Consider the following 57,671-nt stretch of genomic DNA (forward strand, 5'->3'; position numbering starts at 1 on the left):
GCATTACCAACGAGAATATGCCTGGTCTGCTATTGCCGCAAGGCATTAGCGTCTATCATCTGTTGGTTGGAATGAAAGAAGCGGGCATCCTTAACGTGCAGAATTTGGGCAAAAACTTCAGTTACCTCGACGGTCAATCCGACGACTGGGTAAGGGCATTGCAACAGACGGGTTATACCGACGAACAGGTTGTGGCCAACAGTTGGTTTTTCCCGAATGTGAAGCTGGCGGAGTCGCTTCGTACTTATTATGGTACGAGTAATGAACGGGCGATCAAATTGTTTGCCATGCGTAATTACAACGGCTTCGGCAACGATGTCGGACGCGTGCTGAAGGAAGTGTACGGTAACGACGATTGGCAAGCCGTCTCGGCGCTGAAGGCTGCCGGTATCAGTGCAGGCTGTGCTGACAACACCAATCCGAACAGCAACAACAACCCAAGCTGCGTCGGCCCGGTGCTTAAAGATATTTACGCAACGACACCGGATCGCGCCGCCAATCTGCTCAAGGATGCCGGTTACGCCGGGGCGGACGTTGGGAAGATGTTCCTGAAAAATTATGGCGTGTCGCCGTCGGATACGGTAAAAGTGATGAGTGCCGCTGGATTCGCGATCGGCGACATTTGGTTCGGCCTCGCCTATGCACCTACTCAGGCCGACGCATTAGCCGCATTAAGAGGTTCGTTCACGGTGCAGGAAGCGTATAACTTCTTGTATTCCCTCGACCACCGGACGGATACCGTCGTTTCCAGTCTGAAATTTGGCGGTTACTCGGCTCTGGAGACGGCCGGCGCGCTTATGGCGACGAACCCGGATATCCGCACGAAGGCGGATCTGATGGCGCAATTGATGCAGACGGACCCTGCTTCTTCGGCTACCTATCGCTACGATGCGGCTGAATCGGCGAACGCGGTGCGGAAGAGATATGGCGGCAGCCTTGCGGAAATTGCGGCTCTGCTAACCCAGTTCGGCGCGACAACGGTCACGACGATGGGGCCAGGTCAGGTGACCGTTGTTGCCGGCCTTGTCCGAGCCGGGTTTAATGCGGGCGATATTGTGCAGTGGCTTGCGCCCTCGAACACGCTTACGCAGGCGCAAGCGACCAACATTGTACTCGAGCTGCGCAATGCGGGCTATCCATTGCTCAGTATGAGCAATGTGTTGAAGTCTTTGTCGCTTAAAGTTTATTCGTCCTCAAACAGCCCGAATCTGATCAGACTTCTCGCGGCAAGCGGCTTGAATACGACGACAAGCGAGCCGATCCCGGGGTATTCCGCGACGGACATCGCCAAGTTCTGGGTCGGAGCGGGCTATGCGAACTACGATACAGCCGCTGTGGATTTACAGCTCGTTTTCAGCAAAGTCGAAACGGCCCGAGCGATCGCGGAAGCGGCCGGTTACGGGGCAGCCGACATGCTCAACTTCATGGGCCGGACCCGGATGTTCGTGGGAGCGACCGACGTTCCGTTCCTTGGGCAGGTGCTCAAGGAAGTATACGGTCTATCATCAGAAGAAGCCATTCGTGCATTAAAAGGTTCGTCCGTTCCGGCCATGTACGAGTTCGTGACGATAAAGAATATTTTGCAGCAAACATACAACCATACCGACTCGATGACGCTTATCGCTGATTTTGCGTCCGGCGGATTCACCATGAATCAGATCGGCGACGGGCTGAATTTGAACGGAGCCGTTTTCAAGTCCGCAGGATACAGCTCGACGGAAGTGGCCAATTTCTTGTTATACAAATGGACTTCAATGAACGATATGGCACTAGCGCTACACACCCTCGGCTACAATTTGAATGAGATAGCAACGGCTCTTCGCAATCTGTACGCCGGAAACGCGGAACAAGCCGTACCGTCAGTTACGGCATGGCTGAGCGCTCCGCAGCTTGGTTATTCATCTGCAGACGTCACGGCAACGGTGACTGATGTATTTAATGTCGATCCGTTCGCCGTGATGGCCCAGTCATTGTTCCGGGGCAACTACTCGGCAACTCAGGCGGCGGTGGCGCTTAAAGATCAGTTCAAGAGTACGGATTCCGTTGCAATGGCACAAGGACTCAAGGCTACCGGATATTCGCGGGATAACGTGTTGGTGGCGATATTCCAGGCGTACTGCGACGGTTACATTTATAAAGAAGGCGCACTGTCGACGATGGATAACGTCATGGCCGTCGTGTATCCCGAAGTGACGAACCGGTTTGAAGCTACGCTTAAGGCATCTGATGTTCGCACTGCGAAATATGCGATAAGCGTCATGAAGTCGCTCGGCAAATCGTTCGAAGAAACGATAGGCGTGCTCGAACGCGTATACGGGCTGGACACTTCCGCTGTGCTCGAAGTCATGATGGCTAATCGGCTGTTCGGACTGAGTGAGGATGGAATTGTTGGCAAAATCGGCGCTTATTACGGGCTCGATCCTGCTGCGCTGTATGTCGGTTGGATGGCTGCACATCAATACAAAGCTTATGACGTGCTGGCAGTCATACAGCAAACCTACCGTAATCTCGATAGCGTCGCGGCCGCACGACTGTTAAATCAGGCCGGGTATTCGAAAGAGAGCATCCTATTTGCATTTAACTACGTTAACTTTCACGGTGAAGCGGCCGATGCGATGGCGCGTGTTCTGGTACAGCTATTCGGCAACAATGATATGCAAAGCGTGGCGGCGGAACTGCTGCGGTGGGCGTACAAGGGATTTGCCGTCTATCCCGCTCTTAAGGGGACTTTTCCGAACAAGTCGCAAGGAGATATTCTCGTTGCGATGAAGCAAGCGGGTTTCACGGATCTGTTCGATGCCATCCGTTATAGTATAAGCAATGGGGATGCGACGGCGATCATGCAGTTCCGCAACCTTGGCTTGAGTGTGAGCAACGCCAATTATTTACTGAGCGGGATATGGCAATACAGTCTGCGCGACACGCTTCGCTATCTGATCGAGGTTGGCTATCCGCTCGCCGATATCGGACGGGTGTTGAGCGACCCCAATAAGCTTGTGAAAAATTTGCGTGCCATGAATTATCCGATGGAGACGGTCGTCACGGTCGTGTATGGTGCGGACCCGCGCCCGGCCATGATGGTCCAATACTTGTACAATAACGGTTATACGAATATCGACGATCTGGTCAAAGCGCTGAAGCAAGTAAATTGCAATCCCTATGACTACGCCATAAGCTTGTGGTTCGGCCCGCAAGGTCCATGGACTTTGGCGACGATCGCCCAAGCGGTCGCGAGAAATTCGACGCTGACGCTTGTGCAGCTTGGACAATCCTTGATGCAGTCCTACGACGATCGCAGATATTTTACGGATATGCAGGTGTACGAGGCGCTTAAATCGGTCTCGAATATCGGCGTGAGCTTCATCCAAGCGGATTTGGACAGCGCGATCAGCGCGATGCTGACGGATCTCTCCGAAGGTATACCGTTTGCGATTATGCGCGAAGCGGGGCTCGGCTCCAATGACGCTGCCCGTGTCATGAAGAAGCTCGGCTGGGGTTGGATACCGGCTTGCATTCAACTGGTACAGGCGGGATACAGCCCTGGCGATGTATGGGGTACGTTATGGGACGTGTACCATAACGAGCTTGGCTTCCAGGTTCTGAATATCATGAACTCTGTCGCGCCGCTCGCCTCGCTTGGTTTGGCCGATAATCTAACGGTATTCCAGACCGTCACGAGAGCCGCTTTAAGAAAAGCGATGATGGACTACTTTACGCAATGAGAAGTCAAACGGCAGAAAAAAGCGGCATTCCTCGCGGATGCCGCTTTATTACAAGCTGGAGATGAGCTGAATATGGAGAAAACGATATCGATTCACGGTGCCAATCCCGGCGATGTGCTTGCCGACGATGTCATTACCGCTACCGGGAGCATTGCCATGCTTTCCGGCGTGACGCTGACAAGAGAGATGCTGGATCATCTCAAGCAACTGGGAGTGTACACGCTTATTATTCGGAAGTAGCTGCTACCTCGACGGTGCCGTACGGGTTGAACTTGTAACCTAATCGCCCGGACGTAATGATGTATCGGGGAAGAGCCGGGATCGGCTCTATTTTTTTGCGCAAATTGGAAATATGAGTTTTCACGGTATCTTTGGAGTAGTTGGCGTCATCCTCCCATACTTGACGGTAAAGCTGCTGGGGGTGGAACACTTGATTCGGCTTCTTGGCGAGCGCGAGGAGCAGTTGGAATTCCTTGGCGAGAAGAAACACAGGCTCACGATTCACCGTAACCGTCAGTCGTTCCAGGTCGATGCTTAGCCCGGGAAATTCCAGCTTCGTCCCTTTAGTCTCGCTTGCGGGCTCTCGGTCGAGCAGATGACTCCAGCGCAAATTCGCTTTCACCCGCAATACAAGCTCTTCAGGGTCGAAAGGCTTGCTAATGAAATCGTCGCCGCCGGATTTCAGGGACAACGCTTTATGTTCCGGACTCTGCGAACCGGATACGAACAGAATCGGTCGCTCATATTGTTTTCTAATATTGTCGCAGAGCGTAATACCGTCCATGTCGGGCATCTGGATATCCATAATGATGAGATCCGGTTCCTCGATCGCGAGCAGCTCAAGCGCTTGGACGGCGCTTGGCGCATTCCGGACAACGTATCCCTCGTGGGATAGAAAAGCGGTCATCAGACGCTGGATATCCGGGTCGTCGTCGATAACGAATATGACTTCAGGATTCACCTTGAAGCCTCCTTCGTGCATGGCGTTAGCGTGAAAGGAATGACTCTATCGGTATATTAACATTTTTTACATAGCGGTGGTACTATAGTAGAAGGAAGCCGTAGGGCAAGAGATACGGACGTTCAGAGAGGTTGTTTTATGAAAAAAACCTTGGCGGAGCACAATCGACTATTTTTTCTCTCGATTATTCTGTTTATTGCTGGCGTGGCGCTCGTCTGGTTCATTTTTATGCCGAATGAACGCGAAGCCGGCGGGGACGTTGTGTCCGGTTCGGAGATTCATTTAACCGAGGAGCTAGATAAGGTTACTTTAAACGCGGGCATGCAAGTGTTCTCCGACCCGGAAGGAACGCTGACCTACGATCAGGTCCGGGCGCCGGAAGCGGAGATGGAGTTTGCACCCGCAGATGGGCGTTCCGCTTTCGGGCTTGAAGGAAAAGCCTACTGGGTCCGGGCGACGATAACGAACGGGACTTCGTCGGATCGCTGGGTGCTGCGCCTGTCGAACCCTGTCGTAGATACGGTAGAGCTGTATGTGGACGGGCATCGGCCTGCAAAGCTGAAGGATCACTATTGGGCTTACGAGCTTACCCTCCCAACCGATCGCTCCGTTACGCTTTATCTTCGAGCGACGACAGAAGGGTCGATGATCCTCCCGCTCGAATTGATGCGTTCTCCGGCATACTCCGTCAAGCTGAGAACCGAGTATATCCTGTTTGGCCTGTATTACGGCTTCGTTCTGCTTATGGCGGCGTATATTTTCTCGATGTTCATCTTCATGAGAAACATCGCTTACCTCTATTACTCTGTGTATATCGTTCTCTTCGCTTTGTCTCAGTTGTTCTGGAACGGATTGCCGCAAGAGATGCTCGGGGAACAGAACGGGCTGATCCGGCTGCTCCTGCGCACTTTCGATACCTATGAAGGCATCTTTCTTTTTTTCTTTATTCTTTGTTTGTGGTTTGTGGTGTTTTTTCTGGAAAAAGTGCTGCAACTGCGCGTGTTCGCTCCTCCGATGCATGATGTGGCCAAAATGATTCAATGGGCTTCGCCGCTCCTCGTATTGGCTCTGCTCTTTCATTGGTCGTGGCTGTCGACGATCGCGATCTGGTATGAGTTTGTCGTTTGTTTATTTCTGATTACTTCGATTAGCGTCAGCGTGTTCCGAGGCAATATCGCGGCCAGATATATTATGCTTGGCATGATCGCGGTCATCGGCCTTGCCGCACCGTCCATCATGTACACGTTCAGCTTGGCCGATTACAACATTTTGACTCATTACGGCTATCAGCTTGGCTCCATTGCGGAGTTTATCGTATTCTCGGCCGCGCTGTCCTATCAAACAAGGCAAATCGAGAGAGATAAGCATAACGCGCAGCAGCAAATGATTGCCAACCAGGCGAAGCTTGTGCGAACGTTGGAGCGGTGGAACGAAGAGCTGGAGATGACAGTCAAGGAGCGAACCGAGAAGCTCGTGCAAGCCCAGAGAAGGCGCAACGAGCTGCTGCAGAACATCTCGCACGACGTGCGGTCGCCTCTGACCGTCGTGCAGGGCGGGATCAAAGCGATGATGCTCGGCATCCAGGTGCATCCGGGAGAGCAGAACAAACATCTGGAAAATCTATATGAGAAAGTACGCTACATCACTCGGTTTATCGACGATTTTTTTAAGCTGAGCCTGGAAGAGCGGGACGAGGTTTCGCCCTACGATTCGACCGAAGAGGTCCATATGAAGCAATGGATCGGGAAGGAATTCGTCCTGCTTGAGGAGTTTATTGAAATCGCAGGGCTGCGGTGCGAGACTGAAATTCGCGGCGAGGACGATAAGATTATCACGATCGATCAGCACGGCATAAGGCGGGTGTTATCTAATCTCGTACACAATGCTTGCAAATATTCTCCGGCGAATAAGCGAGTCAAACTTGCGGCGACGATTGACGCGGACGGCGTTCGAATTAGCGTGGAAGACGAGGGCGAGGGGATCGATGCGGAGAACCTCGACCGCATTTTCGAAAGGGCGAACCGGGGAGCGCAGTCCGATCCGTCCACGGGAAGCGGTCTTGGTCTTGCCATCGCCAAGGAAATTGTCGAGCAGCACGGAGGAACGATAACGGCGGCAAGCGAACGTGGCAAAGGGAGCCAATTTGTCGTTTATCTTCCTGCCGACGGGAAGCTTTAGGCGGCATATGGCGGCGAGCGACGTAAATGGCGGCAACGAGAGAGGAGGCGGGCAGGGTGCTCAAAATGATGATGGTGATGATGCTGCTGCTGGCGGCGTCCGTGACATTGTTCGTTGCGGCGCTTTCTTACCGTAAGCGATGGCTTGCGATCGCGCGTACGATGACGCTGACGATGCTGGCCGCGACTTTCTATTCCGCGGGTTATGCGTTCGAGCTTCTGAGCCGCAATTTGTTTCAGGTTAAACTCGCGCTGAATGTGCAATACCTAGGCATCCCATTCCTTGTGGCGCTGTGGCTGCTGCTTATTCTCCAATTTACGGGCGTGGCGTCCCGTGCGCAGCCGAAGTATGCGCTGCTTTTGTTCATCGTGCCATCGATCATTTTCGCGCTTCATCTGACGAACGAGTGGCATCATTTGATCTACGAGCGTTTCGTGCCGAATGCGCAAGGGGAGTTCCCGCTCTATACGACCGTTAAAGGCCCATGGTATCAAATCCATACCGTTTACAATTATGCGCTGCTCGTCTGCTGCTTCATTGTGTTCGTACCGATGTACTGGCGGGCGAATCCGGTTGTGCGCAAGCAAGTGTTGTTGCTGATCGTAGGCGCAGCGTTCCCAATGCTGTTTAACCTGGTGATGTGGTCCGGGTTCAAGATTGACATGACACCGCTTGGATTCGCCGCTTCAGGCGTCTTGTACGCATGGGCGATCTTCCGCTTTAACTTGTTGAGGCTGACTCCGCTCGCCCAAGCCCAAGTGTTCGAGACGATCCGCGATGGCGTCGTGCTGCTCGACTACGAGAACCAGATCGTCAGCCGCAATCTTGCAGCTCAAGCCATATTGCCTGAGCTTCGTGATCAAAGGAGTCTGCCCGTGCCGGTCGAAGAGGCGCTGGCTGCCTATCCGGAATTGCTCGAACCTATTCTTGCCGCAGGCCCGAGCGAAGAGCGTTTCGCCTTCCGCCGCTCCGACGGCCGAATATTCAAGCATTACGCTTGCAGCCTTGCCGGCATTTACGATACGGGTAAAGCGCCAATCGGCAAGCTGCTGCTGCTCAGCGACGTAACCGAGCTAGTAGAGAACGAAGCAAGGCTGCGCGAGAACGCGCGTCAGCTGATGGAGCTTAATGCCTTTAAGGACAAGCTGTTTACCGTTGTCGCCCATGACATTCGCGATCCGATCGCGCATCTCGTCAGTTTGACCGAATTGCTCGAAGAAGAGACGGCGGCGGGCGAGGAAGAGAATGAGAATGAGGACATTCCGAATGCCGAAGTCTTTCGCGAGATTAGAGGGCAAGTGCGCGGCACATTCCAACTCGTCGACAACTTGCTGGACTGGTATCGGAGCCAGCGCGGCGAAGTCGCGTTCCGTCCGATGGCGTGGAATTTGCGGCAGGTCGTTCGCCAGGCGCTCGCGCTTGCGGGGGCGCGCGCCAATCGGAAAAGCATCCGGCTGCTCGAGCGAATAGATGGGAACTTAACCGTGAATGCCGACAAAGAGATGCTTGATCTGATTTTCCGCAATCTGTTGTCCAACGCCATTAAATTTACAGGGATCGGCGGCAACATCGAAGTCGGCGCAACGCCGGAAGATGACTTCGTCCGGGTGTTCGTCCGGGACGACGGCTCCGGCATGGACGAGACGACATCCCGGCTGCTGCGGCAGGAGGAGTTGTTCTTCGTGGAGCAGGGGAGCGGACATGAAGCCGGGGAAGCACGGTTTGGCCTAATGCTAACGCGTGAGTTTCTGCGCATTCACGGCGGTCATCTGCAGTTCGATAGCGTTCCCGGCGAGGGAACAACATTTTATTTAACATTGCCCCGGGCGATCGGCGACGAAAACGGAACGATGGCGGGCGAGGAAACGGCGGTGAGCGCTCATGAAGACGATTTTAGTTGACGACGATCCCGTCATGCATCTGATTATGCGCAAAATGCTGGCGAAATTCCCCGCCTTGCAAGTTGCAGGTACGTTCTCCGACGCGGCTTCGGCGGATGCGTTTCTGAGCGAGCGAGAAGATATCGAACTCGCGTTCGTGGATATTTCCATGCCAGGGAAAGACGGCATGTCGTTCGCTTCCGGGCTGGAGCGAGCGGGCAGCAAAATGCAAGTGGTGTTCGTCACTTCGCATAAGCATTTTGCATTGGAAGCTTTCGAATTGTCCGCGCTCGATTATTTGGTCAAGCCGGTGACGCAAGAACGACTGGAGCGCACCGTCCACCGCGCATTGGCCGGAAGGTCGGCAGTTCGCTCGTCCGGCTCGGGAGAGGCAACGGATACAGCGGTGCTCCGTCCGGAGGATACGGTGCGCATTACGACGCTTGGCGATTTTTCGATCCGCACAGAGGCGGGGCGCGTCAAGTGGATTTCGGGCAAAAGCGCGGAGTTATTTGCCTACTTGCTTATGCACCGAGGCGATCGCATCTCGCGCGCCCGGCTTGTCGCGGCGATTTTCGGAGGGATGACGCAGAGCAACGCCGAGAAATATTTGAACACGGCCATCTACCAATTACGCAAGTCGCTGGAGCCGCTTGGGTTGAGAGAGGCGGTTCGCTCCGAGAATGACGGCTATGCGCTTGAGCTTCCGCATGCTGTCGTCGACTATCAGGTTTTCGAAGAGCAAGCTGGCGAGCTAGATGCAGCCGAACGGTTGCAGCCATCCGAAGCGGACAAGTTTCTGAAAACGGAGAGGTTGTACACAGGCGACTTGTTTGGCAACAAGGCGTATGTGTGGGCTATTCACGAAACGGAGCGATTGTCCAAATGTTATGCGGAGTTCGTCAAAAGTCTCGCCCAATCGCTCTTGGAGCTGCGGATGCTCGACGCCGGGTCGAAGCTGCTGTTCAAGCTGCATGAACGCGATCCTCTCGACGAATCCGTCGTTAGTTTGCTGATGGAGTACCGCTGGCGAATGGGGGACAAAAAAGGGCTGACCGCGCAATATACCGACTATGTTAGGCTGCTGAACAAGGAACTAGGTATTCGCCCGTCCAGAGAGCTGCTCATGCAATACGATACCCTTGTGAGCCGGCCGCAGGGCGACGAATAAGTCTTATCGCGGGGACAACTCGGATTGCATAGAGAGAGGGGAAGAGCCGTCATGCAGTGGAGAGGCAGAAGAGAGAGCGACAACGTCGAGGTTCGCCAAGGGCGCGGCGGCAAAATCATCGGCGGCGGAGTCGGCCTCGTCGTCACGATTATCGCTTACTTGTTGTTTGGGGGAGATCCGGGAGCTGTGCTGAATCAAATCGCGGCCTTCGTCCAATCTTCCGACGAGGTTGACCCGATCAAAGACGATGAGAGGGCCCAGTTTATCTCGGTTGTGCTGGCAGATACGGAAGACGTGTGGACAGCGGTGTTCGCGGAGCGGGGGCTCGTCTACGAGAAGCCGAAGCTCGTTCTGTATTCGGGATCTGTCGACTCCGCGTGCGGCACTCAACAATCGTATGTCGGGCCGTTCTATTGTCCGGGCGATCGGAGCGTCTATATCGACCTGAGTTTCTACGACGACTTGAAATATCAACTGAATGCCCCCGGCGACTTCGCCATGGCTTACGTTGTCGCGCACGAAGTCGGTCATCACGTGCAAACGCTACTCGGCAGCGGCGAAGACGAATGGGAGGATGTAGACACGGAAAAAGAAGCGAATGCCTTTTCCGTAAAATATGAGCTGCAAGCGGATTATTTGGCCGGCGTATGGGCGAACCATGTGCAAGGGATGAATCTGCTTGAGGCGGGCGACGTAGAGGAAGCGTTGACGGCGGCTAGTGCGGTCGGGGATGACAAGCTGCAAGAGAAAGTGCGAGGATATTCCGTTCCGGAGACGTTCACGCACGGCACTGCCGAACAAAGAAAACGTTGGTTATCGAAAGGCTTACAGACTGGGACGATCGAGGGCGGAGATACGTTCGGGGCGAAGAAGCTGTAAGCATCAATAACGGAGCAGCCCCCTCAGTCATGAAGATGACGAAGGAGGCTGCTCCGCTTGGTTGTTGTGAAGTGAATTTATCCGAGTTGAGCTCTGTCTTCAAAGGCGACGCTCAATTGCTTCGTGCCATGCAGTTCGAAAATGACAACCTCGTTGCTGCCTACCTTGAGTAAAGGAGCGGGAATATACAATGTTTTTTGCGGGCCGCGTTCCCAGTAACGGCCCAGATTGAACCCGTTCACATAGATAACGCTCTTGGTCCAGCCCTCCATGTTAATAAAGGTGTCGGCTGCTTCGTCGATGTTCAAGGTCCCTTTATAGAAGACCGGCGAATCCGCATCGTTTCTCCCGACAATTTCCTTCTGCCCGTTGACCGCGTTGAAGGTAAGGGATTGCAGGTTGTTGAGCGGCAGCGTGCGAATTTCCCAATCAAATAAAAACTGATAGCCCAGGCGCACGCCTTCGGTAATTCCCTTGCAGTCTCTTAGAAATTGACCATAATTTGTTCTTCCCAAGTTCTCGACCAGAATGGTCAACTTGGCTCCGGATGCCGGGATTTCCAACTCAACCGACTGCAGTTCCTTGCGATCTCGTTCGATTACGCCCATGTACTTTCCATCCAAATAAACGATTGCCCGGTCGTGGACGTCCATCAGCGTCAGATTTGTTTTGCTGCGAGGTCCGGTAACCTGAGTCGTGTACATAATGAAGCCGTAGTCCTGGCCTAGCTTCTCCATTGTTATCGGATAGGCGCTTTGCGTTGGCGTGCTTAATGCATCCAACTGGTCGAATAAGCTTGCCCGTTCCGTCAGTTGGATTGTTCCATAGGCTTGCTTTTTGATCGGATCGGGCAGCACCAATGGCTCCAGCTTCTCGTATTGCTCGATTACGTTACGTACGGCATAGAATTTAGGCGTCGGATCGCCCGATTCGTCCAAAAGCACGTCGTAGTCGTAGCTCGTAATCGTCGGCGCATATTCGGGATTGTTAGCTCCGTTATAGAAACCGAAATTCGTGCCGCCGTGGAACATATAGAAGTTCACCGAGGCGTTCGCCGCCAGCATTTCATTCAACACTTGAGCGACATCGGCCGCATCTCTCGTATGGTGCTGCTCGCCCCAATGATCGAACCACCCGTTCCAGAACTCCATGCACATAAAAGGTTTGTCGCTCTGGTACTCGCGCAATTTCGCGAACGCTTCTGTAGGACGGGAACCGAAATTGACGGTTTCGAGCAAGCCGTCCACCATCCCGCCTTGCAGCATTGCGTCTTCAGGGCCGTCCGAGGTGAACAGAAGCACGTCCATTCCGCGCGACTGCATGCTCGTTTTCAAGTAGTTCAAATATTTCTTGTCGTTGCCGTAGCTGCCGTATTCGTTCTCGATCTGCATCGCGATAATCGGACCGCCGTTCGTACAGAGCAGAGGTTTCAGCTTCGGCAGCAGCACATCGTAATAAGCATCGACTTTATCCAGGAAAGGCTGATGGAAGCAGCGTAGTTTCATATCGGAATCAGCGAGCAGCCAGGCGGGCAGTCCGCCGAATTCCCACTCCGCACATATATATGGACTTGGACGAACGATGACGAGCAGTCCGACCTCGGCGGCAATTTCAATAAATCGCTCGAGATCCGCTATGCCCTCAAAGCAGAATTCGCCTTCGCGCGGCTCGTGCAAATTCCATGCAACGTATGTTTCTACCGCATTAAAGCCGCATGCTTTCAGCTTAAGGAGACGATCTCGCCAATACTCCGGCACAACGCGAAAATAATGTATAGCGCCGGAAATCAGGCGAATTGGCTGTCCATCCAGCATAAATTGATTGCCTTGATAATTAAAAGTTCCCATGTGCATCCACTCCACGAATGATAATGATAGCTATCACCATCATAAGAAGTAGGTACGGGATGCGACAATTAGCAAATGTGCCGACTATTTGACCATTTGTTGCTGCGTCATTAGACGGAAGGGGAGCGGCGAACTATACTGGTCTTAGCGTACTAATGCGGGAGTCTACGATGCCCCATAGGGAGTGACGATAGATGGAAAACGAGATTCGAATTGCAAGCATGACGCACACGCTGCAAATTGTCGGATGCCATTTTGGCGTCAAGGAGCCGTTCTGGTCGTATCCGCGCCATCACCATCATTTGTTTGAGCTGCTGTATTGTTGGGATGGAGAAGTCACTTTGTCTACCGAAGATTATGAATTTACATTGGAGACAGGGGATTTGCTGCTGCTGAAGCCGGGGGTTAAGCATCACATGCATAACAACTCTGCCAAGCCGTACAGTTTTTTTAATGTTCATTTCAATATTGACGACCAACAACTCCGCGATCACCTGTCGGCCAATGCCTACGAGCATATGAAGAAGTCGACCATTCAACAAACCCGGCTGCCTGCTTGCTTGCAGCAACTAGAGGCATTGCTTCAGACCGAATTGCAAAATCCCGATCGTCACGGCTGGAATGATAGCGCCATTGTGTTGCACCTCGCGGGCTTGAACAAGCTGTTGTTTCAAAGCCAAGTACTGCTGCTGATTGCAGAGGTTGCAGCTCTGCTTGATGCCGGAGCGCACCTACATCGCGAATGGGATCGGCGTAGTACCACAACCGAGGTGGATATTGCGCATGCCATAGAGTCCATGATTCAGAACAATATGTACACGGATATTAAAATTGAAGAGATCGCCAATCAATTAAATTTGAGCAGAAGCCAATGCTACAAGGTTTTCACGAAAGTGTATGGGATGTCGCCGCGCCAATACTTAACTCAACTTATGTTGAAGCAAGCCAAGCAGCATTTGCTGGAGAATGAATTAACAATAGAGGCGATCGCCGCGAAGCTGGGTTTCTCCTCGATCAGCCATTTTTCTAGGCAGTTTAAGAGGTGGACGGGCGTGTCTCCTGCGCAGTATCGTCCGAAGCATTTCATCAGGAAACCATAAACCGGCGGTCGAAGCTTTTTCACTCATTCATTTTCTTGAGTCTCACGAATCATGTGAGGCTCTACTTGTGTTGGAGAGAAGCGCGCACTTCATAAAGAAGGGGAGTCGGGTAGGATGCCAAAGTGGATAAGGAGCGTCAATGAAAGTAGAAAAAAGCTCGTATTTTCCGAAATGACCGTTTTCTATAATAGGAAACGCAGCATCCGAATGCGGCCAATTGTAAGCGCTCTACCAACCATTTTGAGGAGGCGTGAATGATGTCGGAAGAGGATCGTGACAACAAAGGAAAGACGGAAACGAGACAGGTTATGCCTGAGGAGAATGGCGGGACCATCTCCAGAAGAAAGCTGTTGGCTTCGCTAGGCTTCGCGGGAGCGGCCGTCGTCGCGGGAAGTTTGCTTCCGTCGGGAGCGTTTGCGGCGGAGGATAAGGAGAAGGAGAAGGAAAAATCCAAAGTAAAAGGCATGACGGCCTGCGATCCGGACGAGCTCTGCGGCAGAGTGACAGCCATCGAGACCGACCTGCACAGCCAGGTACAGTTAGTCGACTTCGGCGCCACTGGCAGCGTCGTGGCAGACACGGCGGCATTAGCCTCGTTGGCTTCTTATGTCAACGCGTTCCCCAACGGCACGCAGCCGATCGGCATCGTCGACGGCATTCCGGTTCGGGTCGGCATCAACCGCGCATCTGCGCCGCTGAAGTACACGTTCAGCGCGGGAACTGCCTTTACGCGGCCGGTGGAGCTTGTCGGCAGCGTCTCGAAGGTATTGGATTATACTGGCACCGGCGTCTTCCTGAGCATGGGAACGGACGACGGCCGTACGAGTGGCAATCTGTTCAATGACGACCATTATCTGCTGGACGGCCTTCACCTCACCGGCGGGAAAAACATGTCGGCAGGCATCAGCTTTGCCCCGTTTTTCGGCCTGATGGCCAGAATAAGAAACTGCATATTCAATCAGTTCGGCAACCCGAACAGCTGGGCGATCGAGTTCCAGGCTCAAAACTGGTGGCCGGAGATCGCGGGCTGCCGCTGGGAAGCGCTGGACGATCAGGCGAAGAACTTCGTGAAGGCTATCGATGACGGTCGCAGCGGCGCATACCGCGGTTCCGGCAATTCGCGCCTTAGCTTCGTCGACAACAAGTGCAAATGGCACGGCTTGCTGATCGGCGGCACCGGCATTTACACGAATGCGGTCAAAACGTTAATCAGCCGCTGCGACTTCGAGAATGCGGCCGTCGGCGTGCAGCTAGGCTCCCCTTCGATGAAGACGGAGATTGAGAATTGCTACTTTGAGCAGCCCTTGGGGGGAACCTCGATTCGACTGGGCGATCAAACGCCGCAACCCAATAACAATATCCACTTGATCAGCATCAAGGACGTCTACGTGAACCTGCACGGCACCGGCAAATTTTTGGACACGGCGAACCCCAACGTCGTCACTGCAGGATCACAGATCGACGGCGTGACGCTCCTGCTCGGCGCAGAGCAGAGCCCGGTGCTTAACCTGAACGACCAACCGGGCCAATATGTCCGGGTGCGCAATCTTGTGGCTTCCTATCAGCCGCTCGTGCCGGTGACCGCGAACCCCATTCATGTCATCGACGTCGACGGCGTGCACAACAGGACGGTCGTGAACGGCGCACTCGCGGTATCCCAGACGGGCGACAGTTATACGATACCGGCCAATACGCTCAAGCGGCTGGCCGATATGTGGTACGCCAAAACCGACTTCGCTTCCTGTATGGCTTCCCGCGTGCAACTGAGCAATGCCGACTTCATGCGGACCCGTAAGTCGCAATATGCGCTGCGATTCACGCCGGGAGGCTCGGGCACCTACAAATCCGTGTACTTCATGGTGCCGGGCTTAAGCGAGATGGCCGGGCATGTCTGCACGGTACAGCTGTTCGCCCGCGCCGCATCCGCCGCGAATCTGCGGGTCGTCGCCCAAGCGGCCTATTCGGCCACGGCTATAGTGCCCGCGGAGATCAAAGCGGAGAACGTCGCGCTCACGACGAGCTTCAAGGAGTTCACGTTCCCGTTCTGGCTCGGCAACCATGCGAGCTTGAACAAGGATTCCTGGTTTATGCTTGAGCTGAGAATGCCGGATACGCCGGCCTGGTATGAATTTACCGGCGTGCGGATCAATCACGGCGACTTCGGCCTCTGCGCGAGCAACGATTACCTCCCTGCGGGGGATACGCTTGAGGCCGTCCAGCATTATTTCGAGCGCAAGGCCGTTGCCCTGACCACGACAGGAACGACTACGCTTACGGTGGATATGGCGCCCAAAGCGAAGGCGCTCGCGTCGGCCGTTATGACCTTTACGACCCCCGTGAGAAGCGCGCTCGCCGGCACGGAGGTGCAAGGCGGTGCGAAGTTCAACTTCGGCAGCTCTATTACGACCCTCGACGCCGTCGTAGATTTCGATACGCAAGCGTTTCAATTCTAACAATGACAGAGGAGGAGAATTCTTATGCATCCGACTTCGATCACCGGTTTTGTCCTGATTCTCATCGTTGCGCTGCTGCTGTTCGGCCCGAGCAAGCTGCCCGAATTGGGCAAGGCATTCGGACGCACGCTCCGGGAGTTCAAAAATGGCGCCAAGGAATTGATGCCGGATAAAGAGCCCACGCTCCGGGAGGTGCTGGCGGACGAAGACGTGCGTCAGACGGAGGACCCGAGCCGGCAGCTTCAGGTTCCCAAGTAAGCCCAGCATTCGAGCGAGAGAGGGAGCATCCATGAATAACGCGGATATGAGGAACGTGGACATGAAGAAAGATGACATGAAGCTCTCTTTGCATCTGGCGGAGCTTCGCAAACGGCTGTTCCTGATCCTCCTCATGCTGGCGGTAACGATGGCCGGCGGGCTGTGGATCGCGACCGATCTGGTGAATTATTTGCAGACGCTGGCGCCGGCATCCGCAATCTCCTGGCATGCCTTTTCTCCTTGGGATAGCATTCGGGTTTATATGCAGGCCGCTTTTCTCTGTTCGGTCGCGGTCTCGATGCCTTTCACCCTTTATCAGCTGTGGGCATTCGTCCGCCCCGGTCTTCGCCGGGAAGAGCGGTCGGCCGCGCTCAGATATATTCCGCTGGCGACAGTGCTTTTTGCCGCAGGCCTGATATTCGCCTACTTTGTCGTATTCCGGTCGGCCTTCCGGTTTGCCGCGACGCTTAACGACCGGATGGAGATGACGGAAACCTACGGTACTGCACAATACTTTTCGTTTATGTTCAGTATTTTGCTGCCGGTCTCCCTGATTTTTGAGCTTCCTGCCGTCCTGATGTTTCTCACCAAGCTGCGGCTGATTCGACCGGCCTTCCTGCGGAAGTACCGCCGGCACGCGTACTTGGGCTTGATTGCCGTCTCTACCTTTATCGCTCCGCCGGACTTTGTGTCCAATCTCCTGATCGCGGCACCGCTGCTCCTGTTGTTCGAGCTGAGCGTCATGCTCTCTTCCTTCATCCACCGTAGGCAGCTACTGCACGATCTGGCGTCGGAATCGGCAATCGGAGACCTGGGAAGTCCGCAAATGCAGTCAGGCTGATCAGCGCCAGTCAGGGTCTGTCTGCCGGAAGGATAGTCTTCCGGTGGCAGATCCTTGTTTGGTAAACTTGGATGATAATCACCTGCGGCCGCCGGCGCGAGAGGAGAAGACGTATGCAGCTATTCACGCGTTTGGGCAATCTTTCCATCTTCCCTAAGCTGATTCTTACGTTTATCGTGATCATTCTGCCCATGTTCGGGCTCAGCATCGGATTGAACGAACTCGGCAAGCGGGAGGTCAAGCAGCAACTCTCCAATACGATGGACGCGCAGATCCATTACTACTTTCTTTCCCTCGAAAAAGAAATCCAGCAGATCATTCGGACGCAGATGGAAATGGTCAACGATCCGGACTTGCAGAAGCTGGTCGGGCTGGGATCGATCTTGTCGGAGTACGAGAAATCGGTGTTGATCGGCAATTTGGACAATAAGTTGAGGAGCTACAGGGAATCGAGCGTCTATATCAAAGATATCAGCCTGTACGTAAATTCGGTATCGCATGTGGTGACGACAGCCAACACGGCCGTCCATCCGGTCACGAAGGAAGCGATGGAGGAAGTGTACCAGGCGATGTTCACCCACGGATTTCCGTTGATCTACTCCAAGGATCGCCTATATGTCAATGTGAACGAACCGGTTGCCCCGGGCTCAAGGAAGGCCGTCCCTTACATGCTGCAAGTCGAATTGTCCGTGGACGCGCTAAGAACGACGCTGAACAGCTTCAACCCCGACGGAAAAACCGTGCTGTTCAATGACGCGTGGTCGATCGGCAGCGAGAAGGAACCGGGGCTATTCATGCAAATCAAGCAGCGAGTCATCCCTGATCAGAAAAACGCAAGCCGGCAGTCAAGCCTGCGGGTGGACAAGAAGAACTACCTCGCTTTCTACGAAAAGTCCCTTTCACTTGACGCTGCGCTTTTATTTTATATGCCGGAAAACAAGGTGCTAGGTACGCTGAAAACCTATCAGACTTGGTCCTGGCTGCTCGTGGCCAGCTCGCTGGTCATCGTGATCGTGTTTTCTTACGGCATCTTTATGCTTATTCACCGTCCCTTGAGGAGGTTAGTCACGCAGTTTAAGAGCGTCGAAGCCGGCAATTTTAATGTCTCCTCTCCTCACAAGAACCAGGACGAATTCGGTTATCTGTTCCGCCAATTCAATAAGATGGTCCACAACTTAAAGGTGCTGATCGACGATCTCTACGTTCAGAAAATCAGGCTGCAGCATTCGGAGCTGAAGCAGTTGCAGGCGCAGATCAACCCGCATTTCTTCTACAACAGCTTCTTCACCCTTCATCGGCTGATCCTGAATTACGACAATGATTCCGCTGCACTCGTCTCGAAAAACTTGGGCGAGTATTTTCAATATATCACGCGAAACGCGCAGGACGAAGTCAACCTCGAGTCCGAAATCAAGCATGCACGCTCCTATGTCGAGATTCAGAACGTACGTTTTTCCAACCGGATCGAGACCGAGTTCGGCGGTTTGCCGGCACACCTGAACGATATCCGGGTTCCCAGGCTGATCGTGCAGCCGATTATCGAAAACGTCTATCAGCATGGGCTCGGCGATAAGGTGCTGGAGGGCCGGCTGCGCATCAGCTTCGAGGAAGCCGAAGGGAAGCTGCGGATCCGCGTGGAAGATAACGGCCCCGGTCTGCAGCCGGCGGAAATGGACATGCTGCGCAGCCGGATGAATCAAGCGGAACTCGGCGGAGAGAGCACTGGGTTGATCAACGTACATCGGCGGCTGCAGCTGAAGTTCGGCGCCGAGTACGGCGTCTCGGTCGCGCGAAGCGAACTCGGCGGCTTGCTCGCGAACATCATCATCCCGATGGAAAGAGGGGACCAACTATGATCAGACTACTGATCGTCGACGATGAGCCGATCATCGTCAACAGCATGTATCAATTGTTCCGTGAGGCCGTTCATCTGGATATCGAGATCTATCGGGCCTATACCGTCTACGAGGCGCTGGATATCCTCCAACAGCATCGGATCGATCTCGTGCTGTCCGACATCCGTATGCCGGGCTTAAGCGGCATCGAGCTTCAGAAAGTGATCATCGACAAATGGCCGAAGTGCCAAATCATTTTCCTAACGGGATACGACGAGTTCGAGTACGCCAAGCAAGCGATCCGCAACGGTGGGGTCGCCGATTATTTGTTGAAGCATGAAGACGACGACATCATCCTGCAATCGGTAGAGAAGGCCGTCGCGTCCATCGAGAAGCAGGCGCTGACCGACAGCTACGCCCTGCAATCGCGGGAGAAGCTGCAAATGGCTCTCTCCGCAGTTCAGAAAAATGTTCTGTTCGACCTGATCTACGGCAAGCCTGCGCCTGAGCTGCTGGCCAGAAAATTTGCGCAATTGGAAATACCGCTGCAGGCGGACAGGCCGGTATATTTGGCGATCGGGCGAGTGGATGCCTGGGCCTATCCCGACAACGATAAAGACCGGGAGTTGCTCGCCTTTGCCGTACAAAATGTCGTGGACGAATATTTGAGCGCGGCGGGCATATGCGTGTCAGTCGCTTTCGGACATCACAAGTTTCTCTGGCTGATGCAGCCGGAGCAGCGCTCGGAAGAATGTCCCGACGAGGACGCGGAGCAGGCTTGGAAGCTGCTGATGGCAAGGGTCAGAGGCCTGCTGGAGGATGCGCAGACGGCTTGCAAGCAGGTGCTGAAGGTATCCGTTTCGTTTGCCATGAGTGATGAGCCGGCGGACTGGGAAAGCTTCGGACCGCAATTTAACTATCTAAAAATTTTACTGGGACATGGGGGAGACGGCAAGCGCGAGCTGCTGATCCGGGAAGGAAATAAGCTCGGCGGCCTGGAGATCGATCGCAACCGCCGGTATTTTGCCGACTCTCAACTGCTGAGGAAGCAGCTCGGACAATTGGAGGACTACTTGGAGAGCGGGCAGGAGGAGGCATTCATGGCGCTCTACGAACCGGTCATGAACAAGGAAGCCGCTTCCTACAGCCATACCGACTTGCTGGAGCTCTTTTATTCCATGTCCCTGTATTTGTTATCGTACGCGAATCGTACGGGACTGCTGCATGTCCTTTCGTCCAAGATGAACATCGGCAAAATGACGCAGTACGACGCCCACGACACGTGGGACAGCGTGGTCGATTATTTCGCCGACTTCGCCCGTCTTCTGTTCGCCAACAGGCAGAGCAGTCCCGAGATGTATACGCAGCGTACGATTCAGAGCATCCACCAGTACGTTCAAAATCATCTGGATCAAGAATTGACGCTGACGAATCTGGCGGCGCACGTCAATCACAGTCCGGCCTACCTGTCGAGACTGTACAAGAAAGAAACCGGTGTGACGCTGTTCAACTATATTACGGAATGCCGGATGGCGAAGGCCAAAGAAATGCTCGCCGGAACCGCCATGAAAATACACAAAATCGCGACGGCCGTAGGCTACGAATCACCTCCGCAATTCACACGTTCGTTCAAAAAGTGGTTCAAAATCACGCCGCAGGAGTACCGTGACGCCCATCAGACGCTCGATCCCGATAAGAGATAACAGGAGTCAAGGAAAGTAAAAGGATGCCTGTATTTTATATCGTAAGCGCTCTCTATACTTGGTGTTAGCAACAGGCCGCAAGTACTCAAAACATAAAAACGGAGGGTTTAAATGAAAACGAAAGCAAGGAAAAGCATCAGCTCGATCGCGTTAGCAAGCCTTGTCCTTACGATGGTTACGGCATGCAGCGGTAACAACGACGCAGGCAAGTCTGAGGCATCCGCCAGTCCTTCGCCGGCTTCTGGGTCGTCTCCGGCGAGCAGCAGCGCGCAGCCTGAGGAGAAGGCCGATCCGTTCGGCAAGATCGATCCGCCGATCGAAGTGACGGCGGTACGAGCCGCGGCACCGCTGAAGTTCGAGAACGGAGAGACGATCGAAAACAACGGTTGGACGAAGCTCTACGAGAACGAACTGGGGATCAAGATCAAATACCAGTGGATCTCCGATCAGTTCGAGCAGAAGATGAACGTCACTATGGTGTCGGGCAATCTCCCCGATCTGATGCCGTTGACCGGCGGGCAGTTCAAGCGGCTGGCCGAATCGGGCCAGCTGGCCGATCTGTCGGAGGCGCTCGACAAGTACGGCTCGGATGCCGTCAAGGAGATCTATAAGAAGGATGGTGGACTTGGCTTGCAGTCCGCGACCTACGACGGGAAGCTGCTGGCGCTGCCTTGGCTCGGAAGCTATACCGATACTGCGCCGCTGCTGTGGATCCGCACCGATTGGCTGAAGAAGCTGAACCTGCCCGAGCCGAAGAGCATGGAAGACGTCCTGAAAATCGCGGACGCGTTCGTCAACCAAGACCCGGACGGCAACGGCAAGAAAGACACGTACGGCCTGGCGGCAAACAAGGACCTGTTCACTGACCTGTTCGGTCTCGACGGCTTCTTCAACAGCTATCATGCGTATCCGAAAATTTGGATCAAGGACGCCTCCGGCAACATCGCGTACGGCAGCATCCAGCCGGAAATGAAAACGGCGCTGGCCAAGCTGCAAGAGCTTTATAAGTCGGGGGTCATCGACCGCGAATTCGCCGTTAACAACACGGACAAGATCGGCGAGGCGGCCAACGCGGGAAAATTGGGACTAACCTACTCCGTCCATTGGCTGCCACTATACCTGCAAGCCGGCAAAAACCAGGACCCCAATATGGAATGGAAGCCCTACCGGCTCCAGTCGATCGACGATCAGCCTGCGCAGCCGAGGGCCATCTATGCGATCAACACGTACTACGCAGTACGCAAAGGCATGGAGCATCCGGAGGCCCTGGTGAAGCTGATGAACGCTGCCATGCGCATATGGCCTGAGGACAAGTATCCAGTCTCCGAGATCCAGGTGAACGGCGATGTTGAGAAGTGGAAGTATAGATTCGTCCATAACCAGAACCCGACGCAAAACCTGGACGCCTACAAGAGAGTCAACGAAGCCATCGAGAAAAATGACGAGTCGGTACTAGATCCCAACACGGGAGAGCCCAACGTGTACAAAAACGTCAAGGCCTATCTTGGCGGCGATATGAACGGCTGGGGCTATAACGGGGTGTTCGGCGCAGAGGGCTCACAATCGATCTATGCGCAATATGAGAAAGAGAATGCCTATAAAATATCGGAATTTATGGATTCCTCCACGCCGACGATGACGGAAAAGGGTGTGACGCTCGGCAAGATGGAGCTCGACACCTTCACCAAGATCATCATGGGTGGGGCGTCCGTCGATACGTTTGACGAATTCGTAGCCAATTGGAAGAAGCTTGGCGGAGACGAGATTACGAAAGAAGTTGCAGCTTCGATCAACAAATAAGTCGCGGTCGTTCGAAATCCTGCAAATGAAGCCGGGAGAAAAGGGCACTCAAGGCCCTTTCTCTCGCATTTGCTTCAACCGATAGACAGGAGGTTCGTTGGAATGAACTTAAGGAAACGGCTGCGCGAGCTTCCCCTGCATGTCATGCTGCTGCCGGGTGTCGTTATCTTATTCGTTTACTGCTATATCCCAATGGTCGGAATTACGATTGCCTTCCAGAAGTTCGATCCGATCAAAGGATTGTTCGGGTCCGAGTGGATTGGAACGGACAACTTTCGATATGTAATGCAGATGCCGGACATTCTGCAGGTGCTGTGGAATACGGTGTTTATTGCCTCGATGAAAATCGCGGCTGGACTGATCGTCCCGATTATCATCGCGTTACTGCTCAATGAACTGAAGAACGAGTTGGTCAAGAGGGGCATTCAAACCCTGATTTATCTTCCGCACTTTCTGTCCTGGATCATTCTCGGCGGCATTCTGATCGATATATTGTCTCCGTCGCAAGGCATTGTCGCACAATTGTTCAAAGCTGCTGGCCTTAAGCCGATTTTTTTCCTGGGCTCGAATCATTGGTTCCCGTTCGTCATCGTTCTGTCGGATATTTGGAAAGAGTTCGGCTTCGGCACGATCGTGTTTCTGGCAGCGGTCACGGGGATTAATCCCTCTTTATACGAAGCGGCCATCATGGACGGTGCTTCGCGATGGCGCCAGACCTGGCATGTCACGCTGCCCGGCATGATGCCCATTATCGTGCTGATGGCGACATTGAGCTTGGGCAATGTACTGAACGCCGGGTTCGACCAGATTTTTAACTTGTACGGTCCCGTCGTCTATGAGAGCGGAGACATCCTCGATACTTTAATTTATCGGATGGGTCTGATCGACGCGCAGTTCGGCGTAGCGACAGCCATCGGGCTATTGAAGTCAGTCGTATCCACGATGCTGATCTCCGTTTCCTATTACATGGCGTACCGGATCGCCAATTACCGTATTTTCTGAGAAGGGAGGCGGGCGCATTGCATCATCGGCTTTCGTTTGGGCGTAAGGTGTTCGTAACAGGAAATTATATTTTTCTTATTGCCCTTTCCGTCCTTTGTCTGCTTCCGCTCATTCATATGCTGGCTATTTCGTTCAGCTCAAGCTCTGCCGCGGCTGCAGGCCTGATCAAGCTGTGGCCCGTCGATTTTACGCTTGCCTCTTACCGTTACATTTTGAATAAACCAGAGTTCTTCGCCTCCTTTGGCATTACGCTGGAACGGGTGGCGCTGGGGCTCACGATCAACATCGCTCTTTCGATTTTATGCGCCTATCCCTTATCCAAGGAGATCAAAGACTTCAAGTTCCGTACACTCTACGCCTGGTATTTTATCTTTACGATTTTGTTCGGCGGCGGCCTCATCCCCTGGTACATGACGATCAATAAAACCGGGCTGATCGACTCGATCTGGGCGCTTGTTATTCCCGGGGCAGTGCCAGTGTTTAACGTCATCCTGCTACTCAATTTCTTTCGCGGCTTACCGAAGGAAATCGAGGAATCCGCTTTTATAGACGGTGCCGGCCACTGGCGGGTGCTGTGGACCATGTACGTTCCGTTGTCCATGCCTTCACTGGCCACCATCTCTTTATTCACGGTCGTTGGCCATTGGAATGCCTGGTTCGACGGGCTCATTCTGATGAACTTTCCGGAAAATTATCCGTTGTCGACTTATTTGCAGCTGATGGTGATCAACAGCAATCCGATGAAGCTGGACATGGCCAACATCCAGGAATTCGCCGAGATCTCCGACCGGACGACGCGCGCGTCGCAGATTTTCCTGGGCGCCTTGCCCATTTTGATGGTGTACCCGTTTTTGCAAAAGTATTTCGTAAAAGGCATCGTCCTTGGAAGCGTGAAGGGATGATGTCCAAGTTGGGGGAGCTTGGGATGACGCGAGTTGCAGTGATCGGGTACGGTCTTCAAATCAAGAGACTGCTCGGCATTATGAAGCAGCAGGACGATAGCTGCGCGATTGTGGCGATCGCCGATATTCGGAGCGAAGCGATTCGAAGCGAAATGATCGCGGAGGGTGCCGATGTCTCGGGAATTCAGTTCTACGCGGATGCGGACGAGATGCTGGAACATGGTCCGTACGATGGCGTCTGTATCGGCACCCGGTGCTCCTTGCACACGGAGATGGCGGTCAAAGTGCTGGCGAAAGGATGGCCGCTGTACGTAGAGAAACCGATCGCCACGACGATGGACGATCTCATCCGGCTGCGGGATGCTTACGAGCGCTCGGCCAAGCCTCCGGTCGTGGTATCTTTTCCGCTGAGGGTGACGCCGCATGTACAGTTGGTCAAGTCGATCATCGACTCGGGCAAGATCGGCACGGTCGAGCACGTGCAAGCCGTGAACAACGTCACTTACGGCGGCGTTTATTATCACTACTGGTATAGGGACGAGCAGGAAACGCAGGGCATGTTTTTGCAGAAGGCTACGCATGATCTGGACTATATCGGTTATGTATTGGGCACGAATCCCCGGCAGGTTTGCGCGATGACCTCGAAAAGGATCTTTAAGGGCAATAAGCCAGCGGGACTGAAATGCAAGGATTGCGAGGATCAGGACACCTGCCAGGAAAGCCCGCAAAACCTGCGCAAAGCCGGAGAAGTGCCGATTGGCGATTATTGCTGCTTCGCGGTGGACACGGGGAATGAGGACTCGGGCAGCGTGATCATTCAGTACGAGAGCGGCATGCACGTCAATTACTCGCAAAATTTTTTCGTCAGGAAAAAAGCCGGAGCCAGAGGCGCCCGGTTCATGGGATACAAAGGCACGGTTGAATTCGACTGGCATAGCAGCGACGTCAAGGTCTACATGCATCATACGCCCATCGTCGAAACGCACAGCATCGATCTGGCGGCGTTCTCCGGCGGCCATGGCGGCGGAGACGATGCGCTGATCGGCAATTTCATCGACATCATGAAGGGAAGAACGGCTGACTCGATCTCTCCGCTGGACTCGGGACTGCTCAGCGCATTGATCTGCTTAAAAGCGAAGGCGTCTGCGGAAACGGGATCCTTTCAAGCCGTACGCTGGCCGGACAGATAGGAAGGGAAGGGAAATATGACGATTTTCAAGATCGAAGGCGGACAGCTTTGGCTGGATGACAAGCCGTTCCGGATTTTGTCCGGCTCCATCCATTACTTCCGCGTCGTGCCCGAATACTGGGAGGATCGGCTGCGGAAGCTGAAGGCGTGCGGGCTTAATACGGTAGAAACCTATGTGGCTTGGAATGTTCACGAGCCCGACGAAGGCAGGTTCGAGTTTACCGGAATGGCGGATCTGGTTCGTTTTATCGAGATCGCCGATGCGCTGGATCTGCGCGTGATTGTCCGGCCGAGCCCTTATATTTGCGCGGAATGGGATTTTGGTGGGCTGCCGGCCTGGCTGCTTGCCGATCCTGCCATGCGGCTGCGTTGTTATCATCAGCCGTATCTCGATAAAGTGGACCGCTACTACGATCGGCTGATCCCGCTACTGAAGCCGCTGTTGTGCACGAACGGCGGGCCGATTATCGCGATGCAGATCGAGAACGAGTATGGCAGCTACGGAGACGATACGCAGTATTTGCAATATCTCCAACAGGCGTTGCTGGAAAGAGGCGTGGACGTCCCACTGTTCACCTCGGACGGTCCCGTCGACTTCCTGCTGCAGGGCGGCATGGTGCCCGGCGTGCTGGAGACGGTCAATTTCGGCGAGAAGCCTCGGGAAGCGTTCGAGATGCTGCGGCAGTACCAGCCAGATCAGCCGCTCATGTGTACGGAGTTCTGGGACGGAAACTTCGATCATTGGGGAGAAACGCATCATCGGCGGGACGCGAAGGAGATTGCGGAGCTGCTGGACGAGATGCTGGGCCTTGGCGCATCGATCAATCTGTACATGTTCCATGGCGGCACCAACTTCGGCTTCTACAACGGGGCGAATATCATGGACGATGTCTTTCTGCCGGACGTGACCAGCTACGACTATGACGCGCCGTTGAACGAAGCAGGCGATCCCACCGAGAAATATTACGCCATTCGGGAGACGCTCGCCAAGTATACACAGGCCGAACCGCCCGCATTGCCCGAGCCGAGCCGCAAGATGGCATATGGCGATGTGACGATGACGGAGCAGGTTTCCTTGTTCGATTCGCTGGACCGATTGTCATCGCCGCCACAGATGAGGACATGTCCAGAGCCGATGGAGATGCTGGGCCAGGACTACGGCTTCATTCTCTATACGGCACGCCTCTCCGGACCTCGGGAAGAGAACGAGCTCGTCCTTCAGGAGGTTCGCGACCGCGCGCTCGTCTTTTTCGACGGCGTCTATTTGGGAGTGATCGAGCGGGCCGACCGGGAGAAGCGGATTCGGCTTTCGGTTCCGGCAGGCGGGGGAGAGCTGCGCATTCTGGTTGAGAACATGGGTAGAACCAACTTCGGCCCATATCTGTTGGATCGGAAAGGGATTACGGAGGGTGTTCGGTTCGGCAACCAGTATATTTACGGCTGGACCATTCATATGCTTCCGCTGCAGAATCTAAGCGGGTTGGCATACGACGACGAGGTGCGTAAACAGGAGAGTCCGTCCTTTTATAAAGGCGCGTTTGAGGTTCATGAGCCGGCTGACACTTTTCTGGCGTTGAAAGGCTGGGACAAAGGCGTGGCCTACGTGAACGGCTTCAACCTCGGACGGTACTGGCACATCGGTCCGCAGCAGACGTTGTATGTCCCCGCGCCGTTGCTTCGCAAAGGCATGAACGAGCTTGTCCTGTTCGAGCTGCATGGCGCCGCTGAGCCTGTCGCGCGTCTGGTGGACGAAGCCATACTAGGGTGATGAGATGAAACTACACTATTCATTGGATTCAGCGATCGTGCTGGATGCCGATCATGGACCGTTGACGCTCGACATGCTGAAGGAAGCGGGCGTGAACACGATCTGGCTTTACGGTTTTTTCTTCGGGAAGCTCTGGTCTCCCATTGAGGAGATGGTGAAGGCGGCGGACCTGCTGCGGGTTCACGGGTTTGAGGTCGGCGTGATCCAACTGCCGGTCGGGCATCCGGGCAACGGGCTTAACCCCGATGACGACTCGCTCGACCTGCGCCTGCCCGCGCATTGGTCCTATCGGCTGGATCATGAAGGCCTGCCCGTCTATTATTGCGCGGCGATCGAGGACGCCATGATCGAGGATAATGTCCGATCAGTCCGGGAATTGAAGGCGGCGGGCTTCACTCAGTTTTTCATTGACGACGATCTGCGTTCGGGATTATGGGGAGAGCGCATGAGCGGGTGCTTCAGCGATAGGGCGATCGCCGGGTTCAACGCGGCTTATGCGCGGAATGTTGACCGGGCGGCGCTCGTCAGGGCGAGGGACGACGCAAGCGATCAGACGCTGGTCAAGGAATGGATCGCTTATCAATGCGAGCAATTAACCGGCTTCATGGCGTCCATGGCTGATAAGGATGTCCGTGTTGGCCTGATGGTGATGCACCTGGGCGACGAGCGCCAAGGCATCGACATCGCGGCAGTTAAGAAGAGGATCCCAGACTGTCTGTTTCGCGTAGGGGAGTTTCACTTCGACGACCGCACCTTCGGCACGGCGGAGGGCAAAGCGAGCGAGTGGTTTAGCATGATCTATCATCTGGATGCGATGGGCAGGGAGTATGCTTTCAGCGAGACGACCGTTTTTCCCGCCAAGGCGCTAAGTCCGGACAACCTGATCTTCAAAGCGAGGCTGGCGCTGATCGCCGGCATCCCCAATCTGCTGCTCATGAGCGGAACATGGCTGATCACGGAGGAATACTGGCGGCTTCTCGCATCGGAACTGCCGGAGCTGAAAGCGCTGGAGGAGCGCTGCGCACGATCGGAGCGGGATAGCCCGATTCATGTGGCCTACGGCACCAGCTGGCATGCGGAGGCGATACAGCCGTATACGCTTCCGATCCTCGCAGGGTTGCCAGTGAGGCCAGTGCGCGCAGGCTTTGAGGACGGTCCGGATTCCGGAGACGCTCCGGAGTTCGAAGGCGCGGATTGTTTGCTGTTTGTCGGAGACTACGAAGTGACACCCGAATGGGAGCGGCGGTTCGTTCATTACGGAACGGTGCTAATGGACCAGACCGCCTATCGACGGAACCGGCAGAAACTTGAGGCACTGGGCGGGAGCAATGTCGAGGTGCTGGATTATGCCGCCGGCGAATTGCCGGCGGCAGTTGAGATCGAGAGGCTGCGCAGCAAGCTGCTGGCAGGCGGGCCGGTCGCCTATCCGATGCTGACTACGGGCAGCAATATCTTGCTGATCTGGCATAGGGAGGCGGCCAGAGTCCTGCTGGTCAATCTGGCGGAACAGCCGACTGCAGGGACGCTAGTGTATAAAGGGAAAGAGTGCGAGATCCAGATGAAGCCCTTGGAAATCATGGATCTGTCTCTAAAGCAAATTTGAAGAAGTAATCAGACAGAAAGCGCTCTGATCGCCATGAACCGGCTGTCGGGGCGTTTTTTTGCGCATTCACTTGACTCTCTCGTATACGTGAGACTATATACTTGTGTTGAAGAGGAGGCGCGCACATCATGTACAGTATCGGGCAACTGTCGAGGAAGACGCACATATCCATCCGAACGTTGAGGTACTATGACGAGATCGGGCTGTTGAAGCCGGCGGAAGTAGCGGAGTCGGGCTATCGTTATTACTCCAATGAAGAGATCAAAGTTCTGCGACATATTACGGCTCTGAAAGAGTTAGGCTTTACCCTCTCTTCCATTAAGGAACTGCTTTCCGTGGAGAAAGGCTCGCAGGATTCCCGTTGGAAATCTTATTTGGACTTTGAACTGGCGACCATTGCGGAAGAGAAAAAACGACTGAACGAGATGGAGATGCTGCTGCACACGACTCGTCATGCATTCGAAATGAAAGGCCACGTCGAATCCGAAGATATTTTTATGTTTATTCGAGCGTTGCGGTCTTCATCCGACACGAGTGACAAGTTTCTGGCGCAACATTTTACGGAACGTGAAATTGAAATTATTAAAGGTTTGCCGGACCTCAGCGCGAACGATCCCCGAAGCATGGAGTGGGCGCAACTGATTCGGCAGGTGAAGGAGCATATGCATGAACCGCCTTCCTCGCCGATTTCCCAACACCTCGCCGCGCAGATTGTAGCCGTGTCGATGGAGTGGTTTCAACAGGATGAGGCGCTAATCGATAAGTATTGGTCTATGATTCGCCCGGAAGAAGGCGAGGAGACGAAAGTGTACGGTATGGATGCCGACGTGATGGCTTACATTGATCGCATTGTCGACTGGCACTTACAGTACGTACAGGAGGGTAACGGCAATGACGGAAAAAATGGATAAACGGATAAGCGAGTCGAAGGCGTGGGGTTATGTCGTCATCGGCGGGTTGTTGGAAATTGTGTGGGCGAGCGGCTTCAAATATGAGGCGATTCCCCCTATTGTTGTTCTGATCGCTCTATTAACCAGCTTTGATCTGATCATTCGTGCCGCCAAGACGTTGCCGATCGGTACGGTGTATGCCGTGTTTGCCGGGATGGGCACGCTCGGGACGACAATCGTGGAAATCGTATGGTCCGGCGGAGAAGTCAGCGGATTGCGAATCGTCTTTATTTTGACATTGCTCGCCTGTATTATCGGTCTGAAATTGTCCAGCAAAGGCAGTGAGACGTAATGGATTGGTTGTATTTGATTACGGCGGGGCTATTGGAAGTGATCGGGGTCATCGGGCTGAAACGCGTTGCGCAAAAGAATAACTGGACGAATAACCTCATTCTGATTGGCGGGTTTCTTCTAAGCTTTAATTTGCTTATCAAAGCGATGAATACGATACCGCTCGCGACCGCTTATGCGGTATGGACGGGGATTGGCACGGTCGGTGCGGCGATCGTCGGCATGCTCTTTTTCCGGGAGTCGAGAAGCTGGCTGCGAATGGGGTGCATCCTTGGCGTCATTTTCTCTGTTGTCGGATTAAAGCTTGTCGGCTAAAGGACTTTACTCTTCGTCGCGCGCTTTGAGCCGCTTTCTGTACTCGCCCGGCACTAAGCCGTATGCGCGGTGGAATTCGCGGGTAAAGTAGGTTGGGTCCATACCGACGCGACGAGCGACCTGACCGATGGAAATACTCTCGTCCATCTCTAGAATTAGCTGTCCTGCCGTCAGCCGAACGCGACGCAAATATTGCAAGGGCGTCGTCTTGAACGTTTGCAGAAACAAGCGTGTCAGTTGCTTCTGCGAATAGCCGACCTGCTCGGCCAGATGGGCCATGCTGATGTCCAAGTGCATGTAGTCCTGAAGATATTTCGCCGCTTTAAGGACGATTGTCGAGCGCGACGCTCCGGGAGTTGGACGTAGCAAGGCGCTCGGGTCCGAGCTGTCTGCCGATTGCTTGCGAAACTCCGTTAGGAACGACAAAAGCAATTCGGACGCCGCCCATGCATCGTAGTGGGGCCCTGAATGGTGCCAGATGCGCTCTAACAGTTCGAGCAAACGATGAGTAGAGCGAATCGGAAGGACAGATGGGGTGTCTGTAAACCCCCATGAAGCTCTGGCGCTCTCCGAACCATGGAACGACACGAAAGCGACAAGCCAGTCGCCGTTGATCAGCGGAGCATATTCGCTCGGACATCCGGCAGGAATGTACATCACGGTATGGTCAGTGATAATGTCCCAATTGTTCTGTCCGAACAAATGCAATCTTCCTTTGCCCGACACTGTGATCAACAATTGGTGGGCGGAGAACCCCTCCAGGCGGCTCATCTCTTCCTGCTGGCCCACGCCAGCCGTATACACAGTAAACGGAACAGCAATTTCCTCAGTCGATAAATTCGAACGCAAGCTTAGCTCCAGATTGACTCCCTCCTCAAAATGTCCATTTTGTACGAAAGTGTGTCCATTCCGAAAGTTGTTTGACCCAGTATAGCACAATCTATAATGGAAATAGGCAAGCTATCGAACCTATTGAAAGGAAGATTGCGCTTATGAGTGCTATCACAAAATATTGGGAAGACCTTTCCGTTCTGCAAGTGAACCGCGAGCCGGCCAGAGCGCACTATGTTCCTTATGCCGACAAGAGCTCGGCCGCAGCTGGCAAGCGAGGCAATTCGCCCTTCTACGGCACGTTAAACGGGAGCTGGAAGTTCCGTTACTATGACAGCGTACAGGATGTGCCGGAAGGTTTCTATGAAGAAGGAGCCGACCGTTCGGAGTGGGACGAGCTGCTCGTTCCGTCCTGCTGGCAAGTGAATGGATACGACCAGCTTCAATATACGAATATCAATTACCCGATCCCTTGCGACCCGCCTTACGTGCCGGACCGCAATCCGGCAGGGCTGTATGCAAGAGAATTCGAGGTTCCGGAACAGTGGGCGGATAAAGACAAATACATCGTGTTCGAGGGAGTGAATTCCTGCTTCTACGTATGGGTCAACGGGAGTTTCGTAGGATACAGCCAGGGCAGCCGCGTTCCGGCGGAGTTTCGGCTTACCGGCTTGAGGAGCGGAATTAACCGAATCGCTGTCATGGTGCTGAAATGGTGCGACGGCACATATTTGGAAGACCAGGACGCTTGGCGTTACTCCGGTATTTTCCGGGACGTCATCTTGCTGGCCAGAGACCGGGAGCATGTGCGCGATGTATTCCTGAAGCAGGAGTTCGCGGACAATTTCAGCTCGGCCAATCTCGCGATTGAAGTGGAAGCGGTGGGTGACGTCCGGTTATCTGCCGTTTTAACGGATGCAGATGGCGTGCAGGTGGCTTCCGGAGAAGCATTGGTCTCGGGCGAAGGGACGATTAAGCTAGCTGTAGACCGTCCGGTGTTGTGGAACGCCGAGCAGCCTTATCTGTACCGTCTATACTTGCAAGCCGGAGAAGAGACGTTATATTTTCCGGTAGGGTTCCGCAAAGTGGACGTCGCAGACGGGGTTTTCCGTATCAACGGACAGGCGGTCAAGCTCAAAGGCGTTAACCGCCACGACTCTCATCCCTCGTTGGGGCAGACGATTCCGATCAATCACATGATCCGGGATTTAAAGCTGATGAAGCGGCACAATGTAAACACGATCCGCACATCCCATTATCCGAACGATCCGCGTTTTCTTGATTTGTGCGACGAGTTCGGGTTCTATGTGATCGATGAGGCGGATCTGGAGTGCCACGGCATCGGCAGTGGAGATAACGCGATCGATAACGAGATTCACCGTTTAACGAATGACCCCACATGGCATGATGCTTTCCTTGATCGGGCAGTGCGTATGGTCGAGCGGGACAAAAACCACGCGTCCGTCATCATCTGGTCGATGGGCAACGAATCAGGCTACGGTGACAACCATATCGCGATGCAGGAATGGACAAGAACCCGCGACACCTCGCGACTGGTCCATAATGAAGGCGGAGCTCCGCACAATAAAGGAAGCGCGAATACGGAAAGCCTGGATATGCTAAGCAGAATGTACGCATCCCCGGCCGATCTTGAAGCGTATGCGCAAGATCCTGCGAATGTGGAACCCTTTTTCCTATGCGAGTACAGCCACGCGATGGGCAACGGTCCCGGCGATCTGCATGATTATTGGGAGATCATCTACCGTTATCCGAAGCTGATGGGCGGCTGCGTGTGGGAATGGACCGATCATGGGATCGCCGTGGAGTCGCCTAAGGGTGAACGTTATTTTGCTTACGGTGGGGACTTCGGCGACAAGCCGAACGACGGCAACTTCTGTATCGATGGGCTTGTTACTCCGGATCGGAGACCGCATACGGGGCTGCTGGAGCTGAAGCAGGTTGTCGCGCCGGTGAAAATTGTCCGGTCAGCATCTGCGGAAGGGGCATATGAAGTTCAGAACTTGTACGATTTCACGGATTTATCCCGCATTTATATCCAATGGAAGTTGGAAGAAGGCGGGAAGATCGTACGCCAAGGGACGATCTGGCAGCTTAAGGCCGGCCCTCACCAGGCACAACTTATCAAGCTAGAGCTCGAAGATGCCGCTGCATCCACTGCGCGATTGCTGACGTTCTCTGTTCGGACGAAAGAGGAATCGTCGTGGGCGGAAGCCGGATATGAGCTGACATTTGCTCAATTCGAGCTTGGAGCTAGTCAGCCGAAACCGGCGGCTTCTGCGGTTGTCGCCGCTTCGCCTCTCCGCGCTCGCGTTTCCGGGTCAGAGCTCCTGCTGCAGGGCGGACATTTCCGTTACTCGTTCGATCTGGCCGGCGGAACATTCAACAGTCTGAAGAAACATGGTGTGGAGATGTTGGCTGCTCCTGCGCGCTTCGCCATCTGGAGGGCGCCGATCGACAACGATATGCATGTGAAAAGGCTGTGGATCGAGGAAGGTTACGACCGCACGCAAATGAAAGTGTATGCATGCGAGTGGCGACAACGGGATGAAGGAACGGTCGAGATTGACGTGCGGTTTTCGCTTGGCAGCCATACCCAGCGTCCTGTATTGAACGGAGAGGTAACATGGACGATTGACGGCTCCGGGCAAATCAAGCTTGCGGTGCAGGCTCGGGTCCGCGAAGGACTTCCGTATTTGCCGCGATTCGGCTTGCAGTTAACGATGCCGCGAGGTAACGAAGAAGTCGAGTATGCGGGTTACGGCCCGCATGAAAGCTATATCGACAAACGTCGCAGCGTGAAAAAGGGTCATTATTTGCTGACGGTGGATGAGATGTTCGAATCCTACATTTATCCGCAGGAGAACGGGTCCAGATACGATACGGAGTGGGCGATCGTGTCCAACGAGCAAGGTATGGGACTTCGTTTCGACAGCAATCTTCCGTTCTCGTTCGGAGCCTCTCATTATTCCGTAGAGGAACTGACACGCGCCACTCATGCGCATCTGCTCCAGAAAAGTGCGGAAACTATCGTTCATCTCGACTATCGGATGAGCGGCGTCGGCTCGAACTCCTGCGGTCCGGAGTTGGCGGAGCAATATCGGTTTAACGAGCGGGAATTTGCATTCGAGATGAAGATCAAGCCTGTGTTTAAGGAAGATGAGTAAGTTGGACGAAATTGAATGATTTTAATCCAAAGCGAGGCCGAGCGTAACTGCTCCCTCGCTTTTTTGCATGCCGAATCGCGTCTTGGACGAGCCAAAGTACACAAATGTATACGGAATGTAAACACAAGTATATCGAAGCGGGAAATACGCCTCCTTATAATGAAGGTGCCGCGATTAAATGGAGCATCTGGGGGTTCTGACCTTGCAGGGGCGTTGCGGCAGCACGATTACGATGGGAGGAAGTATAGTGCATCTGATCAAAAGAGTTGCTTTTTTTACGATTTTTGTTACCGCTTTCATTTTGGTTACCGTCCAATCGGACAGGTCGAGCGCCGCAGCGGGCAACTTGGCACTGGGGAAGACGGCAGTTTCTTCGTCGAATGAGGTGGATTTTCTCGGACCTGAGCTAGCGGTAGATGGTAAACCCAATACCCGGTGGTCATCGGATCGAACGGACGACCAGTGGCTTTATGTCAATCTGGGTGAGGTCAAAACGGTCGGCAGGGTCGTCATCAACTGGCAGACGCCTGCGGAAAAGTATCAAATTCTCGTAACTAGCGATGTCGATATCGCTGGCAATCCGACGAACTGGCGGAACGTATTTGCGGACAATCGTGTGCTGATCGCCGCTGCAAAGGGTGCAGACACGATTGACTTCGAGCAAACTCAGGCGCAATACGTCAAGGTTCAAGGCGTTAAGCGCCGTCCGATCGAGGGAGTTACTTACGGGTATTCCTTGTGGGAATTCGAAGTGTACGAAGGCAGGACGCTGCTGCCGCCAATGATGGATGCGGCCAAGAGCAGCATCGCCATCTCCGAAGGCGATACGCAATTGAATCTGCCTTCCGTGCCGGCGGGATATACGTTGACGCTCGTGAATACCGACAGCTTGCCGGTGATCGATGCCTCAGGAAATATTCATGCACCGCTTGTCGATACGCAGGTTCAGTTGCTGCTGAAGCTGCAAAGCGACAGCGATCCGACCTACTTTATGACGGACAACGCGCTAGTGACGGTGCCCGGTCTGCACAAGCAAACGAGCGAACTTAATCCCGAGCCGCGCATCATTCCTTCTTTGCGCGAATGGTGGGGTGGTACTGGCGAGCTTCATTTGACGGAAAGCTCGCGAATTGTGGTGAAAGCGGCGGATGAAGCAGCGCTGAGTCAAACGGCCGACATTTTGAAGAAGGATTTGCTGGATTTAACGAAGCTGTCGTTGCCAGTGACAACCGGCACTCCGCAAGACGGGGACATTTATTTGGAGCTGGACAGTGACCATTCAGTATTAGGGGCCGAAGGTTATGAGCTGAATATCGACAACTTTGCGTCAATCGCCTCCTCCGGTAAGACGGGGGTCATGTACGGCACAAGAACGATACTGCAAATGCTCGAGCACGCATCCGATCATAAGACGATGCCGAAGGGCCAAACGCGGGACTATCCGAAGTATGCCGACCGCGGCTTTATGCTTGACGTAGCTCGCAAGTTTTATACGATTGAATTTTTGCAAGATTACGTGAAGTTGATGTCCTACTACAAGATGAATCGGTTCCAGATTCACTTGAACGACGATATCGCAGGCATCGGGAAGTTCCGTCTGGAGAGTAAAAAGTTCCCTGGCATTACAAGCAAGGACCACTATACGAAGGAGCAATTCAGAGATTTGCAATTGCTGGGTATGGAGTACGGCGTCAACGTCGTACCGGAAATCGACACGCCGGGGCACTCCGGTGCTTTCATCGCCTACGATTCGCGACTGGGCACGAACAATCAACTCGATGTCACGCGCGCGGAGACGATCTCCTTTATCAAAGCGTTATTCGATGAATATTTGGACGTCACAGATCCGACAGATCCAACATTCGTTGGACCGACATTCATTGGCCCGGATGTGCATGTGGGGACGGATGAATATTTCGGTAGCAACAAAGAAGCTTTCCGTAGCTATACGGACATGCTCATCAAGTACATTAAGAGCAAGGACAAGAACGCGCGCCTGTGGGGCAGCTTGACCGCATATGACGGCACGACGTCGATTAGCAACGACGCGACGATGGATATATGGTATCAGCCGTATGGAAGCACCAAGCAAGCCGTCGAGCTCGGATACAAGATCGTGAACACCAGTAATAATTTGCTCTATATCGTTCCGCAGGTATCCAATTATTTGAATTTTGCTCTCATTTACAATACTTGGGAGCCGAACGACTGGTTTGATTATAGGCTCCCTTATGGGCACCCGAGCTTAAAAGGCGGAATGTTCGCGCTCTGGAACGACATCTCCGTAGAGAAAGGCGTCTCGATGGCGGATACGCATCAGCGGATTTTGCCTTCCATGCAGGTGGTGGCGGAGAAGTTGTGGAAAGGCAACCGCAGCGACAAGAATTTTGCCAGCTTCCAGGCCAATGCCGCCCAGTATATGGATCCGCCTAATGTTCACCTGTCGCATAAGCTTCAAGTCAACAATCCGAACCATCTCGTACTCAACTACACGTTCGATAACGGATTTGTGGACGGTTCGGGCAACGGCTTTGATGGTCATGCAGTAAACGTGGATTCGGTCAAAGGCATGTTCGGGAAGGCGGCGAAGCTTAACGGCGGATCCAGCTACATTGGCACGCCGCTGCGTACGCTCGGGTTCGGATGGACGCTGTCGATGTGGATCAAGCCGGATGCAGACAGCCCGCAAGGAACCGTTCTGCTGGAATCCCCGGATGGGCAGTTGAAATACAACGTCGGGGGCAGCGGCAAAATCGCCATCGCGAAGGAAGACTACTTAAGCGAATTCAATTACGTGCTGCCGACCGACCGTTGGACGCATGTGGTCATGACTGGCGACGATATGAGCACATCGATCTTTATTAACGGCAGTGAGTATACGGCTACGTTGAAGGACGGAACCAGACTGGAAACATTCGTTCTGCCGGTGGCGAAAATCGGCAGCACGACGAACGCATTCAAAGGTTTGATAGACGATGTCGCCATATGGAACAATTACGTAGATTTAAAAGGCAACCTGGCGCTGAGTAAGCAGGCGGAATCTTCTCAGCCGGAATCCTCGTCCTTCACGGCGGACAAAGCGGTTGACGGTAGAGGAGACACGAGGTGGTCCAGCGATTGGGTCGACGATACATGGTTCATGGTCGACTTGGGTGAAGTGAAGAACATCGATACGGTATCGATTTCGTGGCAGACGGCTTACGGCTCGAAGTATCGCATTTTCGTATCCGAAAACAAGGTGGACTGGACGAACGTCGTGAAGGACAACGGCGGCGATATTATCGGCAAGTCGGGACGCGTCGTCACGACGTTCCCAAGCACGCCGGCCAGATACGTGAAGTTTGTAGGTGTCACGCGGGCAACGATGTTCGGCTACTCCTTCGAAGAGTTCGAAGTATATGGCGAGCAATACAAGCTTGGCAATGTTCGACCGATTATCGATTTGCTGAAAGCGATCGAGACTGACGACCTTAAGGAAGCCAACTACTCGGCAGAGGGCTGGTCGCAGCTGAAGGATGCGATGGCGCAGTCGATTGTGAAAATTCAAAACGCGCAACTGTCCCGGCCGGAGGCCGACCAAATGTATGCCGCGCTTAGCAAGGCGCGCGATCGCCTGACGATTGAAGACGCGCTGGGTCTCATCCAGCTTAACGTGAGCGGAAGCGTCTCTACCAACATTTATCTTCCGCAAAAAGGGCAATTGGGTACGCGCATTGTCTGGAGCAGCTCGAAGCCGGATTACTTGAATGCCAACGGTCAGTTGTTGAAGCGTCCGTCCAGCGGGCAGGCCGATATGGAGGTCGTACTGACCGCTTCGATCAACAAAGGCGAAGTTACCGCGACGAAAACGTTCACGGTCAAAATCAAAGCGTTAGCTGGCGGAACGCCATGGTATCCGACTCCGGTTACGCCGAATCCGGGTGAGCAAGGCGGCGGAGATCAGGGCAACGGCAATGGTAACGGAAACAGCAACGGAAACGGCAGCGGCACGGGAAGTGGATCGGGTACCGGCGGATCGACGGTCAAGTTAAATGATATTGCCGGCCATTGGGCGAAAGCATCGATCGAACGGGCTGTCGAACTCGGATTTATTTCCGGTTATGCCGATGGGGCATTCAAACCGAACAAGACGGTAAGTCGAGATGAGTTTGTAGCGATGCTGGTCAGAGCGTTGAAGCTGCAAAGCACGGGCAGCTCGCTTGACTTCGCGGACACGGGATCGATTCAGGATTGGGCGAAGCCGTATATTGCGCAGGCGCTCGACTCCGGCTTAGTTAGCGGTTACGCGGATGGCACATTCCGTCCGAAAGCTTCGATTAGCCGCATGGAGCTTGCTGCCATGATTGTTCGCGGTCTGGGTCTGAAGCCTGCGGCGGGAGCTGAGCTTTCTTATGCGGATGCCGGACAAATTCCGGCTTGGGCGAGACCGTATGTGGCTGCGGCAAGCAATGCGGGGCTTATGAGCGGACGCGGAGACAACCGGTTCGCGCCGGACGCTCCGGCAACGCGGGCCGAGGCGGCCATCGTCATTCTGAATTTGCTCGATGCGCGCGCGAAAAATGCGTCGCAGCAATAAGACCATTTTTATGTGGAAAGAGAGTGAGAGCTTACAATGAGAATAAAGCGCAGCTTGACTGCTTTACTGCTTGTCCCGGCACTGCTTGTATCGTTGGTGTCATCTGTATATGCGGCAGATCCCGGTGGCGGTGAACCCGAATTTCGTAATTTGGTTGCAGGCAATAAAACGTACGAGTGGTCGCAACAGCCGGAAGCCGCTTTTCCGGACGATGGGACGAAGCTCACGGATGGGAATGTTGACAGCTGGGTAGGCCAACGTTACAAGGATACCCGTTCGGTTGTGTTTGATCTCGGCGAGAAGAAGACGATTAAGGAAGTGAGCGCTGAGTTCCTGCATGATTGGCCTAACAACGAAACGCTCGTTCCGCTCACCGTTTCTTTTTACGTATCAGACGATAAAGTGAATTGGGGCGTGCTATCTCACAATGCCACCCAGACGCTGTGGATCGACGCTACTAGAACCGAGACGTATAAATGGGACGGAAGCCCGGAAACCGAAGTCGTGAAACGCGGCGACTATGTCCAGGGACTCGTGTATGCGCGATATGTGAAGGTCGTGTTTTCCATACACCCGAGAGCGTACACCAAGATCGGCGAAGTATCGATTATCGGCGCGGACGGCGAGCTTGAAGGGGCTCAAACGGTATCGCCTACGCCTTATGGACTTCTGCAGCCAGGGGAGGCGACAGGCGGCATTCAGAACTTGGGCTTGCTGTATAACGGTTTTTATGCGAACAACAAAGGCGATTGGTCGAAGGATCGGATTATTCCGAATATCAGCTACGTGAACAAGCAGGGCGAACCAACCGACTGGCTGTTCGACGGCGTGTTGTACTTGGGCCTGACGTCGAATAACGGAAAAGGCTTCGGGGCCCCCGATGCAGCTGGTAAAGCCACAAAAGCGGAATGGGACTGGTATTTGGACAAAACGTTCAAAGCAGGCGGCGATATGAGCGCGCTGAACGATGCGACGGCTGAGGTAGGCGGGAAGCTTGGTCAGACGAGTCATAAGACGAAGGTCGTTCTGATGATTCCGGACCCGGGCGAGTATCTGTCCGATTTCGGCATTATTGACGGCGAAAACTTGAATTTCAATGTTGATGAAGTAGACAACACCACATCGCTCAATAATCGAGCGAAAGCGGTCCAGTGGTGGGTCGACCAAGTGAAAGCGAAGTGGGCGGCCGCCAACTATTCGAACCTGGAACTCGTCGGCTTGTACTGGCTGGAAGAACAAATCAGCGTGCATTCGACCGGTCCGGAAATGATCAAGAGAGCGAGCGACATCGTTCATAATGCCGGTTTGAAGCTGTTCTGGATTCCGCATTCTTTGGCTTATAAAGCGTTTATGTGGAAAGATGTCGGCATCGATGCTCCATCGCTGCAGCCGAACTATTTCTTCGAGCCAACGGACATTGCGCGCCTAGGCAACACGGCGGACGCTGCGAAACGATACGGCATGTCTCTGGAACTGGAATTCGACGACCGGATGATTAACGACGCTGTTTTCCGCGAGCGCTACATCGATTATTTGAACAGCGGTGTGGACACGGGGCTAATGAACGGTTATAAAGCTTTCTATCAAGGCAACGATGCTGTCTACAATGCAGCGAAAAGCGCTGACCCTGCCACACGTGTACTCTACGATTGGCTGTATCAATTCGCGAAAGGGACGTATCAGAAGCAAGATGCCCCTCCGCCGGATGTAGCAGCGTTTATGAACGGCCAGCCTCTATCGACAAATACAGTCGTGCCGGATACGACCAAAGCCAAATTCACGTGGACGATTCCGGGAGATGACGGAAACGGGCTCGTCAAAGTAACGGCCAAATACGACGGCAAAAGCTACACGCAAGGAACGGAAGTCGATATGACGGGCAAGCCGGGCAAACACGTGTTGGAGCTGACGGTGGCAGCCGCCAAATCGAAGACGGTGAAATATGTCATCGAAGCCAGCCTCGGCGCTGACGGCCTTCTGGCGCTCGTTGACAAGTACGCTGGCAACAATCAGTTGAACAACGCCGACACGAACCGTGCTATGCGCAACGCTTTAATCATGATGAAGCGCACGCAAGCAAGCAACCCTGAGCAGGCAAAGAATTATTTGAAGGCGTTTAATGCAAAGCTGGATGACGCGAAAAATCGTAACTATGTATCCGAGGGCGCTTATACGGCGTTGAAGGAAGGCGTCTATTACTGGATCGGAAGCATCGCGGAAGGCAAGCAAGCGGAAGCATCTTCGACGGAAGCGGTCGGACTGGAGCCTTCGAAAGCATTGGACAGCGCCCCGGCTACGCGGTGGGCGAGCGAAGTTCGCGATACATCTTGGTTCCAGGTTGATCTAGGCAGCCCGCAAACGTTCGATACGATTCGCATCGATTGGGAATATGCGCGCGCGGACAAATACCGTCTGAGCGTCTCGAACGACAAGACGACTTGGCAACCGTTGATCGCCGCCAACAATGGCGTCATTACTGCGGCGGACGGGAAGAACACGGTGGTGTTCCCTGCTACGACGGCAAGGTACATCAAGTTTGAAGGGATAACCAAGGCAACGGGTTACGGCTATTCCTTCTACGAATTCGGCGTCTACAATCTTGGCGTTCAACAAGAACTGAAAACGCTGGACGGCATCAAGGCCGCAGCGAACGCCTCTACGAAGCAAGTGATGATCGACGGACTGGTGATGAATGGCAAGAAGGAGCAGGTATACGTTAAAGTGCTCGACCCGAGCGGCGACATCCAATATACGGGACAAACGGCTACGGGGGATGACGGCAGCTTCCAAATTGCTTTCACGCTGACAGGTGAAGCGGAAGGAAACTATAAGGTCGAGCTTGAAACGGATGCGATGACAGAGCCTGAGCGGACGACCTTCGAGTACCGCAAGCCGCCTGTAAGTGGTGAAGGTGGCGGTGGCGGTGGTGGCGGGCCGGTGACGGAAACGTATACGCCAGTGCCGCAAGCGGACGGTTCGGTTAAAGGTACGCTCGTTCCGACGCTGAACGGCACGCAGGCTTCGGCTTCGCTTGGAGCTTCGGATCTGAATGCCGCAATGCTCAAGGCGAAGGCTGATAGCAACGGCGACAAGAACGTTCGCATTGAATTGAAACCGCTGGCTTCGGCCGGCAGCTATGCGCTTGAGCTTCCTGCTTCTTCTTTGGCAGATCAGTCTCATCTGAATCTGTACATCGATACGCCGTACGCTCAGCTTGTTTTGTCCGGTGACATGCTGGCTCGTGCCGGTGCGGCGAATGGCGGAAAATTGCTTGTGACGGTGAGCAATCAAGCTGGTGGGATGAGCGGCAATGACGCGGCTGATCTCATTGGGAACAGACCGGTTGTGCAAGTGGCGCTGCAACTGGACGGGAAAGCTTTGGCCTGGAGCAATCCAGAAGCACCGATGCAGGTTGTCATTCCTTATACATTGAAACCAGGCGAGAAAGCGGCCAAGTTGCGCGTTTACGAACTGACAGCGGGCAATCATGCGGTAATCGTCAAGGGCGCATCTTATGATAAAAACAAAGGTCAGCTGCATTTCTCCGTAGATCATGTCGGCGTTTATGGAATCGGCACTGCGAAGCCGGTCACGTTCACCGACCTTGGTTCGCATGAGTGGGCACGCGCGGCAATCGAGGAACTGGCAGAGAGAGGTGTCGTACAAGGCACTTCGCTCGAAAATGGTACTTTTGGTCCTGCTAGCTCGGTAACCCGAGCGGACTTCATCATGATGTTGGTTAATATGCTAGGCTTGCATGCCGAATTTACATCGACTTTCGCGGACGTGCAGCCGAAAGACTACTACTATGATGCGGTTTCCATTGCGAAACAACTAGGCATCGTCTCGGGTGTGAACGGAGTCAACTTCGACCCTCGCGCACCTATCAGTCGTCAGGACGTCATGGTCATGCTGACCCGAGCGCTCCAAGCGACAGGGGCGATTAAGCCGGCAACATCCGGTTCAACGCTTGACGGCTATCGGGATGCGAATCAGATCGCGGCATACGCTGCGGACAGCGCGGCGACGATGGCAGAGTACGGGCTTGTAACGGGCGCCAACGGGTTCATGAAACCGAAGAGCCTGACAAGCAGAGCGGAAGCGGCGACGTTCTTGTATCGTGCGATCGGATTGGTCGAGAAATAACAGCGAAGAGGGTATCAACATGAACGAGCATCAATCGGCAAAAAAACAAATTATTATTGTAGGCGGCGGAGCGCGAGGGCTGTTCTTTACCAAAATGCTGACGCAAGACCTGGGCCGGGAAGTCGCCGCCATTGTGGATACGCACGTGGCCGGGCATGAGGCGATTCGGCACCGGTTGGAGGTTTACGGCGTGCCGCATATCCCAATTTATAAAGATGTGGATGAAGCAATCGCGGAAATTCCTCGCTCGCAGGCGGATACGATGTTTATTATGACGCCGGAGTGGACGCATATGGACATTTTCCGCAAAGCGGTAAATAACGGCTTTCATATTTTTCTGGAGAAACCGCTGGCTACTACATTAGAGGACACGAACGAGATTATGGCGCTGGCGAAGAAGACGGATCAGATCGTTCAGGTGGGATTCGTGCTGCGCTACACTGCTTTCTATCAGAAGATCAAGGCGGCCGTCGATCGGAACGAGATCGGGAAAATCATGATCGTTCAGATGAACGAACGTCTTGGCTTGCAGCATGGGGCGACGTTCAAACGCAGTTGGCATCGGCTTCATCGTTATACGGGCGGGTTCATGAACGAGAAATGCACGCATGACCTGGACCTGATGTGTTGGATGAAAGAGCAGCAATCTTATCCTGTCGAGGTTACTTCTTTCGGAGGAGTAAGCCATGCAACGGATAAGGCGCCTCCGCTGAATTGTTCCGATTGCGAATTGGAGTGCCCGTGGCGATTCCGTGACTTTGCGTCTGATAAGAGCATTAATGGTAAAGCGTACACGGATGATACGTTTGCGCCGCACGGGCAGTGCGTGTTCCATTCGGATTCCGATGTGAACGATCATCAGACCGTTAACGTTCGCTTCGCGGACGGCACGCAAGGGGTATTCACCGCCATCTCGGTCAGCGGCTTGCCGGGCAGAGACTTGATGTTGCATGGAACCGCCGGCTACATTCAAGGTAATCTTGAAACCGGAGAGATCACGTTGCACCGTTATTGGGATGGCACCACGGAGCGGCTCGATGTCGAAGGAGCGGACAGTCATGGCGGCGGCGATCTGGCGATTGTCGGCAGTTTCCTAGACTGTATCGCGGATGGCGTGAAGCCTCTGTCCACGGTAGCCGCAGGCGTGCGCGCGGGCACGATTGCGTTCGCAGCCGATCGCAGCAATCGAGAGGGAGTCAGCGTTCGGGTGGAGCAACTGGTTTAGCAGAACAACGGCCTTTGTCCTGAATGTCTGGGACAAAGGCCGTTGTTTTAACGAATAAATCGCCATTCCCACCGAATCGATCCGATCACGCACCACGATTCAAGGGGCACCTTCCCAAACAAAAATGAGTATTGACTTTCAGTTCGATTGGGACTACAGTGCTTTTAATGCAAGCGCTGTCTTGACCAAAGAAATAGAGTAACCTTCTGAATGACAAGCCCTTGGACATAGCAAGAATCATCATGTATCCGGAACTGGCGAGCAGGCAATCGACAGCATTCCAAAGCACGAGTTGGGGGCGAATAGGCATGCGCTTTTCACGAAAGCTGCACTTCCGGCATTGGTCTATATTTAGCAAAATGACGGTTGTTTTTTCACTTATGATCGCTGTGCTTATCAGTATTATTGGATTCAATTCGTATTCCTTATACAAGTCCTCCATGCAAAATCAAATCAAAGACTATGTTCCTCAGGTACTGCTGCAGGTTAATCATCATCTCGATACCTATGTAAACGATTTGAAGGTTACCTCCCAATTAATCTTTACAAACCCCTATTATTTATTGCTTATCGATGCAATGGGCTCCGTCCAATCAGACAATGGAACCGATTTGGCAAACCGCAGAATAGAACTGAATCAGGCGCTTGATTTTATGGATATGAAGCCAAACGATTATCTGCTTAGTCTTGCTTTTTATGCTACCAACGGGGATGTATATTTGCGATCCAAATCCGGCGGTTATACCATACAACAAGATTACAAAAAAATGGATTGGTACCCGCAGGTTGATTTGAATCAATACTCTCCTACTGTGCTTGGGACGATACCGAACGTAATGCTTCCGGGTTCTCCGTTCGTTTTCTCAATCGTGCAGCCCGTGCGAAGCTTATTTAGCAAGGATTTATACGGAGTACTACAAGTTTCTGGCTCGTTGGATTGGGTGAAAGCCATCCTTCAGGGAGTCAATTTCGGAGAAGGTTCTTCCATTTATGTCATTGATGAACGTTCACGGGTCGTATATTCCACCTCTTCCGATAGGATCGGTACGCCTTGGTCGGAATCATTAAGCCAGGGAAACAAGCAGGTCTCTTCTTCCGAAATTATCAAGCAGGGCGGGAAGAAGGTTTTGGCGAGCTGGAACGTATCGACCCAAACCGGGTGGAAGGTAGTTGCTTATATCCCATTAGACAATCTTAGCAAAGGAATTGGCCAAATGCAGCTGCTGACCAGTGTATGGATCATTGCAGGAATCATCGTGGCCATGTTCTTCGCTGCCGTTATTTCGCTAAGTATGACAACTGCGCTTAGGTCCCTTACGACTCAAGTTAAAAAACTAGAAGTCAACCAATTTCAGTTCTCGCCCAGCAAGCCCCGATACGATGAAATTGGCCACTTGACCGTAGCATTCAAGCGAATGGCATCTCGTATCCACACGCTTGTTGAGGAGGTATTGAAGGTGCAGGTGCTGCGTCAGGAGGCCGAAATTCGGGTGTTGCAAAGCCAAATTAATCCTCACTTTTTATATAATGTATTAGAAACGATTCGCATGACCATCAAACGGGGGGATACGACGAATGGCGAGCGCGGCCTTGTTTCGCTCGGACACTTGCTTCGTTATTATTCCACGCGGGTCAGCGGTATGGTTTCCGTTCGAGAAGAGATTGAGTTTATCGCGCAATTGGCGAATATACAGTCGATGAGATTCGGCGAACGGCTGCATATCGATTACGATATCCATCCCGAAGTACTGGATGAAAGGATACCCAGCTTAATTATCCAGCCCTTGTTTGAGAATGCGGTCAATCATGGCGTTTCTTCCATCGATGGCACGATAATGATCATCATTCGTTTAAAACGGGAAGGAAACCGAATTGCAGGCTGGGTGATCGATGAAGGAGACGGAATGAACGAAGAGCGGCTGTTCGAGGTCATTCAAATGATGAAAGAAGAAGAAACGGCACCCCGGCGGGTTGGTCTTGCCAATGTTTATCAGCGAATAAAGCGAATTTATGGCGATCGTGGGGAGCTTGTGATTCAGAGCGAGGAAGGAAGCGGAACGATTGTATCATTCCGAATTCCAATCTCGAGTTGAATTTGCTTTCTTGAATGGTGATCTTCATTTAATGCGTACTCCTTATTTAGGGCGGTGAATGTGTTCCATTCCTAGTCCCTGCATCAAGGAGGCGCTTTTTGTTTTACGAGTATTCCCGCTGTGATTGCTGTTAAGATAAGATACCTTTTGATATGAATGCCACATTTCGCCCACCCTTAAAAGCGAATATATTCTTATTAAGCTTTGATAACGGAATACGAAGGGAGGCCATTTATTGCAGCAATCCTACGCGCTGAAAAGGAACAAAATGCTTACGTTTATCAAGCTAAAACAATACTGGTTTCTCTATTTGCTATTCGTCCCATCCGCTTTATATTATGTTAGTTTTCAAATTTACCCTATTGTAATCCAATTGGTATTATCCTTTAAAAATTACCGTATATTGGGAGGTATTTGGGGGAGTCCTTGGGTCGGATTCGACAATTTCCACGCTATTTTTTCCAATGATGAATTCTACACGGCATTAAGAAATACCGTTATTATTAGTCTGTTGAGGCTAGCCTTTGGCTTTTTCCCGCCGATCCTTCTTGCCATTTTTTTATTTGATCTACGCAGTAATTTATTAAGAAGAATCAGTCAGACCATCCTTTATATTCCTCACTTTTTTTCAATGGTTATCGTTTACGGCGTCGTATTCGCCATGTTCTCGAATTTAGGATTTATCAATCATTTAATCGAGGCAATGGGAGGAAACACAATCAACTTTCTGATGTCTCCGGGCTGGTTCCGCCCGCTATTGGTGGGTTCGGGAATCTGGAAGGAGATCGGGTGGGGTACGATCATCTATTTGGCGGGGTTAAGCGCGGTGAATCCGGCGTTGTACGAGGCTGCAAAGATCGATGGTGCGGGCCCATGGAGCCGAATATGGCATATTACCCTTCCGGAGCTGCGTCCGCTCATCATCTTCCTGCTGACGCTATCCATTGGCAATGTACTTTATGCAGGTTTTGAACAAATCGTCCTATTCTATAATCCTGCAACTTATTCCGTGGGGGATGTCGTAGACACATGGGTTTACCGTCAAGGGCTGCAGCAGTTGCAATACAGTTTAGCGTCTGCGGCACAGATGTTTCAATCCTTCTTTGGCTTGATCCTCATTTTATTTGCGAATAAGCTTTCAAGAAAATATGTAGGTTATGGCATATGGTAGGTGATCGAGTTGAAGGGTAATGCAGGAGAAAGGTTTTATCAGTTCATAATCGGTTTGGTTGTCGTGGTTCTCGCGATTGTTTCCTTGTACCCGTTGCTTTACGTAATCTCGATGTCTTTGGTCAATGAACAGGAATGGGCCGCTAAGAATGGGTTTGTTTTATGGCCATCGCATCCGACATTACTGGCATATACGCGTTTGTTTGAGGGCACGGCATTCACGCATGCCATGCTGATCAGTATAGAAAGGACGGTAATCGGTACCTTATTGACTCTGGCGATGACGACGATTACGGCTTATATTGTTTCCCGACATGGTTTGCCTGGACGCAGAATCATCATTTTCTGTATTTTAATCACGATATTATTCCCGGGGGGGATCTTGCCGCTATATTTGGTTGTGAAGGAATTGCATCTGCTTGACAGCATCTGGTCTTTGGTCGTACCGACAATGGTTAATAGCTGGAGCGTACTGGTTTTGAAACAGTTTTTCGAGAATCTTCCGCAAGAGGTTGAAGAATCGGCGCGGTTGGACGGAGCCGGAGAAATTGTTCTGATGTGGGCGGTTATGATTCCGTTGTGTTTGCCTGCCATGGCGGCGATCGGTTTGTTTACCGCGGTATTTCATTGGAATGCTTGGTTTGATGCGTTGCTGTATATTCGTAATGAATCGCTGTATCCCATGCAATTATTAATGAGCAACATGTTGACAAACCCGGATCCAGGAACTTCAGTTTTTAATTCGTTTAACGTGAACATTTCGTCGAATAAGGTGTCTACCGAATCTCTCAAGATGGCTGTAGTGGTATACGGGACATTTCCGATTCTTTGTATTTATCCATTTTTGCAAAAGTATTTCACAAAAGGGGTTTACCTAGGGGCGGTAAAGGGATAATCGTGTCAAATCATATGAAGCATATCTAATTGGAGGCAAAAAGATGAGTAGAAAAATCAGCATCATGGTTATGATTTTCCTGGTTGCTTATACGGTTGTTTTAGCTGGATGCTCCCAAAAATCTGAATCCGCTTCCAATTCCGAAACGCCGGCAGCATCAACGCCTGCCCAAACATCTGCGTCTCCGGAATCGGCAACGCCGGAAGCGGATGACATGTCGCAGAAAGTGTCCATTCGTCTATTTGAAGGCGGTTGGGTGGGTACGCCTACAGGCGATGACGATCCCATCAAAAAATGGATAGACCAAAAATTCAATGTCGATTTCAATCTCGACCACGTGCATACCGGCGATATGGAAAGCTTGCTGTTGACTCAATTTTCAGCGAATCAAGCTCCGGATTTGCTCTATATTACAGATAAGAATACTTTGCTCAAACTTTATAACCAAGGCGTAATCTTGGATGATTGGACTTCAAAGTTTGAAGGAATGCCGGCCGTTTCCAAAAGTATTACGGAAACGTCGAAAAAGTATTTAACGCTGGATGGAAAAATGATCGCCGTACCCGTTCCTGCGCAAAAAAGCGATTGGTCCTTAATGATCCGCAAAGATTGGCTTGCTAATTTGGGATTGGCGGCGCCGAAAAACGATCAGGAATTACTGGAAGTTTTGCGCAAATTTACGAAAAACGATCCGGATCGGAACGGCAAAAATGATACATGGGGAATAAGCTCGAACGGCGGCGGGAAGAGCCTGGGCGTTATAAAGGCACTCTCCGGCATGTACGGGCCTGACGGCTTCTATTTGACTGCCGACAACAAAGTATCCAATTCGATTATAGACGGAACTCACAAAAAATTCCTTGACTTGATGAGAACGATCGTCAAAGAAAAATTAATTGATCCGGATTGGTATACGCAAAGCTGGGAGCAAAAAAAGCCTAAAGTATACTCGGATAAATTAGGAGTAGATTGGTATCCTCCTATGGCGTTAATTGGGGAAGGCTCGACTTATCCTGGCGGAAGCAATGCGGTCGCTAGCAAATGGGTGAATATTGAATTTCCAAAAGCATCGGAAACGGGCGGAAAACGTCCGCCGGAGGATATTTCAAACGGGTTCATTACCGTTAGCGCTCAAGCGGCCAAAGATCCCGTGAAAATGAAGAGAATCCAAAACATTCTGGATTCCGTCTTCTACCCGAATGAGGGATACTGGGCATTGCGTTGGGGCGTTGGGGTTCCGGGAATCGACAACAAAATGGCGGATATGGGGAACGGGTTTAAATATACTTCCTCAGGTCTTGATACGGTGCGCCAAAAAAATTCGGGGCTTTATGATTGGGGGACCTGGATCGTTACCACGGACAATGTTCTTTCCTTGGAAGCAGCAGAACCAGACGACACCATTAAAATGGTTATGAAAATGAATTCCGAGATCGAAAGCCAGTCAAGCTTTCCTAATGTTGAAGGATTGCTCAATCTGGATCCGCAATTACTCTCTTATCTGCAAAGGCTTCAATCGGAATTCGATGTGAAGTACATCCTCGAAAAAGAGAATGATTATGATGCTTTCCAGAAGAAATGGTTAAGCCAAGGCGGACAGAAATTAATAGACCAGGCAACCGAACAATTTACCAAGATGGGTATGATCAAGTAGAGCAGCTATAGAAGGGTGTCTCAGAAGCCATATCAATGGCGGAGCGGCACCCTTCTTTGTCATTAAAAAATAAAAATTGACGATCAAAAAAAATCGGGATTATATTTGCATTAAGGCAACTTAGCGAGTGGAGATGATGAACTTTGAACATCTTGATCGTGGATGATGAACCGGAGATTCGCGAAGGACTTCTGTTAATGGTTCAAGAGCTTCAGGCTGCACTCTCTGCAATCGACATTGCGGTGACGGCGGGAGACGGGATAGAGGCGCTTGAGGTGATGAACCGGTACGAGATCGATCTGCTAATCACCGATATTCGCATGCCAAGAATGGATGGACTGGATCTGTTAGCTCAGGTCCATCTTCAATATCCGCATATGAATACGATCATTATTTCGGGTTTTGACGACTTCTCCCATATTCAGCACGCCCTTCGTCACGGAGCTTCGGATTACATTCTGAAACCGATTAAACAGGATGAATTCGAAACCGCCATCAATCGTGTGCACAATCGGATCGTTCGGACGGAGCGCCATAATCTGTCGTGGCATCCCGATCGGTTTACCCAATGGGAAGCGCCGTTCAAAAAATTGATTTTAGGCGACCCGGATAATATAACGGAAGGGCGAGCGCAACAAATCGGCTCTCCGCAGATGGTGTCCTGGCTGTTTCATAAAATCGTGACTGAAGTCGCGGAGAAGGAAAATAAAGGAGTCTGTCTGTTGCAAAATACCGATAAAACGGAATCGTGCAACATGTTGCTCGGCGTATACGGGGAGTCTGCGGAAGCTGTCGATCGTAAAGTCAGTCGCATCACGGAACAAATTCATTCTTTTTGCTGTCAATCCCTGCGATTGACAGCGAGCTTCGGCATTTCCGGTTGGATCGGTCCGGACATGCCGGATTTGGCGGAAGCCTATCGCCAGGCAGGCTTCGCGCTGTTGACCCGCATTTTTGAAGGCAATGGGATTCGTCATTCGGATGCGATTCCGAAGAAGGAATCGGCCAAGCCGAAAGTAAACACGGATACCTTGAGCGCAGCGATGGAACGCGGGGACTTCAACAGCGTTCTGGATCAAATCGCCGCACAAATGGAAGTGCTCATCCGTTGTTCGAATGTGCAATCGTTAATGCAAGGAGTGGAAATATTCCTACTGACTCTTCACCGGATTATGCAAAAACAAACGATAGATCCCGGCAAAATGACGGTAAACGATTTGGCTCGTTTCATGAATCGATTGGTATGGTCCCGTAATGCGAGACAAATGACGGAGTCCGTACTTCAGTGGGCAACCCAATATTTGCGTGAAGCGTCTATCGACTCCCGGCATGAGAGCTATGTGTTATCGAGGGCTAAAGAATATATGCGGAAAAACGTTAAGCTTCCGCTAACGCTGGCGGATGTCGGCAAATTGATGTTTGTCAGCCCCAACCATTTAAGCCGACTATTTCGCCAAGAAGCGGGGATCACCTTTCTTGAATATTTAACGAATGTCAGAATGGAAGAAGCAAAACGGCTGCTTAAGGAGCCGGGAATCAAAATATACGAAGTAGCCGAAATGGTCGGCTACGGAAGCTGGAGGCATTTCAGCAGAACATTCAAAGAAACGGTCGGTTACGGTCCTTCCGAATACCGCAATGATACCGTGTAAGAGCCGACCATTATAAGACAGCAATGCCAAGAGGAATCTGCGGATTCCTCTTTTGTTTATTCGGGGCCTCCGAAGCGGATGTTAAGATCGGATACCTTTTAATACGATTGCCACATATTATCCTTACGTAATAGCTGATACATTTCTATGTAAAGGCACACGGGTTTGGAAGCAGCAACCGGGCCTGATTGTTTTCACACGAAGATAGGGGAGAGATGGGAATGAATAGAAAATTGAGAATCGGCATTCTTGGCGGGGGAGGCATATTGGTTGCTCATGCGCCGGGTTTCAACCGTCTCCAGGATCAATGCGAAGTCATCGTTGCGGAAAGGGATGCAAGCCGTTACGACCAAATCAGGAAGCTGCTGGGCCCGGATGTGAAAATCGTCGGCGATTACGCGGAGCTGCTGAATAAAGAAATCGTCGATGCGGTCGATATTCTCCTTCCCCATCATCTTCACGCGCCTGCCGCCATTGCTGCCGCTCAGGCCGGATTGCCCGTGCTTGTGGAGAAAGTGATGGCAAGAAATATTTATGAATGCGACCAAATGATAGAGGCATGCTCCAAGGCAGGCGTATCCCTTACCGTCTGCCATGACAGACGGTACGATAATGATTGGATGGCGCTTAAGCATATTGTCGAATCCGGCGAGCTCGGCGATATTTTGTTCTGGAAGCTGGAACATAACCAAAATGTTATTTTTCCCGAAAAAAGCTGGGGGCGTTCGAAAGAACAAATCGGCGGCGGCGCCATCATGAGTTGTCTGACTCATCAGATCGATTCTCTCCGATGGTATGGCGGGGAATTCGAAAGCGTGACGTCCATGTCGAAGGTGGATGCGAGCAGAATGGAAGGAGAGAGCATCGGAGCCGTTATCGCGCGCATGAAATCGGGCGCCCTCGCTCTTCTTTCGATTAACTGGAATACGCAATCTCATCAGGCTCCGAACGGTTTGTGGTACGAATTCAATCATGTTACCGGAACTAAAGGCGAAGCTTATTTCATGAGCGGCAAAGGTACTTTCGTGAAAATTTATGAGGGCCAAAAGGTGTTCGAGTATGACATGAAAGGCGAAGGAGCTTTCGTGAAAGTGGACACTGGAGACGGGCTTACCGGCCACCAAAAATGCATTGAAGAATGGGTCAAAAGCTTAAGAGGGGAAAAGGCGGACATCGTCACAATGGGCGCGGATAGCCGCAAAACGGTCGAAGTCGCGGAAGCTGCCTATCGATCGGAGGCAACGGGAAGCGTTGTCCGTCTTCCCATTCATCCGATCCCCTGGAAATCCTGAGAATAGGAGAATTCGATATGGGAAATAACTTTCAATTTCAAGTAGGAGTTGGGAAAGAAGACATTACCCCCGATGCAGACGGGTATATTGTTGGAGGTTTATATCCGCGTAAAACCCGTTTCATTAAGGACCCTTTATTTTCCAAAGCATTGGTGATCGATAACGGGATGGAAAAGATCGCGATCGTTTCTTTGGATCTGATTCTCCTGCTATCGGAAGATGTCGGGATCATGAAGACAGAGATTGAGAAGGCAACCGGTATCCCGGCGGACAATATTTTCCTATGCGCCTCCCATACGCACTCGGGCCCATATACAAGCATAGTCGAGCTGAACATCCATGCGTCGTATCTCGAAAGGAATCATATTCATACGGATATTAAGGAAAGACACATTTCCTATATGAACAAGCTAAGAGAATTAGTTGTCCGATCCGCAGTCCGGGCAAATGATGATTTAGAAGCGTGTAAGCTGGGAACCGCGAATGCGGATGCGAACGGCGTATCGCACAATAGGAGATTGCTGAAAGAAAACGACGATTGCTGGAATTCATGGCTGCTTACGCGCGAAGAGGGCGCCCGATATCCATCCGAGGGTCCCGTCGATCCGAATGTGTTTGTCATGGCCGCGGTTAAAGCCGACGGAACGGTGAAAGCGCTGCTGTACAACTTCGCTGTGCATGCATGCAACAACCCAACGTTAGAATGCGTATCGGCCGATTTCCCGGGTGTGGTAGAGCGGGTCGTTTCCAAATCGTTAGGTTATGATGTGATGACGTTCTATATGGCGGGTCCTTGCGGCAATATCAATTCCAACCTGGACAGTGACGAATTAGGCGCCCGAATCGGGGAAGAAATCCTAATCAGCGTCGCCTCCCTAAATTTTCCTACGAAAAACGTATTACGCGTTCAAAATGTAGAGATCGACTTGCCGCTTAGAGAAAATATCGAGCTGCAGGAAGAAGAGATTAAGAGAAAATGGCCTGATGGTCTTGATTTCTTCTCGCACAGCAATCAGTTGCTTCAATCCATCAAAAAACCGTCGTACAAGGCTGTTTTATCGGGGATAAGGCTCGGCGATACCGCCATGGTCACGATGCCGCTTGAATTGTTCGTTGAATTCGGGCTTGATATTAAAAAGCGCTCCCCATTCGCAAACACCACGGTGGCTACCCTGACCAACGGTTGTTTAGGTTATGTGCCAACCTTGCGTGCCTTCGAAAACGGAGGATACGAAACCTTCAATACGACCAATTCCTATTTGACCCTTCAAGCGGGAAATGAACTCGTTCCCCATTCGGTCGCCATTTTGAATCGGCTCTATGGGGAGGAGACTTCCGATGAAGGCTGACTCCATGAACGACCATACTTCGTTTCGATTGATCACTTCCGAGGATGTGGATTTACTGAGCGGTTTTTTCGATACGCTCTCGGAATCCACAAGAAAAATTTACGGATTTCCTTTTACCCGGCAGTTTGCGGAGAATTGGGTACAAGAAGGAACGAATGACCCGAACATGCGTCGTTATCTAGTATTTGACAATCCAGCGGAACGTGGCAAGGAACCAGTGATGTTGGGTACCGTTTGGATGTGGCAGTGGACGATGCAAGTCGTGTGGTTCGGGATCATCATTACGGATGCCTATCAAAACAAAGGATACGGCAGTACGTTGATCGACATTGCGGTCGAGGATGCGAAGCGATCCCGAAAAGGCGGTATTCTGCTCACGACGCATAAAATGAACTTTCGCGCTCAGAAGCTATATCAAAAACACGGCTTTGAAATCATCGGCGAAGACTCGCGGGGCGAATATTTAATGCTTTTAAATTTTTCTCGGCAAAACGAGGAATGAGGAGAAAACGAAATGACGATGAAAATAGGCATTGATAGTTTTAGTATCTGGGAATTGAAGTTGGATGCCTATCAATCTCTTGACTACGTGAAGAAATTGGGATTGCAAGGGATCCAATTCGATGGGCTAAAAGAGCTCGCCGAGGAGCTTGATGTCGGCAAACTTAAGGATATCCGCGATTATGCCGATTCGCTGGACTTGTATGTCAATATGGGCGTAGACACGATGAATCCCATTCTGGTCAAAGGCTCATTAGACGAGCACAGGGAAAAAATCATTTCCCACATCCAAGCTTTTGCGCAAGTCGGCTGGCATGAGTTCAGAACCGTCCTTTGCATGTCGGACGAAAATTACACCCATCCCGTACCTTGGAAAACCCACCTGGATGAAAGCATTCGTTTCATCAAAAGCTTGAGGCCCGTTTTGGAAAAGCACGGATGCAGGGTGAATCTGGAAAACCACGGCGATAGTACGTTTGATCTGCTGAGGGTAGTCGAAGCTGTAGGTCCCGATATATGCGGAATTTGTCTGGATACGGCCAACACCCTTGTGAATGGGGAAGATCCGGTTCTTGCCGCAAAGCGGGTGGCACCTTATACGCATATGACGCATATGAAAGATGGAATTACGTTTTTTAGCGAAAACGGCATAAAAAGGCAAGGGAAAGCGCCGGGACAAGGAGTTGTCGATTTCGCGAAAATCATTCCGATCTTGGCGGAGTATAACCCCGATCTGCAGCTTTCCATCGAAGATCATAAATGGATATTCGAATTCCGCTTATACGACAAGGATTGGATGGACAAGAATCCCGATCTTACTCCCTATGAAATTGGGCAATTTATCAAGCTGGCATGGCAGACGGAGCAGAAGCTGGCCAGCGGAGAAATGCCGAAGGTGGAGGAATATGAGGCGATTCCCTATCTTGAACAGATGGAGGAGAGGCTGACATTCGGTCTTCGGCATCTGGAAAAAATAATCAATGGGAAATGATGGGGTTAGATTTCGCTGAAGCCGCACAATTTGGTCTACAAAGCGAAGCTGGCGATCGCAGCCGGCATGGAGAATATTCTGTTCATGAGCGGAACGTGGATGCTGGAAGACAACTATTGGGAAGCTCTGGCTGCAGCATATCCGTCGCTGCGGGAGTTTGATGCGGCGTGTACGGAGGCGCAGCGGACATATGTCGTCCATCTTGCCTACGGAACGAGCGGCGCCTATGCGGAAGAGTTCGTGCCGGCGGCGCTGCCGCTGCTCGCGGGATTGCCCGTTCAACCCGTTCGCGGGGATCAGAACACCGACGACGGGGAACTGCTCCTCTTCTTCGGCGACTATCGGTTAAGCAAGGAATGGCAGGCGAAGTTGCCTCTCTATAAGAAAGTCGTGTTCGACCGGGAAGCGATGGCGAGAAACCGGGAGATCATTCAGCAGCTTCACGACGAGGGAGCCTGCGTGGCGATCTGGGACCACAATGCGGGCTCGTTGTCCGCCGACGAGGAAATTCCGCTGCTGCGTGAATTCCTGGACCGGGAGACTTGGCGTTTCCCGCGGCTTTGCGAAGGCCGGGATATCGGGGTTATCGGGGTCGGGGACAGCGGGAAGGTGCTGCTCATCAATCTGCGGGACACCGAGAACCGGGCTGTGTTGCAGTTGCCGGACATAAAGCTGCCATTCGTTCTCAAGCCGTTGTCCTTCGCAGTGCTGAACCCCTCGGGCGCGCTCGAGGAATTCCCGACGATCATCGATTGATCGTTGCTTTTTGCGGGAGGGAGAACGAGTTGTTACGCAAGAAGCGACTTTATAACCGGAGGAGTTACATGCACATTACCTCTTTGCAATTATGGGTTACCGTTATCAGTGCAATAATGGTTGGTTTTACGAAAACCGGAATCCCGACATTGGGAATATTTGTCGTGGCTTTAATGGCTGCCGTATTTCCTGCTCGGGAGTCAGTCGGCATTCTTACTCCCATGTTTATTACCGGGGATATTATCGCCATTTTTTATTACCGGAAAGCTGTCGTTTGGAAGCATCTTCTGGTTCTTCTGCCCTGGGTTCTCGTCGGAATCGGAGCCGGGTTCGGCGTGCTGGGCAAAATCGGCAACGAGGTGCTTTCCGTACTCATCGGTACGCTCGTATTGCTAGTTATTCTTCTTCATTTGTTTAAGAACAGATTGGAAAGTACACTGAATTTCTCGATGGCCAAATCAATCGCGTTTAACGGCGGGCTTGGCTTGCTCGCAGGTTTCACGACGATGGTCGGCAATGCCGCGGGCGGCATCATGTCGACTTATTTCCTGGCAAAAGGAATAAACAAAACCGCTTTCGTCGGAACGACCGCTTTTTTCTTCTTTATCGTCAATCTAGTCAAAGTCCCCTTTACGGCCTACCTCGGTCTCGTCACCCCACAATCGCTCCAGCTCAACGCGTGGATGATTCCGATTGTTCTCGCAGGT

The 57,671-nt window shown here is 52.4% G+C and carries 39 protein-coding genes (2 of these 39 cut by a window edge); 36 read left to right on the forward strand and 3 right to left on the reverse strand.

The genetic code is table 11. From position 1 onward, the window contains the following. Positions 1-3,722, forward strand: the 3' portion of a protein-coding gene (locus ACFPOF_RS01415; RefSeq protein ID WP_378128875.1) for an S-layer homology domain-containing protein. It extends 2,203 nt beyond the left edge of the window; the window shows 3,722 of its 5,925 coding nt (coding positions 2,204-5,925); its start codon lies beyond the left edge, outside the window; its stop codon occupies positions 3,720-3,722. Between the two features lie 72 nt (positions 3,723-3,794). Continuing rightward, positions 3,795-3,962 (forward strand): hypothetical protein, encoded by a 168-nt coding sequence (locus ACFPOF_RS01420; protein ID WP_378128877.1) that lies wholly within the window; start codon positions 3,795-3,797, stop codon positions 3,960-3,962. On the opposite strand, the gene ACFPOF_RS01425 is transcribed toward ACFPOF_RS01420, so the two are convergent. After that, positions 3,949-4,683: a response regulator transcription factor gene (locus ACFPOF_RS01425; RefSeq protein WP_378128879.1), complete on the reverse strand. Its 735-nt coding sequence runs from the start codon at positions 4,681-4,683 to the stop codon at positions 3,949-3,951. The genes ACFPOF_RS01420 and ACFPOF_RS01425 overlap by 14 nt on opposite strands. 138 nt (positions 4,684-4,821) lie before the next feature. On the opposite strand from ACFPOF_RS01425, the gene ACFPOF_RS01430 reads away from it, so the two are divergent. The 4 genes from ACFPOF_RS01430 to ypfJ are packed head-to-tail and all read left to right on the forward strand — an operon-like array spanning position 4,822 to position 10,791. Beyond that, positions 4,822-6,861: a sensor histidine kinase gene (locus tag ACFPOF_RS01430; RefSeq protein WP_378128881.1), complete on the forward strand. Its 2,040-nt coding sequence runs from the start codon at positions 4,822-4,824 to the stop codon at positions 6,859-6,861. Positions 6,862-6,887: 26 nt separating this feature from the next. Then, complete coding sequence (locus ACFPOF_RS01435; protein WP_378128883.1) at positions 6,888-8,762, forward strand: sensor histidine kinase; 1,875 nt, start codon at positions 6,888-6,890, stop codon at positions 8,760-8,762. Continuing rightward, positions 8,743-9,912, forward strand: coding sequence for a response regulator (locus tag ACFPOF_RS01440; protein ID WP_378128885.1), 1,170 nt, complete (start codon positions 8,743-8,745; stop codon positions 9,910-9,912). The genes ACFPOF_RS01435 and ACFPOF_RS01440 overlap by 20 nt, the downstream gene beginning before the upstream one ends. A 51-nt stretch (positions 9,913-9,963) precedes the next feature. Beyond that, positions 9,964-10,791 (forward strand): KPN_02809 family neutral zinc metallopeptidase, encoded by an 828-nt coding sequence (gene ypfJ, locus ACFPOF_RS01445; RefSeq protein ID WP_378128887.1) that lies wholly within the window; start codon positions 9,964-9,966, stop codon positions 10,789-10,791. 77 nt (positions 10,792-10,868) lie between these two features. Here the strand turns inward: ypfJ and ACFPOF_RS01450 are convergent, their stop codons facing one another. Further along, positions 10,869-12,638, reverse strand: coding sequence for a glycoside hydrolase family 35 protein (locus tag ACFPOF_RS01450; RefSeq protein ID WP_378128889.1), 1,770 nt, complete (start codon positions 12,636-12,638; stop codon positions 10,869-10,871). Positions 12,639-12,832: 194 nt separating this feature from the next. On the opposite strand from ACFPOF_RS01450, the gene ACFPOF_RS01455 reads away from it, so the two are divergent. From ACFPOF_RS01455 to ACFPOF_RS01525, 15 genes are all read left to right on the forward strand, one after another. After that, entirely contained in the window at positions 12,833-13,738 is a 906-nt protein-coding gene (locus ACFPOF_RS01455; RefSeq protein ID WP_378128891.1) for an AraC family transcriptional regulator, read from the forward strand. Positions 13,739-13,992: 254 nt separating this feature from the next. Further along, on the forward strand, positions 13,993-16,191 hold the full coding sequence (locus tag ACFPOF_RS01460) for a hypothetical protein (protein WP_378128893.1): 2,199 nt from the start codon (positions 13,993-13,995) through the stop codon (positions 16,189-16,191). 24 nt (positions 16,192-16,215) lie between these two features. Continuing rightward, entirely contained in the window at positions 16,216-16,449 is a 234-nt protein-coding gene (tatA, locus tag ACFPOF_RS01465) for a twin-arginine translocase TatA/TatE family subunit (protein WP_378128895.1), read from the forward strand. Positions 16,450-16,480: 31 nt separating this feature from the next. After that, a complete protein-coding gene (gene tatC / locus ACFPOF_RS01470; RefSeq protein WP_378128897.1) occupies positions 16,481-17,290 on the forward strand; it encodes a twin-arginine translocase subunit TatC in 810 nt (269 codons plus the stop codon). A gap of 113 nt (positions 17,291-17,403) precedes the next feature. Continuing rightward, a complete protein-coding gene (locus ACFPOF_RS01475; protein WP_378128899.1) occupies positions 17,404-19,146 on the forward strand; it encodes a sensor histidine kinase in 1,743 nt (580 codons plus the stop codon). Continuing rightward, positions 19,143-20,828: a response regulator transcription factor gene (locus ACFPOF_RS01480; protein WP_378128901.1), complete on the forward strand. Its 1,686-nt coding sequence runs from the start codon at positions 19,143-19,145 to the stop codon at positions 20,826-20,828. The genes ACFPOF_RS01475 and ACFPOF_RS01480 overlap by 4 nt, the downstream gene beginning before the upstream one ends. A 111-nt stretch (positions 20,829-20,939) precedes the next feature. Continuing rightward, positions 20,940-22,628, forward strand: a complete 1,689-nt coding sequence (locus tag ACFPOF_RS01485) for an extracellular solute-binding protein (RefSeq protein ID WP_378128903.1) — start codon at positions 20,940-20,942, stop codon at positions 22,626-22,628. Positions 22,629-22,730: 102 nt separating this feature from the next. Beyond that, positions 22,731-23,630 carry an ABC transporter permease gene (locus ACFPOF_RS01490; RefSeq protein WP_378128905.1) on the forward strand — a complete coding sequence of 300 codons (900 nt, stop codon included), beginning with the start codon at positions 22,731-22,733 and terminating at the stop codon, positions 23,628-23,630. Between the two features lie 17 nt (positions 23,631-23,647). After that, a complete protein-coding gene (locus ACFPOF_RS01495) occupies positions 23,648-24,532 on the forward strand; it encodes a carbohydrate ABC transporter permease (protein WP_378128907.1) in 885 nt (294 codons plus the stop codon). Then, positions 24,529-25,722, forward strand: a complete 1,194-nt coding sequence (locus ACFPOF_RS01500) for a Gfo/Idh/MocA family protein (RefSeq protein ID WP_378128909.1) — start codon at positions 24,529-24,531, stop codon at positions 25,720-25,722. The genes ACFPOF_RS01495 and ACFPOF_RS01500 overlap by 4 nt, the downstream gene beginning before the upstream one ends. Before the next feature lie 15 nt (positions 25,723-25,737). Then, positions 25,738-27,489 (forward strand): glycoside hydrolase family 35 protein, encoded by a 1,752-nt coding sequence (locus ACFPOF_RS01505; RefSeq protein ID WP_378128911.1) that lies wholly within the window; start codon positions 25,738-25,740, stop codon positions 27,487-27,489. Positions 27,490-27,493: 4 nt separating this feature from the next. Continuing rightward, the gene (locus tag ACFPOF_RS01510; RefSeq protein ID WP_378128913.1) at positions 27,494-29,092 is read left to right on the forward strand and encodes a hypothetical protein; all 1,599 of its coding nucleotides are present in this window, start codon (positions 27,494-27,496) and stop codon (positions 29,090-29,092) included. Positions 29,093-29,220: 128 nt separating this feature from the next. Beyond that, positions 29,221-30,003 (forward strand): MerR family transcriptional regulator, encoded by a 783-nt coding sequence (locus ACFPOF_RS01515; RefSeq protein ID WP_378128914.1) that lies wholly within the window; start codon positions 29,221-29,223, stop codon positions 30,001-30,003. Beyond that, positions 29,984-30,334 (forward strand): DMT family transporter, encoded by a 351-nt coding sequence (locus ACFPOF_RS01520; RefSeq protein WP_378128916.1) that lies wholly within the window; start codon positions 29,984-29,986, stop codon positions 30,332-30,334. Before ACFPOF_RS01515 ends, ACFPOF_RS01520 begins: the two co-directional genes overlap by 20 nt. Next, a complete protein-coding gene (locus ACFPOF_RS01525) occupies positions 30,334-30,648 on the forward strand; it encodes a DMT family transporter (RefSeq protein WP_378128918.1) in 315 nt (104 codons plus the stop codon). The genes ACFPOF_RS01520 and ACFPOF_RS01525 overlap by 1 nt, the downstream gene beginning before the upstream one ends. Before the next feature lie 6 nt (positions 30,649-30,654). Here ACFPOF_RS01525 and ACFPOF_RS01530 read toward each other — a convergent pair whose 3' ends face one another. Beyond that, positions 30,655-31,497 (reverse strand): helix-turn-helix domain-containing protein, encoded by an 843-nt coding sequence (locus ACFPOF_RS01530; RefSeq protein ID WP_378128920.1) that lies wholly within the window; start codon positions 31,495-31,497, stop codon positions 30,655-30,657. 143 nt (positions 31,498-31,640) lie between these two features. Between ACFPOF_RS01530 and ACFPOF_RS01535 the strand changes: the two genes are divergently transcribed. From ACFPOF_RS01535 to ACFPOF_RS01605, 15 genes are all read left to right on the forward strand, one after another. Then, complete coding sequence (locus ACFPOF_RS01535) at positions 31,641-34,664, forward strand: glycoside hydrolase family 2 TIM barrel-domain containing protein (RefSeq protein ID WP_378128921.1); 3,024 nt, start codon at positions 31,641-31,643, stop codon at positions 34,662-34,664. Positions 34,665-34,842: 178 nt separating this feature from the next. Next, positions 34,843-39,240, forward strand: coding sequence for an S-layer homology domain-containing protein (locus tag ACFPOF_RS01540; RefSeq protein ID WP_378128923.1), 4,398 nt, complete (start codon positions 34,843-34,845; stop codon positions 39,238-39,240). 36 nt (positions 39,241-39,276) lie between these two features. After that, positions 39,277-43,386: a DUF4855 domain-containing protein gene (locus ACFPOF_RS01545; RefSeq protein WP_378128925.1), complete on the forward strand. Its 4,110-nt coding sequence runs from the start codon at positions 39,277-39,279 to the stop codon at positions 43,384-43,386. A 19-nt stretch (positions 43,387-43,405) separates the two neighbouring features. Further along, complete coding sequence (locus ACFPOF_RS01550) at positions 43,406-44,611, forward strand: Gfo/Idh/MocA family protein (protein ID WP_378128927.1); 1,206 nt, start codon at positions 43,406-43,408, stop codon at positions 44,609-44,611. Between the two features lie 242 nt (positions 44,612-44,853). Next, positions 44,854-46,704 carry a sensor histidine kinase gene (locus ACFPOF_RS01555; protein WP_378128929.1) on the forward strand — a complete coding sequence of 617 codons (1,851 nt, stop codon included), beginning with the start codon at positions 44,854-44,856 and terminating at the stop codon, positions 46,702-46,704. 235 nt (positions 46,705-46,939) lie between these two features. After that, on the forward strand, positions 46,940-47,875 hold the full coding sequence (locus tag ACFPOF_RS01560) for an ABC transporter permease (protein WP_378128931.1): 936 nt from the start codon (positions 46,940-46,942) through the stop codon (positions 47,873-47,875). A gap of 117 nt (positions 47,876-47,992) precedes the next feature. Further along, complete coding sequence (locus ACFPOF_RS01565; protein WP_378128933.1) at positions 47,993-48,769, forward strand: carbohydrate ABC transporter permease; 777 nt, start codon at positions 47,993-47,995, stop codon at positions 48,767-48,769. 43 nt (positions 48,770-48,812) lie between these two features. Beyond that, positions 48,813-50,423, forward strand: a complete 1,611-nt coding sequence (locus tag ACFPOF_RS01570; RefSeq protein ID WP_378128935.1) for a type 2 periplasmic-binding domain-containing protein — start codon at positions 48,813-48,815, stop codon at positions 50,421-50,423. Between the two features lie 143 nt (positions 50,424-50,566). Continuing rightward, entirely contained in the window at positions 50,567-52,075 is a 1,509-nt protein-coding gene (locus ACFPOF_RS01575) for a response regulator transcription factor (protein ID WP_378128937.1), read from the forward strand. Positions 52,076-52,296: 221 nt separating this feature from the next. Beyond that, the gene (locus ACFPOF_RS01580; RefSeq protein WP_378128939.1) at positions 52,297-53,367 is read left to right on the forward strand and encodes a Gfo/Idh/MocA family protein; all 1,071 of its coding nucleotides are present in this window, start codon (positions 52,297-52,299) and stop codon (positions 53,365-53,367) included. 17 nt (positions 53,368-53,384) lie between these two features. Further along, positions 53,385-54,716, forward strand: coding sequence for a neutral/alkaline non-lysosomal ceramidase N-terminal domain-containing protein (locus ACFPOF_RS01585; RefSeq protein WP_378128941.1), 1,332 nt, complete (start codon positions 53,385-53,387; stop codon positions 54,714-54,716). After that, on the forward strand, positions 54,706-55,218 hold the full coding sequence (locus ACFPOF_RS01590) for a GNAT family N-acetyltransferase (protein WP_378128943.1): 513 nt from the start codon (positions 54,706-54,708) through the stop codon (positions 55,216-55,218). Before ACFPOF_RS01585 ends, ACFPOF_RS01590 begins: the two co-directional genes overlap by 11 nt. Positions 55,219-55,230: 12 nt before the next feature. Beyond that, positions 55,231-56,208: a sugar phosphate isomerase/epimerase family protein gene (locus ACFPOF_RS01595; protein ID WP_378128945.1), complete on the forward strand. Its 978-nt coding sequence runs from the start codon at positions 55,231-55,233 to the stop codon at positions 56,206-56,208. 30 nt (positions 56,209-56,238) lie between these two features. Continuing rightward, a complete protein-coding gene (locus ACFPOF_RS01600; RefSeq protein WP_378128947.1) occupies positions 56,239-56,964 on the forward strand; it encodes a hypothetical protein in 726 nt (241 codons plus the stop codon). 68 nt (positions 56,965-57,032) lie between these two features. After that, on the forward strand, positions 57,033-57,671 hold the 5' portion of the coding sequence (locus ACFPOF_RS01605) for a sulfite exporter TauE/SafE family protein (protein WP_378128949.1). 105 nt of this gene lie beyond the right edge of the window; 639 of the gene's 744 nt are visible here — the first part of the coding sequence; its start codon is at positions 57,033-57,035; the stop codon falls past the right edge of the window.

It is taken from the genome of Cohnella soli, assembly GCF_042655525.1.
Lineage (GTDB): Bacteria > Bacillota > Bacilli > Paenibacillales > Paenibacillaceae > Cohnella > Cohnella soli.

Bases quoted from the DNA above. Each gene is read 5' to 3' on its own strand.
- ACFPOF_RS01580 (WP_378128939.1), top strand. From the start codon at position 52,297: ATGAATAGAAAATTGAGAATCGGCATTCTTGGCGGGGGAGGCATATTG.
- ACFPOF_RS01475 (WP_378128899.1), top strand. From the start codon at position 17,404: ATGCAGCTATTCACGCGTTTGGGCAATCTTTCCATCTTCCCTAAGCTG.
- ACFPOF_RS01500 (WP_378128909.1), top strand. From the start codon at position 24,529: ATGATGTCCAAGTTGGGGGAGCTTGGGATGACGCGAGTTGCAGTGATC.
- ACFPOF_RS01450 (WP_378128889.1), bottom strand. From the start codon at position 12,638: ATGGGAACTTTTAATTATCAAGGCAATCAATTTATGCTGGATGGACAG.
- ACFPOF_RS01525 (WP_378128918.1), top strand. From the start codon at position 30,334: ATGGATTGGTTGTATTTGATTACGGCGGGGCTATTGGAAGTGATCGGG.
- ACFPOF_RS01590 (WP_378128943.1), top strand. From the start codon at position 54,706: ATGAAGGCTGACTCCATGAACGACCATACTTCGTTTCGATTGATCACT.
- ACFPOF_RS01550 (WP_378128927.1), top strand. From the start codon at position 43,406: ATGAACGAGCATCAATCGGCAAAAAAACAAATTATTATTGTAGGCGGC.
- ACFPOF_RS01555 (WP_378128929.1), top strand. From the start codon at position 44,854: ATGTATCCGGAACTGGCGAGCAGGCAATCGACAGCATTCCAAAGCACG.
- ACFPOF_RS01430 (WP_378128881.1), top strand. From the start codon at position 4,822: ATGAAAAAAACCTTGGCGGAGCACAATCGACTATTTTTTCTCTCGATT.
- ACFPOF_RS01570 (WP_378128935.1), top strand. From the start codon at position 48,813: ATGAGTAGAAAAATCAGCATCATGGTTATGATTTTCCTGGTTGCTTAT.
- ACFPOF_RS01480 (WP_378128901.1), top strand. From the start codon at position 19,143: ATGATCAGACTACTGATCGTCGACGATGAGCCGATCATCGTCAACAGC.
- ACFPOF_RS01510 (WP_378128913.1), top strand. From the start codon at position 27,494: ATGAAACTACACTATTCATTGGATTCAGCGATCGTGCTGGATGCCGAT.
- tatC (WP_378128897.1), top strand. From the start codon at position 16,481: ATGAATAACGCGGATATGAGGAACGTGGACATGAAGAAAGATGACATG.
- ypfJ (WP_378128887.1), top strand. From the start codon at position 9,964: ATGCAGTGGAGAGGCAGAAGAGAGAGCGACAACGTCGAGGTTCGCCAA.
- ACFPOF_RS01460 (WP_378128893.1), top strand. From the start codon at position 13,993: ATGATGTCGGAAGAGGATCGTGACAACAAAGGAAAGACGGAAACGAGA.
- tatA (WP_378128895.1), top strand. From the start codon at position 16,216: ATGCATCCGACTTCGATCACCGGTTTTGTCCTGATTCTCATCGTTGCG.
- ACFPOF_RS01485 (WP_378128903.1), top strand. From the start codon at position 20,940: ATGAAAACGAAAGCAAGGAAAAGCATCAGCTCGATCGCGTTAGCAAGC.
- ACFPOF_RS01540 (WP_378128923.1), top strand. From the start codon at position 34,843: ATGGAGCATCTGGGGGTTCTGACCTTGCAGGGGCGTTGCGGCAGCACG.
- ACFPOF_RS01435 (WP_378128883.1), top strand. From the start codon at position 6,888: ATGGCGGCAACGAGAGAGGAGGCGGGCAGGGTGCTCAAAATGATGATG.
- ACFPOF_RS01490 (WP_378128905.1), top strand. From the start codon at position 22,731: ATGAACTTAAGGAAACGGCTGCGCGAGCTTCCCCTGCATGTCATGCTG.
- ACFPOF_RS01535 (WP_378128921.1), top strand. From the start codon at position 31,641: ATGAGTGCTATCACAAAATATTGGGAAGACCTTTCCGTTCTGCAAGTG.
- ACFPOF_RS01585 (WP_378128941.1), top strand. From the start codon at position 53,385: ATGGGAAATAACTTTCAATTTCAAGTAGGAGTTGGGAAAGAAGACATT.
- ACFPOF_RS01545 (WP_378128925.1), top strand. From the start codon at position 39,277: ATGAGAATAAAGCGCAGCTTGACTGCTTTACTGCTTGTCCCGGCACTG.
- ACFPOF_RS01420 (WP_378128877.1), top strand. From the start codon at position 3,795: ATGGAGAAAACGATATCGATTCACGGTGCCAATCCCGGCGATGTGCTT.
- ACFPOF_RS01455 (WP_378128891.1), top strand. From the start codon at position 12,833: ATGGAAAACGAGATTCGAATTGCAAGCATGACGCACACGCTGCAAATT.
- ACFPOF_RS01440 (WP_378128885.1), top strand. From the start codon at position 8,743: ATGAAGACGATTTTAGTTGACGACGATCCCGTCATGCATCTGATTATG.
- ACFPOF_RS01505 (WP_378128911.1), top strand. From the start codon at position 25,738: ATGACGATTTTCAAGATCGAAGGCGGACAGCTTTGGCTGGATGACAAG.
- ACFPOF_RS01520 (WP_378128916.1), top strand. From the start codon at position 29,984: ATGACGGAAAAAATGGATAAACGGATAAGCGAGTCGAAGGCGTGGGGT.
- ACFPOF_RS01515 (WP_378128914.1), top strand. From the start codon at position 29,221: ATGTACAGTATCGGGCAACTGTCGAGGAAGACGCACATATCCATCCGA.
- ACFPOF_RS01595 (WP_378128945.1), top strand. From the start codon at position 55,231: ATGACGATGAAAATAGGCATTGATAGTTTTAGTATCTGGGAATTGAAG.